Origin of the sequence: Kribbella sp. CCNWLW201 (genome assembly GCF_037203805.1) — a bacterium.
Classification (GTDB): Bacteria; Actinomycetota; Actinomycetes; order Propionibacteriales; family Kribbellaceae; genus Kribbella.
Map to the genome: position 1 here is coordinate 169,287 of NZ_JBBCBQ010000004.1, position 56,134 is coordinate 225,420.

Sequence of the window (56,134 nt, forward strand, 5' to 3'; positions counted from 1 at the left end):
TGAGGGCGGTCTCGTCCGCGTCTAGGTTCGCTCGTGCGCTCCGGATGCTGGGACGGGTGCGCCGAGCACCCTGGCTGGCTACCGATGCCGGTGTTGTCCGCGCGGTCAGTTGCCGCCATCGAATCGTGGGCGGTAGGACGCAGACAACCTGTCTCGGGGTCAATGGCTTGTCGAGGTTCGGCGTAGTGTCCGCATTACGGTCGGTGAGCCCAGCGGGGTATCGGTGAGCCCAGCGGGGTAGAGGGGGTGGCCGGTGAGCGCCAAAAAGAAACAGGTGAACCCACGAATCGCGGGTTCACCTGTCACACAGCGTGCCCCCGGCAGGATTCGAACCTGCGACGCACGGTTTAGGAAACCGACGCTCTATCCCCTGAGCTACGGGGGCGGATAGACAGGGGACAGCTTAGCGGACGGGGGTGATCACGATCTTGGCGTGGGTGTGGACAGGGGGCGGTGGGGCGCGCACGCTTCGGTCAAGGGGGTGGTGGGGATGAGTTTCGGTGTGCTTGGGGATCTGAACTGGGTTGCGGTGGTGGTGGGGGCGGTGGTGTATTTCGGGGTTGGCGGGTTGTGGTACTCACCTGTTGCCTTTGGCAAGCAGTGGCAGGAGGCGATCGGGTGGACCGAGGCGGATGCGGCGCAGGCGACGCCGGCGAAGATGTACGTCGTGCCGGCGGTGACCTGTCTGTTGTCGACGATCGGGTTGGCGATGGTGTCAGAGGCAACCAGCACCGATACGTTCGGCGAGGGCGTCGTACTGGGGCTGGTGGTGGGTGTTCTGGTTGTCGCGCCCGCTCTGTTCGTCACCGGGTTCTTCGATCCGCGCAAGCCCAAACCGCAGACCTGGATCGGCATCACGGCCGGCTATCACATCGTCAGCCTGCTGATCGTTGCGGTGATCCTGGCCCTGTGGACCTAAGCGCGCTGCTCAGCCGGTGAGGGCGGTGACGCCCAGGTGGCCGGTGATGGAGGCGTAGCGTTCGGCGTAGAGGGTGGTGCAGCGGGAGGAGGCGCAGCCGGCGCCGGCGAAGGTGATGCCACGGATGGTGGCGCCGGTGGAGCCGGAGCGGGTGTAGACGGGGCCGCCGGAGTCGCCGCCGATGATGGCGATCTGGCCGCCGCGGGTGGCGCGGATGACGTAGGTGGTGCAGCCGTCGGTGTCGCAGTACTTCGCTGACGTGGAGCGGACCGTGATGCCGCACAGCGACGTACTGAAGCTGCCGGATTGGCAGACGACTGTGCCGACGCCGGGGTCGCCGCCGCCCTTGACTGTGCGGGTGTTGGCGGTGTCACCGGGGCCGTCGGTCCAGATCTTCGCGCCGTACGTGCTGCCGGTGAGCAGGGCCTGGTCGTAGTCGGGGTAGTTCGTCCGCACCGAGGTGGTGCCGTAGTAGTGCGAGCCCGACTTCCACAGGGTCCCCACGCCGCCGCAGTGTCCGGCGGTCACGGATCCGCGCTGGCCGTTGGAACGCCGTACGACGGAGAAGCCGGCGGTGCAGTTCTTCAGAGCCGACGTGATCCGGGCGCCGCCCCAGTGGCCGCCCTTCGGGGTGTCGTTGAGACGGGACGTCCGCGCTAGCGAACTCTCCACCAGGCGTACGCCGGACAGACCGCGCAGACCCTCCAACGACGCGGCCGACGTGGTGGCCTTGTCGTATTCGACCACGATGTCCTCGCTGACCGGGTCGAGGTCGGCGGCGAACGTCGTACGGGCCGCGTCGCCGGACCAGGAGCGGGCGCCGACCGAGTTCCAGGCGTCCGCAATCTCACGAGCCGTCCGGCAACTGCGTTCGATGCCGACCATCTGCTTGCCGGCGGCGGGGACGTTCCGGGCCATCGCGGCCTCGTACCGACGCGAGTCCAGCACCGAGCCGTCGACCACGACCTTGTATCCGGTCGAGGCCGAACCGACGACGCCGATCACGCCCTGGCTCAACCCGTAGGGCAGGCCGGACGTCGGCCGACCGGTCGCGTCCAACGGTTCGAGGGACCGTACGGCGATGCTGACGCCTTCGCCGAGGGCCTCGCCGAGCGGGCGTGGATCCGACGCCGACGTCGGCTGCGCCAACCGCTGGGACTGCACCGAGTTCGCACTCGGCTGAGCGTGCGAGCACACCGCCCCAGGAGCGGAAGGCGCAGCCACGGATGCCGTGAGGCCGGCCGCGAAGAGTGACACTGAGCCGAGAGTGAGCAGCGGGACGGTAACTGAGAGTCGCACGGAGCTCCCCAAATCGGTGGACGGCCTCATACATCGTCCGGTCAGGGACTTCGCTCAGTCAATAGCCGATCACCGTCAGCGAGCAGATTTGACTACCCTGCGCGAGCGTAACTCGCAAGTTCACGCCCGTCGGCGGCGAAGAACTTCAGCGTGTCGGTGTCGAGCGTGATCCGCTTGGCGCCCTGCAGTACGGCGGTGTGCGGCACGTTGTCGCAGCCGATCAACCGCTGCGGCCCGACCTTGGCGGTGAACTCGCCGCGCTGGCCGATCGTGTACGTCCCGCTCAGTCCGTTGCAGCCGTCCGAGCCGGTCCACGTCCCGTCCGCGCGGAACTCGAGCACCGGGTCATCGGGCCGCTCTGCCTTCAGCGACTTGAGCCCGGCCATCTGGACCGGCTGCCACGTCCCGGCCACGGTCTCGGCCGACGGCGGTGCCTGGACCGATGTCGACGCGGCAGGGGTCTCACCGCCGGCGACCGGCGTCTGCACGGGGGCGTTCCGGCCGCCCAGGCTGAACCCGACGACAGCGACAGCAGCGACCGCCACGGCCGCGGCCCCGGAGACGATCCAGGTACGACGCTGGGCCTGGCGCGCACCCGTCGTCGCCCGCTCGGTCAGGCCGGTGGCCGGCGGCACGGAGGCCGCAGCGCGGTCGAAGGTTCCGCGCAGGTCATCTTCGAGATCGGTGTTGCTCACGACAACCTCTCATCACACATGGTGGGACTGCCTGGTCTTGCGCAGGGTGGCTAGCGCCCTGCTGGCGGTCGCCCGGACGGTGGACTGCTTGACGCCGAGCACATCGGCGATCGTGCGGTCGTCGAGGTCCTGGTAGTAGCGCAGGACCAGTACGACCCTCTCTCTGGCCGACAACTCAGCGAGTGCTCGCCAGAGATCGTCGGAGTTCACGACATCGGTGGCGGGATCGGGCACCGTGTGCTGCGGTTCGATCTCGGCCGTCGGTGCCTCGGTGAACGATCGCCGCCGCGTCATCGACAGGTACTCGTTGACCAGGATCCGCCGGACGTAATGGTGCGGATCGTCTGCCTTCCGGACCTTCCGCCACGACCGGAACGCCTGCATCAACGCGATCTGGGCCAGATCTTCCGCTCGCTGATAGTCGCCGGAAACGGTGAAACCGAGCCGCACCAGTTCCTGTCCACGCGCGGACACGTACTCCTCGAACTCCACTCGCCACTCCCAGGCTGGGCGTACAACACCTCACACCTATTAGACGCATCGAGTCGCCCAGGTGCTGCAACCAATCACACACAGTTGAGTCTCAGCCCAGCAGAAACGCGCGCACCTCGTCCCGCCCACGCGGGTCCCGCTGCACACTGTGCCCACTCCCTGGTACGACGACCAGCCGCGCCGATCGCGCATGCGCCTGCTCCCAGCGCGCCCACTCGACCGGACAGAACAGGTCGTTGCTGCCGTGCAGAATCAGCGTCCGCGGCAGCAACTCGGTAGCAGCCGGGTACGTCGACATCCGCGCAGCCGGCCACCGCAGACACCCGTCCACGATCAACTGCTGACGTGCGGTCCGTACGTCGTACGGATGCAGGCGCTTCGGGTCCAGCCGTCGTACGGCGGTCTCCAGAGCGCCAACAGCTCCGCCGGACCAGGGGATGCGCAGGTCCGAGCAGAGTGTGGCGAGGTGCAGTCCGGCGGACAGTTCGTCGTACCGGGCGCCTCTGCTGCTCACTGTCTGGAGGAACTCCTTCAGGCGCGCGTCGTCGCCGTTGCGGGCGGCATAGAGGATCGCCGGGATGCCCTTCAGCGACGGGTTGACCGAGTTGAGGCTGGAGATCGCCAGGCTCTCCATCAGGTCTGTGCCGTCGACCGAACCCTGCTGCACCAACCACGCCAGGTCCGCGACCGGGTCCGTCGCACATGCGGGGTCCTGGCGGCAGGCTGCCGTGAGTACGCCGCTCGTTGCGGCCATCAGGTCGACGCCGAACGGGTCGAAGCCCTTGTGCGGGACCACTGAGTCCAGCACCAGCGACGAGACCCGGTCCGGGTACTTCAGCCCGTACTGCGCCGCCGTGAAGCTCCCGTACGACGTCCCGTCCAGCGTCAGCCGGTCGACGCCCAGGTGCCGGCGTAGCAACTCGATGTCTTCGACCGTGTCAGGTGTGCCGTAGTGCCCGAGGCCAGGGCCGATCCGCTGAGCACAGTCCTCGACCGTCCCGGCCGGCGCGGTCAGGAAGTCCGAACCGCCAACAGCTGTTTGCAGCGAAGGGCAGTTGATACCTGACGAACCGGTACCGCGCTGGTCGAACATGACGAGCCTGTACTCGCGCAGCACGTCAGGGTGCAGGTTGTTGCGGACACGCGGCAGCAGTGGGACACCTGGCTGGCCAGGGCCACCGGTGAGCATCAGCAGGACCCCACGTGGTGCGTCCACGTTGTCCGCTGCGGCTACTGCCAGCTCCAGCGTCTGACCGTCCACGCCGAGCGGCACGCGGAGCGTCGTACAGGTGAAGCCCTCAACACAGGGCGCAGAGGACTCCGGTGATGAGCAGGCTGTGCAGACGAGCAGCAGGGCGCACAGCAACCGGAACAGTCGCACGCTGCAGCTTCCACCATCTGGTGGCAAGGCCGCCACCTGCCTTGCGGGTCGACCCCAGGGAGGGGACCCGCAAGGCAGGCGCGGGTTGACCCAGTCCGGACGGCTTCGGGGGGCGCATCCGGCGCAGGGTCAGCGCAGGCCGAGCGACTTGATCAGCTCGGGTGACACCTGGCGTGGAGCCGGCAGTTCGCCGGGCTTGCCCTGACCCTCCAGGGAGGTCGCCACCAGTCGGCGGCAGCCGAAGGTCTCCACGGTGTAGGAGAGAACGCCGCGGTCGTTGTCGGTGAACCGCAGCACATAGGTGGGGCCGAGCTCCTGGGTGCAGTAGGTCGGCTTCTTGGCGGCAGGCTTCGGAGCGTTCACCAGGGCGAACAGGTCCGCGGCCTGCTTGCTGTTCCGTTTGGTGCTGACGGTGGCGTAGGCCTGCCCGGACGCCTTGGCGTCGTACTGGCAGATCGCCACGCTGACCGGCTGGAACAGCGACTTGGCCGCGCCTTTGCCCCAGACGACTTTGTCGGTGGCTGCGCGCACTGCCGCGATGGTGTCGGGGCAGTCCATGCTCGGGGTACCGCTGGGGGTGGGCGGCGAAGGGGTGGTCGGGGTATCCGTGGGCTGGGCGGCGGGCGGGGACGTGGCGCTCTCGTTACCGCAGGCGGCGGCAACTCCGAGCACAGCCACGACGAGCGTCGCACCGATCAGGCCCCGTGTCCGTAATGCACTCACGACTCGGTCCTTCCGGGTTGGCAAGGTCATCAATGATGCTCGACGGGAGTCTCGTCCGGCGTGCCAGAAGCATCACGGCGGCGCGTCGTTCCGGTCACGCCGCCGGATCGTGTGGCAACCGACGCGCAGCTGTAACGTGCACGCGCTGTTCTGCCCTGATTACGATGATGTGCCGTGGGCCGGAAGAAGAACGACGAGGTGACGGCGCAGCGCGAACGCGACGAGTGGCAGCTCGGCATCGACTGGGCCCGCTGGCTGATGGCCGGGCGCAGTCCGCAGCCCCTCAGCATGTACGGCCTCGTCCTCGAACAGGGCGAGGTCGCCTACGTCAACACCCCGGCGCACTACGCCCGCTTGTACGGCGGCAGCGGTCGCTACACGCACAACAGCGGACTGTTCATTGGCAAACCGGGTGTCGTGCTCGGACTGATGGCGGCGAACGCAGCGGTCAACGCGAGCCGGAAGGCCGCGGCCAAACGGGACATGCAGTTGATGTGGCGCGACCTGCAGGAAGTCCCGACAGTGGCGACGAACTACCGGCTGCTCTGCATGCTGCCGCAGCGTGGCTGGCTGAGCTTCTACTACAGCGCCGTACAGGAGTTCTACCCCGATCCGGCGAACTGGACGATCACGTTCGGTTTCCAGAACGCGGAGCCGTTGCGGCTGGCCGGACTGGCGACGCCGACGCTGTCAGTGCTGACCGCGTGGTGCGTGCTCGGAAACGACCGCTGGCAAGGCGAACCGGGGATCGCACCGCTGATCGAGGCCGCGACCGGGCCACAGTTGGCGCCGGGAGTCGTGCGGGGAGAACTGGATACCGGAGAGCCGCGGCGACTCGGTAATCTGGAGCCATGACGAGCCCGTACGAGGACGACGAGCCGCTGCTGCCCGAGCAGACCCGCGACGACGACCCGCGGACCTGGGGCGACAACGATTTCGGCAGCGACGACGACGAGCGCATCCTCCGCGAGGTCCCCCCGCACCACGAGTAAGCACCGCGCTCACACAGGGGGATGGGGATGGAGCTTCGGGGGTTCGCGGACGAGCACGCGCGCCAGGTCGCCGGCTGGGCCAGCACGGCGCAGGAGGTCGGGCTGCTCTGTGGTCGGGTGGAGTATCCGTTTCCCGAGGAGCTGACCGGGAGCTGGCGCAAGGTCGACCCTGACATCCAGTCGTACCTGTTCTTCGACGGCGAAAGTCCGGTCGGGTACGGCGAGCTGTGGCTCGACGACGACGAGGACGAGGTCGAGCTGGCCCGGCTCATCGTGGATCCGGCCGTGCGGGGGAGAGGAATCGGCGCAGGTCTGGTCCGCGCCCTGCTGAAACCGGCGATCGAAGCCGGCCACCCGGACATCTTCCTGCGAGTACGACCGGACAACGCGGTCGCGATCAAGACCTATCTGAGTGCTGGCTTCGTGGACGTCTCCCAACAGGAGATGGACGAGTGGAACGCCGGCCAGCCGTTGGCGTATCGCTGGATGCGCTACCGCAGCAGCTAGAAAACGTTCGCCTAAACATAGCTCCGGCTTGCGAGGCCGACAACGCCTCGTGGATGGCGTGTGCCCAAAAACAGGACTGTTGACGGTTCGCTGACCTCCGCTCTAGCGTAGATAGCGCTTTCTATCCTGAGCTTGATCGGAGTACCGCCCGTGACCGATCGCCCGGTGGCGTTGTTCGCCCTCGCCGCGGAGCACTGGCCGCTGCTGTTCCCGCCGACGGTCCGGCAGCGGCTCGGCGAGCTCGCCGACATCGACACCGACCTGGTCGTCGACAGCTTCGACGATCCGCGGGTGGCCGGCCGGCTCGACGACCTCGAGGTGCTCGTCACCGGCTGGGGTTGCCCCCCGCTGGACGAGGAGTTCCTCGCCCGAGCACCGAAGCTCCGCGCCGTACTGCACGCCGCCGGCAGCGTGAAAGGTCACGTGAGCACCGCGGTCTGGGAGCGCGGCATCGTCGTGTCGTCGGCCGCGGCGGCGAACGCGATCCCGGTCGCGGAGTACGCGCTCGGCACGATCCTGCTGGCCGGCAAGGGTGTCTTCGCGCTTCGCGAGCACTATCGCGGTGGTCGATCGTTCACCCTCGCCTACATTCATCCCGAGGTGGGGAACTACGGCCGCCGGGTCGGCATCATCGGTGCGTCCCGGATCGGCCGGCAGGTGATCGAACTGCTCCGGCCGTTCGACTTCGAGATCTGTCTCTACGACCCGTACGCCGAGGACGTCGGCGTACCGCGGGTCAGCCTGCCGGAGTTGCTCGCGTCCAGCGACATCGTCAGCGTGCACGCGCCGTCGACTCCGGAGACGCACCACATGATCGACCGGGCCGGCCTTGCTCTGCTCCCGGACGGCGCTGTCCTGATCAACACGGCGCGCGGTGAACTGGTCGACACCGAGGCGCTGATCGGCGAGCTGCGCAGTGGGCGGATCTCCGCCGTACTCGATGTCACCGATCCCGAACCGCTGCAGCCGAACTCGGAGCTGTTCGACCTGCCGAATGTATTCATCACGCCGCATATCGCGGGATCGCACGGCAACGAGCTCGCCCGGCTGGGCATGTCGGCGGCGAACGAACTGGAGCGGCTGGTGACCGGCCGGCCGCTGCTGCACGAGGTCACGCTCGCCGACCTGGACCGGGTGGCGTGACCATGATCGAGCCACGCATAGACAACGTTTGCCACGACGCTCTTTCGTTCTTGACAGGGCTAAGTGCCAAAGCTATGTTTCCCGCACTGGAAAGCGCTTTCTATCCGAATGAGGGGATCTCGCGATGAGTACCCGATCCAGTGGCCGCCGGCGGTGGGTGACGCTGCGGGGCAGCCTGTGGCTGAGCGTCCTGGCGCTGCCGGCGGTCGCGTTCTTCCTGGTGTTCAGCTACGCACCGATGGCGGGCCTGGTGGTCGCCTTCAAGGAGTTCGACATCAGCCGGGGCATCTTCGGCAGCCCGTGGAACGGCCTGGACAACTTCCGCTACTTCTTCAGCTCCGGTGACGCGAAGCGGATCCTGGTCAACACCCTGCTGCTGAACACGCTCTTCCTCGCCGCCACGCTGGCGGCCGGCGTCACGCTCGCGATCATGCTGAACGAGATCCGCGGCCGGTTCTTCAAGCGCGCGGCCCAGTCGACGATCTTCTTCCCGTACTTCGTCTCGCCGGTCGTGATCGCGATCATGCTGCAGGTGCTGCTGTCCGGTCCGCAGGGTTCGGGCGGCCTGGTCAACGACACCCTCGGCGGCTTCGGGCTGCCGACCCCCAACTGGTACAGCGAACCCGGTCCCTGGCCGTGGATCCTCACCGTGGTGAAGGTCTGGCAGCTGGGCGGGTACATGAGCATCATCTTCCTGGCCGCGATCACCTCGATTCCCGAGGAGGTCTACGAGGCCGGGCAGATCGACGGCGCGAGCCGGGCGCAGATGGCGTTCCGGATCACCCTGCCGCTGCTGAAGCCGACCGCCGCGGTGCTGCTGGTGCTCGGCGTCGGCCGGATCTTCTACGGCGACTTCGGCACCATCTACGCGATCATCGGCGACAACGGCACGCTCTTCCCGACCACCGACGTGATCGACACCTATGTGTTCCGCTCGCTCCGCCAGATCGGCGACTTCGGTACGACGGCAGCAGTCGGCCTGTTCCAGTCGGTCGTCGGCTTCGTCCTGGTGACGACCGCGGTCCTGGTGCAGCGCCGGTACTCGAAGGAGACGAGCCTGCTATGACCGCGATGACCTCGAGCGTTGCCAAGGTGACCAGCCGGACGACGGCGAAGAAGCGCCGTACCAAGCTGGAGCCTTTCACCATCGTCAGCCTGATCGGCGTCGGCCTGTTCATGGTGCTCTGTGCGGTGCCGTTCTGGATGATCCTGTCCGGTTCGTTCACCGACGAGCAGAAGCTGGCCACCACCGGCTACAGCCTGCTGCCCAAGCCGTTCTCGACCGCGTCGTACGAGATGATCTTCACCGGTCCGACCGTGCTGAGCGCCTACACCGCGAGTGTTTTCATCACAGTCGTCGGTACGGCGCTCGCACTCGCCTTCACGTCCGGACTCAGTTGGGTGATCGCTCGCCGGTTGCCCTACGTCAGCCGGCCGCTGGCGATCTTCGCCTACATCCCGATGCTGTTCACCGGCGGCCTGGTTCCGCTGTACCTGCTCGTCACGCAGTACCTGAAACTGCAGAACACCTACTTCGCGGTGATCCTGCCGCTGCTGATCGCGCCGTTCCTGGTGTTCATCCAGGTCAGCGCCTTCCGGCAGTTGCCCGAGGAGATCATGGAGTCGGCCCGGATCGACGGCGCGAGCGAGATGCAGATCTTCTTCCGGATCGGGCTGCCGCTGTCCAAGCCGATCCTCGCGGTGGTCGGCCTGTTCTACGCCGTGCACTACTGGAACGAATGGTTCACGGCCCTGCTGTTCATCTCCGAGACCGACAAGTACCCCCTTCCGCTCCTGCTCCAGAACCTCGTCTCGAACGTGTCGTTCTCGCAGATGCTGCCCACGTCCAGCGGGCAGTCCACGCCGGTCTATCAGCTCCGGCTGGCTCTGACGGTCGTCACCATCGGCCCGATCCTGCTCGCCTACCCCTTCGCGCAGCGCTATTTCGTCAAGGGCATCACCTTGGGCGCCACCAAGGGCTGAGCCCAGCCATTCCGTCCTTTTTCTGGAGGCATCGTGCCCGCCAACCAACTCTCCCGGCGTGGTTTCCTGGCCGCGACCGGCGGCCTGTCCATCGGGGCCATGCTCGGGCTCAGCGGCTGCGGCGACTCGTCGCAGTCCGGCGACAAATCGTCCGGTGGTGACACCCTCGCGTTGCTGCTGCCCGGCGACGTACCGAAGGGCTGGGAGACGATCCTTGCCGAGGTCAACAAGAAGCTGAAGACCGACCTCGGCTTCACCATCGCCCCGCAGTTCATCGCCTGGTCGAACTACCAGCAGCAGTCGCTGCTGAAGTTCACCGCCGGCGAAAGCTTCGACACCGCCCTGCAGGCCCGCTGGCTGAACATGGTCCAGCTGGTCGGCAGCAAGTCGGTGGTCGCGGTCGACGAGCTGATCGCCAAGTACCCGAACCTGAGTAAGACCCTGGCCCCGCAGTTGATCGAGCAGAACAAGTGGTCGGGCAAGCTCTACGGCATCCCGCAGGTGAACTCGGCCGCCCGGCTGCATCACTTCACCATCCGGCAGGACCTGGCCGAGAAGCTCGGTCTCGGCGACATCACCACGTTCGACCAGCTGGAGAAGTACTGGTACGACGTGAAGCAGAAGGAGAAGATCACGCCGGTCGGGATCAACTCCAACATGCCCGACCTGCTGGTCGCGTTCGCGCCGGTCGGCTGGCTGAACCAGCACGACTGGGAGAACCCGCACGTCAGCGTGCAGTTCTTCAGCGGCGGTTCGTTCCCGTTCTACCTGGCCCAGGATGGCAAGACGACCGGGTCGTCCAACCCGATCCCGTTCTGGGAGGCGCCGGGGGTGATCGACGCGCTGCGGAAGGTCCGCAAGTACTACCAGGACGGCATCATCAACAAGGACGCGCTGAACGTCGACTCGAACGCGATCAAGACCCAGTTCGAATCCGGCCGGATCGCTACCCGGTGGGCGATGACCGACGGACTCTCCTCCCAGTCGCTGACGCCGTTGCGCAAGGCCGTCCCGTCCGCTCAGCTGGCGAACGTCGTACCACTGGGTGGTGGCAAGAGTGCCAAGCCGAACCAGACCTTCCAGGCCGACAACTTCGTCGTACTGAACGTCAAGGGCCGCAGCAACGAGCGGGCCATGCAGCTCGAGGACTGGGTCTCGATCAAGGAGAACCACGACCTGATCAGTTACGGCGTCGAGGGCAAGGACTGGAAGCCGGTCGGCACCGACCGGTTCGAGCAACTGTCGGCGTACAGCTTCCCCGGGTTCGCACTGTGCTGGCGGCAGTCGCTGGAGAAGAAGATCAAGGACATCACCCCGACCGAGAACGAGTGGTTCGACTGGGCCCAGGACTACGACAACTTCACTGTCGACCCGTACGCCTCCTTTGTCCCCGACGTGACGCCGGTGAAGCGGGAGGACAGCCAGATCACCGCGGCGATGACGCAGTACGGCAACCCGCTGTGGATCGGTGCGGTCGACGTCGACAAGGGTCTGGACCAGCTGAAGAAGGCGGTCGAGAAGGCCGGGTTGAGCAAGCTGCAGGCCGAGATGGCCAAGCAGGCCGACGCGTACCTCAAGGGTCAGTAGGGCCTGGCCGATGGCCGCGCGATCGAAACTGGCGGTCGTCGCCCGGGAGGCCGGCGTCTCGGTGTCCACGGTGTCGAAGGTGCTGCGCGCCTACCCGGATGTCGCGCCGGCCACCCGGGCCCGGGTGCGGGACGTACTGCGACAGCGTGGGTACTCCGGTGACGTGAGCGCAGCCGGTCACCGGCCGGCTGCGCTGGTCGACGTCGTCCTGGCCAGTCCGGCTCCGGCTGGCGCGGTGCTGAACTCCTTCGACGTGGAGGCACGCCGAACCGGCCTGTCGGTCGTGGTGACGACAGTGGTCCCGGATCGACCGGTGCCGCGGCACTGGCTCGACCAGGTGTCGGCTCGGGGGACTCGAGGTGTTGTCGGTGTGCTGGTGGACTTCACTCAGGCGCAACTCGGGTACCTCGCGGCGCACGACGTACCGCTGGTGCTGATTGCTCCGCCGGGCCGGACACCTCAGAACGTGCCGACTATTGCTCTTGGCAACGACCTCGGCGAGACGGCCCGCCGGGTGCTGGCGACGCTAGTCCAGGCGGGCTACTGAATCGCGGACGACCACGTGGGTCTTCAGTGTGACCTGGAGGCCGGGCCAGTCGTCGCGTTGGTGGTCCTCGTCGGCGGCGACCTTGGCGGCCGTGCGGCCGAGTTCCTCGTACGGGACGTGGACCGAGGTCATCCTTGGACGAAGATCCTGGGCTAGTTCGATGTCGTCGTACCCGACGATGGAGATGTCGTTCGGCACGCTCAGACCGGCCTCGTTGACCGCGGCGTACACGCCGGCGGCCATCACGTCGGTCGCGGCGAACACCGCGGTGAAGTCCCGCTTCCCGGCCAGGCGCCTCTTGGTGAGCTGATATCCCGAGGCGCGGGTGAACACACCGTGCTCGACCAGTGAGGGGTCGAACTCCACACCGAAGGTGGCCAGGGCGCGACGGTAGCCGTCCAGCCGGCCCAGGCTTGTCGTGTGTCGCTCTTCGCCACCCAGGAACAGGATGCGCCGATGTCCTTGGGACAGCACGTGGCTGATGATCGAGTACGCGCCTTCTTCGTTGTCGTATCCGATGACCGCTGCCGGTACGCCGGTTGGGAGCGGTGGGCGGCCACAGAGCACGAGCAGTGAACCCGCTGCACGCAAGGAATACGCGAGCTCGGTCATCTGCTCTTCGTAGTCGTCGGCATCTGCGACACCACCGATGAGGACGACCGCACCGGCGCGTTGCTCGCGCATCAGGCGGACGATGGCGAGCTCTCGTTCCCGGTCGCCTTGCGTGGTCCCGATCAGACAGAGCCAGCCGAGTCGGGCGGCCTCCTGCTCGACGCCGTGGGCTGCCTCGGCGAACGACGGTCCGCGTACGTCGGCCAGCACGAAGGCGATCGTCTTGGTCTGTACGCCGGCCAGGGCCCGGGCGTGTGTGTTGGCGACGTAGTTGAGTTCGCGGATCGAGCGCAGTACGCGTTGCCGGGCTGAGCGGGAGACCGGGTAGTTCCCGGCGAGGACGCGGGAGACAGTCGCCGGTGAGACTCCGGCGTGGGTCGCGACATCGCCTAGCGTCGCCGCGGACTTGCGGCGGGACACCGCGCCGTCGTCGGCTGTCCGCGGAGTGCGTGCCATCGAATGTCCCCTCCTGGTCGGCGGGCCGAGTCTACTTCTGCTGCTGGGGCGCCGGGCCGGTCGAGCCTCGGATGACCAGATGGGTGCCGAGGACAACGTGTTGGTCGAGTGCGTACTGGTCACGGTGCAGCGCGAGCCGGATCGCGGTCCGGCCGAGCTCCTCGTGCGGGAGGTGGACCGTGCTGAGGCCCGGTGTCAGGTCGGCGGCCAGCGGGATGTCGTCGTACCCGATCACGGAGACGTCCTCGGGGACGCGCAGGCCTGCCTCGTGCAGGGCGAACAGGACGCCGCTGGCGACCACGTCGGTGATCGCGAAGATTGCGGTGAACGGGACGCCGCGGTCCAGCAAGCCCTTCGTGTGCTGGTATCCGGACTCGCGGTCGTAGACACCGGGCAGGACCCGCTGCTTGGCGACGTTGAGGCCGTGCGCCTTGTGAGCGCGGGTGTAGCCGGCGAAGCGTGCTTTGGTGGTGGTGTGCTCGGGTTCGCCCACGCCGATGATGGCGATCTGGCGATGGCCGAGTGAGATCAGGTGGTTGGTTGCGGCGAAGGCACCGCCCTCGTTGTCGTACTCCACCACGGTCGACGGGACGTCCGGGCCGATCGGTGGCCGGCCGCAGAGCACTAGGCGGGATCCGGTCCGGTCCAAGGCTTTGGCGAGTTGCGTCATCCGCTCCAGGTTGGCCGCCGATCGGATGCCACCACCGACGAGTACGACGGCCTCAGCCTGCTGCTCGCGCATCAACTCGATCAGCTCGAGCTCACGGTTGGGGTCGCCATTGTGGGTGCAGACCAGGCACAGCCGTCCTTCGGCTGTGGTCTGCTGCTCGACGCCCTGCCCGATGTAGGCGAACAGTGGGCCGACCAGGTCGCGGATGATGAACGCCACGGTCCGCGGGCCGCCGCCGACGAGCGCACGGGCCTGCGCGTTCGCGACGTAGTCGAGCTGCTCGACCGCTCGCATCACCCGGCCGCGGGTGGTCGCCGCGACCGGATAGTTGCCCGCGAGCACGCGGGAGACGGTCGTCGCCGAAACGCCGGCGACCGCGGCGACGTCCTTCACCGTGGGCCGGTCCCCTGACGACAGTCTCCCCACCAAAGCTCCTTAGAAAGCGCTCGCTGAAATTGTGACACGAACTCACGGGAGAGACAGCGTCGAACGGGCGAGATCTACCCGAGAATCCCCCGATCTGCTTGACAGATCAGCGCCCGGAAGCGGTGGCCGAATGTTCCTAGCGCCAGGTGGAAAACGTTACCTGGAGCTGACTGCCACGAGCCCGGGGGTTGGAGGGCATCGGAGTTGGAGCGAGCGTACGCCGGGAGGGAACAGGAAGCACGGACGCGGGAGGGGAGAGGTGGAGCGGGGAGGTGGGAACTGAGGCGCTGGAGCAGGGGAGGTGCAGCGGGAGTAGGGAGATAGAGCAGGGGAGTGGGAGGGGTGGGCGGGGGCGAGCTCAGGGGGTGAGGCGGTGGGCCCGCCCCTCCCTGGGGTGGTTAGTGGCGGGATTGGAGGGCGTCGCGGATTTCGGTGAGGAGTTGTTGGTCGGTGGTGAGGGGGTCGGGCTCGGGTTCGATACCGCGGGCGCGGCGTTCGGCGAGCTTGTTGAGCGGCATCACGATGACGAAGTAGATGGCCGCCGCGACGAAGAGGAAGTTGAGCGCGGCCTGCAGGATCAGCCCGATCGAGAAGGTCGCCTCGTTGATCTCGAAGGACCAGACCTTGCTGATGTCCGTCTTGCCGAAGATCGCGGCGATCAGCGGGTTGATCAGGCCGTCGACGAGCGACTTGACGACAGCGCCGAACGCGGCGCCGATGACGACGGCGACCGCGAGGTCGACGACGTTGCCGCGCATGATGAATTCCTTGAAGCCCTTGAGCATGTGGGGTGCCTCCACGGTGCGGGTGATGTTCCCCGTCAACGTAGGGCTACGACTCCGCCAGTGCGAGAAAGCACGCCGGACAGGCACGCATCGTGCGCGCTTGTGTCCGATTGGTGACCATCAACTGGTGTCCGGGGTCAGCGCCACAGCGATTTTGGAGTTGGCGGTGGCTTGGGCCAGGCGGTTGGCGACCTCGGGGCTGGTGGCGACCACGATCAGTGCGCCGGAGGTCGTCGTACGGGCGGAGGGCAGGGCGACCACGCGGACGGCTCGGGCGAGGAGGTTCGCGGACTCGGCTGGTGTGCTGGTGGCGGCGTACAGGTTGATGTGGTCGCCGACGCGGAGGAGTGCGCTGATGTCGGCGTCGTCGATGCGGAACGGGTACGCGAGTGAGCCGGCCGGGACCGAGACCGGCGCCAGGAAGCGGGCGTCGGTGAGTGGTTCGCCGGATCTGACCGGGCCGCTCAGGATGCGCGCGGTCAGATCGGTGCCCGGTCTGAGAGCACCGTCGGGCACGGCGTCGGTGGGCAGGTCGAGAGTGCGGAGGTCCGAGCCGGCAGGCACGGCTCCGCCGGTCAGGTCGCGGGCGGCGGCCAGCACGGCGACGGTCGGCGGAGGTTGAGGGGACATGGCGACAAGGCCGAAGTACACAGCTGCCGCGGCGGCCGCGCCGGCCAGTAGTCGACGATGCCACCGAGCGGCACGGATCAGGTCACGAAGGGGGAAAGGGATTCTCATGCCAGAGAAAGTACGAGTTTCCCGCTACCCCACCCGTCGGTTATCCACAGGCCATGCGAGCGGCCGGGTGGTGTCAGGCGGCGCTGGTGTTGGTGCTCGAGGAGGAGCCGCCGCTCGACGAGGTCGAGGAGGATGACGTCGAGCTCGACGAGGAGCCGGAGTCCGACGACGACGAACCGGAGGACGAGGTCGAGGCGGCCGGCGCGTCGGACTTCGCCGAGACCGTGCTCTTGCCCGAGTTGCGGCTGTCGGTGCGGTAGAAGCCGGAGCCCTTGAACACGACGCCGACGGCGTTGAACACCTTGCGCAGGGTGCCCTGGCAGGCCGGGCAGACGGTCAGCGCGTCGTCCGTGAAGCTCTGCCGCACCTCGAGCGCCTCGCCGCAGTCGGTGCACTGGTACTGGTACGTCGGCACGGTTCGTTCCCTTCAGGCCGTTGGCACTCGTACTACTCGACTGCTAATAATGCTCCAGCGACCCGAACTATTCCAACTCGGGCGTGGGATACCTCAACTCAGCGTGCTTGTCCACTGGACGCAGAGCCACGCAAAGTTGTGCGGTACCCCATTTGGGGCGGGCGCCCGCATTCTCTACGGTTGGGTCCGTGCGTCGCCTGCTACGAGTCGTCATCATGAGCGGAATCGCCCTCGCCACGGTCCTCGTGGTGATCGCGGGAACCGTCGTCTTCGTCGTCCGCCATTCCTTCCCGACGTACGACGGAACGGTCGAACTGACCGGTCTCGACGGCGACGTCGAAGTCAGCCGGGACGCGAACGGCATCCCGCAGATCTACGCGGACAATCCCAGTGACCTGTTCGCTGCACAGGGTTACGTGCACGCGCAGGACCGCTTCTTCGAGATGGACTTCCGCCGGCACGTCACCGCCGGCCGGCTGGCGGAACTGTTCGGGAAGGACGCGCTGGAGACGGACAAGTTCGTCCGCACGCTCGGCTGGCGCAAGGTCGCGGAGAAGGAGCTCGGCCTGCTCAGCCCGTCCACCCGGCAGTACCTGGACGACTACGCCCGCGGTGTGAACGCGTACCTGGACTCCCACAGCGGTTCGGGTCTGAGCCTGGAGTACGCCGTACTGTCGCTGCAGCCAGGTGGCCGGAACTACGTCCCGGAGCCGTGGACCGCGGCCGACTCGCTGGCCTGGCTGAAGGCGATGGCGTGGGACCTCGGCGGCAACATGGACGAGGAGATCACCCGGACCAAACTGGTCGCGGCGTTCCCGGCGCGCAACATCGAGAGCCTCTACCCGCAGTACCCGTACGACCGGAACGAGCCGATCATGGCCTTCGGCGCGATCCGCGGCGGCAAGTTCACCACCGCTCCGATCGCGTCCGAGGCCCGTCGCGGGATGCTGACGCAGGACCTGCTCAAGTCGCTCGACACGGTCGACAAGGTGGCCAAGGGCCTCCCGCAGCTGCTCGGCCGCGGTGACGGCATCGGCTCGAACTCATGGGTCGTCTCGGGTGACCACACGACTACCGGCAAGCCGCTGCTGGCCAACGACCCGCACCTCGGCGCGACCATGCCGGGGATCTGGACCCAGGTCGGCCTGCACTGCAACAACGTCAGCAAGGCCTGTCCGTACGACGTCTCGGGCTTCAGCTTCTCGGGTCTGCCCGGTGTCGTGATCGGCCACAACAACGCGATCTCGTGGGGTTTCACCAACCTCGACCCGGACGTCACCGACCTCTACCTCGAGCGCGTCGAGGGCGACAACGTGCTCTACAACAACAAGTGGCGCGCGATGGCGACCCGCGAGGAGACGTTCAAGGTCGCCGGCCAGGACGAGCCGGTGAAGATCACCGTCCGCGAGACCCGGCACGGTCCGCTCATCTCCGACGTCGGCGAGGACCAGCGCGAGACCGGTGAGCTGGCCGCCAAGGGCAAGAATCCGACCGCGTACGGCGTCTCGATCCAGTGGACCGCCCTGAATCCCGGCCGCACCGCAGACGCCCTGTTCGCGATCAACCGGGCGCAGAACTGGACCCAGTTCCGGGCCGCCGCGCAACTGTTCCAGGTCCCCTCGCAGAACCTCGTGTACGCCGACACCGAAGGGCACATCGGCTACCAGGCCCCCGGCCTGATCCCGATCCGGAAGACCGGCCGGGGTGACTGGCCGGTGCCGGGCTGGGATCCGAAGTACCACTGGACCGGGTACATCCCGTTCGATGCATTGCCCACCGAGTTCGATCCGGCGGACGGCGTCATCGTGACCGCGAACCAGGCGGTGGTGCCGCGGACGTACACGTACTACCTGACCAACGACTGGGACTACGGCTACCGCTCGCAGCAGATCCTCGACCGGATCAAGGCCGCCGGGAAGCTGGACGCGAACGCGATGGCGTCGATCCAGTTGGACACCAAGAACCGCGCCGCCGAGATGCTGGTGCCGTACCTGCTCCAGATCGGCATCGACGACGAGTTCGAACGCCAGGGTCAGGACACGCTGCGGAACTGGGATTTCACCCAGCCGGCCGACTCCGCGGCGGCGGCGTACTTCAACGTCGTCTGGCGCAATCTGCTTGCGCTGACCTTCCACGACCAGCTGCCTGAGAGCACTTGGCCGGACGGTGGCTCGCGCTGGTTCGAGGTGATCCACACACTGCTCGGCCAGCGGAACAGCGGCTGGTGGGACGACCTGCGCACACCGCAGCACGAGAACCGCGACGACATCCTGCGTGAAGCCCTGATCGACGCACGTCAGGAGATCACCCAGAAGATGGCCCGTGAGCCGTCGAACTGGCAGTGGGGCCGGCTGCACAAGCTCACGCTGACCAACCAGACGCTCGGCAAGTCCGGCATCGGTGTGGTGGAGAAGCTGTTCAACCGCGGTCCGTACGAGCTCGGTGGCGGCTCCTCGATCGTCGACGCGACGGCCTGGGATGCATCCAAGGGCTACACGGTCACCGCGACGCCGTCGATGCGGATGGTGGTCGACCTGTCCGACTTCGACAAGTCCCGGTGGATCAACCTGACCGGTGTCTCCGGGCACGCGTTCTCGTCCAACTACACCGACCAGACGGACCTGTGGGTGCGTGGTGAGACCCTGCCCTGGGCCTATACCAAGGGTGCTGTCGAGGCGACCCGCGAGCACACTCTGACCTTCACCAAGCCGGAGCCCTGAGCACTCACCAGGCCGGGGCGCTCGCCTCCGCGAACAGCTCTTCCGGCCAGGTCCACAGCGCCCGCTGAGTCAGCAGGATCGAGATGGTCTGCTCGGCCGGAGTGGTCGACCAGAGCGTGCCGAGCCCACCGGCCCAGCCGTAGCGATTGCCACTGACCGATAGGCCGTAGCCCCACCCGGTATCCGGCCCGAGGAAGTCGGCAGCCGCCGTACGCTGTGCAGCCGTCAGGTGGTCCGTCGTCATCTCCGCGACGGCAGCTGGCGACAGAATGCGGTCCCCACCGGACAGCAGCATCCGGGCGAATGCGTGAAAGTCGTCCGCCGTCGAGATCAGCCCGCCACTGGCGTCCGGGAACGACGGCGGCTCCAGCCAGTGGCTGTCCGTAGCTGGGTCGAGTACGTCGTCTCCGACGTACGCCGTGGTCAGTCGCGCCGGGTCCGACGCGGTGAAGCCGGTGTCACGCATCCCAAGTGGCTCGAACAGCCGCTCCTGCAGGAAGACCTCCAACGGCTGCTCGGTGACTCGTGCGATCAGTACGCCGAGCACGTGTGAGCCGGTCGAGTACATCCACCGCTCACCCGGCTGGTACTGCAGCGGCAGCGACCCGAACCGTCGCATCCACTCATCCGGATCGAGTGGAGTCCGCGGTACCGGAGGCCCGAACGTACGTAGCTCCAGCTCCTCCTCCAGTTGACGGATCCCTGGGTTGTCCGACTCACCCAGCCCCAGCCGGAACGTCAGCAGGTCCCGCAGCGTGATCGGCCGGTTCGCGGCGACAGTGTCGTCGACCGGCCCGTCCGGATCGCGGAGTACCCGCATCCCAGCCAGCTCGGGCAGCAGGTTGTCGACGGGCGCGTCCATGGACAGCCGGAGCTCGTCGACCAGGATCATCGCCGCAGCCGCGACGATCGGCTTGGTGAACGACGCAACTCGGAACAAGCTGTCCCGCTGCATCGGCGGACCGTCGAAGGTCGTATTACCCAGTACGCCGACGCGAGTCTCGCCCGCGTGGCTCACCAGCGAGACCAGTCCGGGCAGCACTCCGTTCTCGACGTACGAGCTCAGCATCAGCCCAGTCCACCCGCGAACGGCGTGTCCCGCCACTGCCCGACGAACATCCGGATGCCGTCACCCAGTGAGGGCAGCCGCGGCACCAGCGGAGCGCACACCATCACCTGCAGCACGCGAGCCGTGTCCATCACCCGCTGAACCCGCTCGTCCAACACAGGTCGTCCCAGTGCCGTCGCGGCCTCGTTGTAGACCTTCCCGAGGTCCGGACCGAACCCAGCCATGTCCCACTCGAGCGGACCGAGCGTCGTGTCCTCGAAGTCTGACCACAGCACGCCGTCCGCGGTGGGGATCACGTTGTACGACGGAGCGTCGCCATGGATCGTCTGGATCGTCGCCGACGGGCAGACCGCCTCGAACTCGCTCCGACTCGTCAGCATCGGCCCCAGCACCTCCCACTCGGCCCGTGCCCGGTCCACGTCCTCCTGCTCGAGCAGACCCGGCACAGCCTCCAACTTGGGCAGCACCGACGGCACTGCGAGCAGCGGCGTCATCCACGGCAGCTCCTCCGGGTACTCCGCCAGTACGGCGTGCAGCTCAGCGGCCCGGACAGTGCTTGCTACGTAGTCGATCTCCACCGACTTGTCCTGCTCCACGAACTGCCAGAACGTCATGGAGAACCCGTCCTGCTGCACAGGCTTCAGCGGTACCAGCGGGCTCGGCGCCGCCACCGGCTTGCCCTGTTCGGCCAGCCACGCAGCCACGTTCAGTTCGCGCTGCTGCCGTCGTACGGCGACCTCCGGCTCCAGCAAGTGGTCCGGCAGGGTGATGGGGACCCGCGCGACCACGGGCGATGGCTTGACGTGCACCACTACGGAGAACGCGTCGTACAGGACCGTTGGGTCGGTGACGGTCAGGCCAAGGTCTCGTGCGGCCGTCGCAGCGGCTTGTACGGCGTTCTCAGTCATCCAGCGATCATCTCAACACGATCAACTGATTTGGCGTCAGCGCAGCGTGCACCAGTTGGTCGTGGTCGTCCGCCGGAAGCGCTTCGACGACCTCCGAGTCGTACACCGCGGCCCAGATCGGCGTACCGGGTCTGACACGAGCGAGTGCCCGGTCGTACGAGCCGCCACCGCGTCCCAGCCGCACACCGTCGCGTGCGACGGCCACAGCCGGGCAGATGACCAGATCGGCGGTGGCGATCGCGTCCGGGCCCAGGTCGACAGGCGGCTCGGACATGCCCCGCCGGCCGGGGACCAGGTCCGCGGCACCTGGTGCGACACCCCAGCCGAGGTCGTTGTCGGCGTACAGGATCGGCAGCAGTACGTCACGGCCGGTTGCCAGCAGCCAGTCGATCAGTGCGCCGGTCTGCGGCTCCGGACCCATCGACACGTACAGAGCGATCCGCCGCGCCGCCAGCACCGCGGGCTGCGCTTGAGCGACCCCGAGAAGGTCACCCGCGTGAGGCCGAGCTCTGCGGGCACCGAGCAAGTACTGTCGCGCCGCGACCTTGGACGGGAACACCCCCTGATCGTAGATGGCGTGACGCGGATAACACGGTGATTACCCGACGTCCCCTAGGGTTGTGCCATGAACGAGCGGAGCGAGTTCATCATCAAACGCAGTGTGTCTCGTGCCTCATCTGCGCCCGGAGCGAAGCGAGGACGTAGATGAGCCTGGCAGGTCTTCGACAGGCGCAGGAGAAGATGCGCGCGGCCGGCGCTGCCGACGTCGCGATACGCGTCTTCACTCACTACTACCGGCTGCTCGAATCGGGTCAGCAGGGGACGATCCCCGAGGACGACATCGAGCCGGTGGGCGACCTGCCGCACCTCGACCACCTCGACACCGACCCCGAGGCGATGCGCGCCGCGCTGGCCGAGACGGTGGTGATCAAGCTCAACGGCGGTCTCGGCACGTCGATGGGTGTGACCGGGCCGAAATCCGCCCTCCCGGTCAAGGACGGGTTGAGCTTCCTCGACATCATCGCCCGCCAGATCCTCAGTACCCGCAAGGCGTACGACGTACCGCTGCCGCTGGTGCTGATGAACTCCTTCCGCACCAAGGAGGAGTCGCTGCAGATCCTGAGCGAGTACGACGGCCTCCCGGTCGACGGCATCCCGCTGGACTTCCTGCAGAACATGGAGCCCAAGCTGCTCGCCGACGACCTGACGCCGGCCGAGTGGCCGCCGGACCCGGAGCTGGCCTGGTGCCCGCCCGGTCACGGCGACCTGTTCACCGCGTTGGTTGCCTCCGGCACCCTCGATGCGCTGCGGGAGCGCGGTTTCCGGCACGCGTTCATCTCCAACGCGGACAACCTCGGCGCCACCCCGGACGGCCGGATCGCGGCCTGGATGGCCGAGCACGACGTCCCGTTCGGGATGGAGGTCTGCCGGCGGACCCGGTCCGACCGCAAGGGCGGGCACGTCGCGGTACGCAAGTCCGACGGCCGGCTGATCCTGCGGGACAGCGCCCAGGTCGCCGACGAGGACACCGAGCACTTCCAGGACATCACCCGGCACACGACGTTCAACACGAACAACCTGTGGATCGACCTGGACCGGCTGGCCGAGATGATGGACGGGCACGACGGCGTCCTCGGACTGCCGATCATCGTGAACCGCAAGACCGTCGACCCGGCCGACCCGTCGTCGCCGAAGGTGATCCAACTGGAGACCGGGATGGGTACGGCGATCGAGACCTTCGAGGGATCGCAGGCGGTGCTGGTGGACCGCAGCCGGTTCAAACCGGTGAAGACGACCAACGACCTGCTGGTCCTGCGGTCCGACGTGTACGAGCTGACCGAGTCGGGCGACCTGACCACGACCCATGAGGGCGACGAGCCGTACGTCGACCTGGACCCGGTGTACTTCAAGGTCCTGGCCGACTTCGAGGCCCGGTTCCCGGCCGGGCCGCCGTCGCTGGTCCGCGCCGACCGGCTCGAGGTGCGCGGTGACGTTGCCTTCGGCAAGGATGTGACGGTGGTCGGCGACGTCGAGATCACCGCGGCGGACGGTGAGCGCCGGGTGGTCGAGGACGGCGCCGTACTCGAGAGCTGACGGGGCCTGGGGGCTGGGGGGACTGAGTGGACGATCTGCTGATCCGGCCGATGGAGCCGTACGACACCGACGAGGCGGCCCGGCTGTGGTGGCGATCGCGGCACGCGGACGGTGCTCTGCTGCCGCCGGCGATCCACACCTTCGACGAGGTCGCGACCTGGTTCGCCGAGGTCCTCCTGCCGGACGCGCAGACCTGGGTGGCACTGGACGACGGCCGGATCGTCGCCGTCCTGACCCTCGACGGCGACGACCTCGACCAGCTGTACGTCGACCCCGACGCCGCCGGGCAGGGTGTCGGCTCGACCCTCGTCGACCTCGCCAAGGACCTCCGCCCCGGCGGTCTCGCGCTCTGGACCTTCCAGACCAACACCCGCGCACAGTCCTTCTACCTCCACCACGGCTTCACCGAAGTACGCCGTACCGACGGAGCCACCAACGAGGAACGCGCCCCCGACATCCGGCTGGTGTGGGGAAACCACCCCGAATCCACCGGCTGAGGCCGGCCGGGCGCCCTTGGATTAGGGTCGGGGCGTGAGACGTAGTGTGGATGAGCATCTGGAAGTAGTGCTGGGGAGGGTGCAGGCGCTACCGGCGTTCGAGCAGCCGTTGATGGAGGCTGTCGGGCTGGTGCTCTGCGAGGACGTCGTCTCAGGGCTGAGCCTGCCGGGGTTCGACAACTCGGCGATGGACGGGTACGCCGTCCAGGCCGGGGACCTGGCCGGGGCGTCGCAGGACAACCCGATCACGCTGCCCGTGGTCGGTGAGATCGCGGCCGGCCGGGTCGAGCACATCGTGGTGACCCCGGGCACCTGTGTCCGCATCATGACCGGCGCACCGATGCCGCGTGGCGCGGACAGCGTCGTACCGGTGGAGTGGACCGACGGCGGTACGGCGAACGTGCGGATCGCGCAGCAGCCCGCGCTGGGAGCGTCCGTACGGCGAGCCGGTGAGGACGTGCAGGCGGGGGAGAAGGTCCTGGACCGGGACACCGTGCTCGGTCCGCGGCAGATCGCCGTACTCGCTGCTGTCGGTCGTGCCCGGGTCAAGGCGCGCCCGCGGCCCCGCGTGGTCGTGGTGTCGACCGGAGCCGAACTGCGGGAGCCGGGGACCCGGCTGGGCGAGGGTCAGATCTACGACTCGAACAGCTACACGCTGGCCGCGGCCGCACGCGACGCCGGGGCCGTGGTGTACCGCGTCGGCATCGTCGGCGACGACCCGAAGCGGATCATGGACACGCTGTCCGACCAACTCGTCCGCGCCGACCTGGTGATCACCACCGGCGGGGTGAGCATGGGTGCGTACGACGTGGTCAAGGAAGAGCTCTCCAAGCTCGGCACGGTCGACTTCCCCCAGGTCGCGATGCAACCCGGGAAGCCGCAGGGCTTCGGCGTACTCGGTGAGGACGAGGTGCCGATCTTCACGCTGCCCGGGAACCCGGTGTCGGCGTACGTGTCCTTCGAGGTGTTCGTCCGGCCGGCGCTGCGCAAGCTGATGGGGCAGATGCCGTACCGCCGGCAGCCGGTGCAGGGGATCTCGCTGGACGGGTTCAGCTCGCCGGCCGGGAAGCGGCAGTTCGTCCGCGCCGCGGCCACCTCCGGCGACGAGGGCTGGATGGCCAGTACAGTCGGCGGGCACGGCTCACACCTGCTCGGCGGGCTGAGCCGCTCGAACGCGCTGATCGTGGTGCCCGAGGACGTGACGTCGGTCCGGGCCGGCGATCAGGTGGAGCTCTGGCCGCTGGACGAGGAGACCGGATGACGGACGACCCGAGGCTGACTCACGTCGACGAGACCGGCGCCGCCCGGATGGTCGATGTGTCGGCCAAGGACGTGGGTTCGCGGCGAGCCGTTGCCAGCGGCAAGGTTTTCGTCTCGGCCGAGGTGGTCACGGCTTTGCGCGGCGAGGGCGTACCCAAGGGTGACGCGCTGGGCGTCGCCCGGATCGCCGGCATCATGGGCGCCAAGCGGACACCCGACCTGGTCCCGCTGTGCCACCCGATCGCGATCACCGGCGCGAAGGTCGACCTCGAGGTCGCGGACGACGCAGTACTCATCACCGCAGCTGTGAAGACGACCGACCGGACCGGTGTCGAGATGGAGGCCCTGACTGCTGTCGCGGTCGCCGGTCTCGCGGTGATCGACATGGTGAAGGCGATCGACCCGGCCGCCGTGCTGTCCGACGTACGCGTGGAACTCAAAGAGGGCGGTAAGACCGGGCACTGGGAGCGGCCGTGAGAGCCCTGGTCGTCAGCGTCTCCAACCGCGCCGCCGCCGGTGTCTACACCGACACCACCGGGCCGCTGATCGCTGGGAGTCTGACTGAGTGGGGCTTCCAGGTGACCGGTCCGCAGGTCGTCCCCGATGGTGACCCTGTCGGTGATGCGCTGCGCTCCGCGGTCTCAGCGTCGTACGACGTGATCGTGACGACCGGCGGCACCGGCATCTCGCCGACCGACGAGACACCCGAACAAACGGCTGCTGTGCTCGACAAGGTGATCCCTGGTATCGCTGAAGCGATCAGGGCGTACGGCGTGGCGAACGGCGTACCGACTGCCGCTCTGTCCCGTGGTCTGGCCGGAGTGGCGCGTACGACGGTCATCGTGAACCTGCCCGGTTCGCGCGGCGGGGTCAAGGACGGGCTCGCCGTGTTGAAGCCGCTGCTGCGGCACGCGGTCGAGCAAGTCCGCGGCGGTGACCACGTCCGGACGGACAACGACTGATGGCGATCGTCCACTGGCCCGTCGAACTCCGGCACGGGCAGGTCGCCCTCCGGCCGCTGCGCGCGGGTGACGGCGCCGAGTGGGCGGCCGCGCGCCAGCGCAACGTGAGTTGGTTGCGGCCGTGGGACGCCACCCAGCCGCCCGGCGCGGAGGACGGCGCACGCACGTTCCGCGCGATGGCACGCGACTGGAACCGGCAGGCTCGGTACGGCCGGATGCTGCCGTTCGTCATCACGTACGGCGGTGCCGCCGGCGCCGGGTCGCGGTCGAAATGGCCGCTGGTCGGCCAGCTGACCGTGTCCGGAATCACCTACGGCTCCGCGCGCTGGGCCAACCTCGGCTACTGGGTCGACGAGCAGTACGCCGGCCGCGGCATCGTCCCGACCGCGGTCGCGATGGCCGCCGACCACTGCTGGTTCACCCTCGGCCTGCACAGGATCGAAGTGGCGATCCGCCCCGAGAACAAGGCGAGTCTGCGGGTGGTGGAGAAGCTCGGCTTCCGGTACGAGGGCGAGCGGCCGCGGTTCCTGCACATCGACGGTGATTGGCGCGACCATCGAATCTTCGCGCTCAACGTCGAGGAGGTCGGGCCCGGTCTCGTAGCGCGACTGGTTTGATCACGGAGCGTCGCTATTCACATCAGTCACACGAGTCTTCTTGCGACACACCGGCAGACATGCCTCATCTGGCCCTCGCTGGGTCTTAGCGTCGTCGCATGGGGACGACAGGGCTGATCTATGTGGCGATCGTCGCCGCGTGGGCCGCCTACCTCGTCCCGATGCTGCTGAAGCGCAACGACGAGGCACGACGGCCGCCGGTGGCGTCGTCGGACGCGCGCGTGCTCGCCCGGCAGGGCGATCCGCAGTCGCGTTCGCGGTACGTCGTACGCCCTGCTGGTGCTGGGGCCGCTGCTTCCGGTGCGGCTGAGGAGGACTTGCCGCCGCCGGCGCCGCGGTTCGTCCCCAACCGCGCCCGCCGGGTGGCCGCCATGCGCCGCCGGCGGGTCCTGTCGCTCCTGACCCTTTCGCTGTTGTCGGTGACCGCGCTGGCCGGCCTCGAGATCCTGCTGTGGTGGACGGTGGCGATCCCGGGCTCGCTGATCGTCGCGTTCGTCGTACTGACCCGCGTACAGCTCCGGCGCCACGCACGTGACCGTGCCCGGGTCGCCGCCGAGCGCCGTACCCGCGCCCAGGCCCGGCACGACCGCGGCCCGGCCGGCAAGCCCGCGCCCTCACCGGACGAGGAGATGACCATCGAGGTCAAGCTCCCCGCCTCGGCTCCCGAGCCGGTCGAGAAGCCGAGGACCGACGGCCTGTGGGACCCGGTCCCGGTCACGCTGCCGACGTACGTCATGAAGGAGAAGGCCCCGGACCGCACCGTCCGCACCATCTCCCTCTCCGACGACGAGGTCTTCTCCTCAGCCCGTACGACGGACCCCGCCGAAACCCCGCCCGTCGTCGAGTCGCCGGCCCCGGCCACCGCCGAGGAACCCGAGATCAAGCGCGCCGTCGGCGACTGATATCCGGTTTTAGTCAGAGAGCCTCTCCGTGTTAGAGTTTCGCGGTCGCCAGGGAAACTCGGCGATCAGCTCGGGGCTGTGGCGCAGTTGGTAGCGCGCTTCGTTCGCAACGAAGAGGCCAGGGGTTCGAATCCCCTCAGCTCCACGAAGGCGTAGGCGAGGTGTGTCCGCGGAAAGCGCGGACCGCCTCGCCTTCGTCGTGTTGTGCGGCTGCGCTTCGCTTGCCGCGAGCGGGGGCTTCGCCACCCGCACCCCCTGGGCCTTCGCTTCGCTCGGCCGCGGTGGTGGCCGTCGCCTTACTCGGCCGCAGCCGTCGCTTGATTCACCACACCGTGGTCGCGCGTGGCTGTGATCAGGTGGTTGGAGCCTGGTAGGTGTGCGAGCTCCGGAAGGATCTCGGCTGACTGCCACGCGGAAGCCGCGCCACAGCACCGGGAGTCCTGGCCTTCGCCCAAGACCGGAAAGCCAGCTGTCCAACAGCTTCGAGGTCTTGCCGCTGGTTGTTATGTGGTGGGGGTTTCGGCGGCGGATTTGATTGAGGTGGCTTCTGTTTCTAGGTACTGCTTGGTTAGGGAGCGGGTTAGTAGCCAGCCGATTGTGGACAGGGGGCCGGTGACGGTTAGGGCAAGGGTTAGGCGGCTGCCGGCGGGGTGAGGCTCGACGACGTGGGCGGCGGTGACGGTTACGCCGGGCGAGTTTGATTGCCAGGTGTACGACGAGCCGTCGGCCAGTTCGGTGACTGTCCAGACTGCGGTGGGGAGCCGGGGCTGTTGCAGGCGGGTTTGGGAGCCGATGGTCAGCGGGCCGGCGTCGAGACGTTCCACGGCGTCGACCGTTGGGATCCGCTCGGGCCAGCGCTCGACGTCGACGATCATCTCCCAGACCCGCTCGGGCGGGGCCGCGATGGTGACGGTGTGCTGCATGCCCGCCATGCGCTGAGTGTACGACGACACCCTGCAGGACTGAGGCCGTCGTACTCGAAACACCAAGCCTGGGGCGCGACCGGCGGTCGGGCTTGGTTGCTGAGGGAGCCGCTGCGCTCGACGTGGGAGCGCTGTTCGGTCATCGCCGGGCCGGCCTGAAGATGTCGTGGAAGCTAATCTTGACTCATTCCAGAAAAGGCGGCAGACTGCTGGGCGTGCCGACGGTCGACGAGCTCCAGGGGTTGTTGCGGGGGGCCGCGCTCCGGGTGACTCGGCCACGGTTGGCGGTGCTGGGCGCCGTACATGCGCATCCGCATGCCGACACGGACTCGATTATCGGGGCCGTGCGCAACGAACTTCCCGAGGTGTCGCACCAGGCGGTCTATGACTCGCTGCACACGTTGACGGCGGCAGGGCTGGTACGGCGGATTCAGCCGCACGGCCTGGTGGCCCGCTACGAGTCGCGGGTCGGGGACAACCATCATCACGTCGTCTGCCGGTCGTGCGGCGTCATCGCCGATGTCGACTGTGCGGTCGGGCATGCGCCATGCCTGACCGCTTCCGATGACCACGGTTTCGTGATCGACGAGGCCGAGGTCATCTACTGGGGCTTGTGCTCCGACTGCTCCACCTACCGAGCCTGACTTCCTTGAAACGTCCAGTCTGGAAGGAATCCGATGTCTGAGAACCACCCACCACTGCCCGGCGAGTCGACCCCGGAAAGCGAGGGCAAGTGCCCGGTCGCTCACACCCGTGCACCGCACCCGACCCAGGGTGGTGGCAACCGGGGCTGGTGGCCGGAGCGGCTCAACCTGAAGATCCTGGCCAAGAACCCGGCCGTCGCGAACCCGCTGGGCGAGGAGTTCGACTACGCCGCCGAGTTCAAGACGCTTGATCTCGCCGCGGTGAAGCGGGACATCGCCGAGCTGCTGACCACCTCGCAGGACTGGTGGCCGGCCGACTTCGGTCACTACGGCCCGTTCATGATCCGGATGGCCTGGCACAGCGCGGGGACGTACCGGATCAGCGATGGTCGCGGTGGCGCCGGTGCGGGTCAGCAGCGCTTCGCGCCGCTGAACAGCTGGCCGGACAACGGCAACCTGGACAAGGCCCGGCGGCTGCTGTGGCCGATCAAGAAGAAGTACGGCCAGAAGATCTCCTGGGCCGACCTGATGATCCTGACCGGCAACGTCGCGCTGGAGTCGATGGGCTTCAAGACGTTCGGCTTCGCCGGCGGCCGCGCGGACGTGTGGGAGCCGGACGAGGACGTCTACTGGGGTCCGGAAACCACCTGGCTGGGCGACGAGCGGTACACCGGTGACCGCGACCTGGAGAGCCCGCTCGGCGCGGTCCAGATGGGTCTCATCTACGTGAACCCGGAAGGCCCGAACGGCAACCCGGACCCGATCGCCGCGGCCCGCGACATCCGCGAGACGTTCGGCCGGATGGCGATGAACGACGAGGAGACCGTCGCGCTGATCGCCGGCGGGCACTCGTTCGGCAAGACCCACGGCGCCGGTCCCGCCGACCACGTCGGCGTCGAGCCCGAGGGCGCGCCGATCGAGGCGCAGGGCATCGGCTGGAAGAGCACCTTCGGCACCGGTAAGGGCAAGGACGCGATCACCAGCGGCCTCGAGGTCACCTGGACCACGACGCCGACCCAGTGGAGCAACAGCTTCTTCGAGATCCTCTTCGGGTACGAGTGGGAGCTCAGCAAGAGCCCGGCCGGCGCGCACCAGTGGGTGGCCAAGGACTCCGAGGAGATCATCCCGGACGCCTACGACGCGGCGAAGAAGCAGAAGCCGACGATGCTGACCACCGACCTGTCGCTGCGCTTCGACCCGATCTACGAGCCGATCTCGCGCCGCTTCCTGGAGAACCCGGACGAGTTCGCCGACGCGTTCGCCCGCGCCTGGTTCAAGCTGACCCACCGCGACATGGGCCCGATCGTGCGCTACCTCGGCCCTGAGGTCCCGGCCGAGACGCTGATCTGGCAGGACCCGTTGCCGGCGGCAACGGGTGAGGTGATCGGCGCCGACGACATCAACGCGCTGAAGGCCCAGGTCACCGCCTCTGGGCTGTCGGTCTCGCAGCTGGTCTCCACCGCGTGGGCGGCGGCGTCGTCGTTCCGCGGCAGTGACAAGCGCGGCGGCGCGAACGGTGCCCGCATCCGCCTCGAGCCGCAGAACGGCTGGGAGGTCAACAACCCCGACGAACTGGCGGTCGTCCTGCGCACGCTCGAGGGCATCCAGCAGTCCTTCAACGCCGCCGGCGGCAAGCAGGTCTCGCTGGCCGACCTGATCGTTCTCGCCGGTACGGCGGGAGTCGAGGTGGCGGCCAAGAACGCCGGGTACGACGTCGAGGTCGGCTTCACCCCGGGTCGCGTGGACGCGACGCTGGAGCAGACCGATGTCGACTCGTTCGCCGCGCTCGAGCCGATCGCGGACGGTTTCCGCAACTACTACGGCAAGGGCAACCGGCTGCCGGCCGAGTACCCGCTGCTCGACAAGGCGAACCTGCTGACCCTGAGCGCGCCCGAGCTGACCGTCCTGGTCGGCGGCCTGCGCGTCCTGGGTGCGAACTACGACGGCTCCAAGCTCGGCGTCTTCACCGACACCCCGGGCTCGCTGACCAACGACTTCTTCGCGAACCTGCTCGACCTGGGCACGGAGTGGACCGCGGTCGACGACAGCCAGGAGGTCTTCGAGGCCCGCGACGCCTCCGGTGAGGTGAAGTGGACCGGTACCCGCGCCGACCTGGTCTTCGGCTCCAACTCCGAGCTGCGCGCCCTCGCCGAGGTCTACGCCAGCGACGACGCGAAGGAGAAGTTCGTCAAGGACTTCGCCACCGCTTGGACCAAGGTCATGGAACTCGACCGCTTCGACCTCCGCTGACCAACACCAAACAGAAGGCCGGCTCCCTTGCCCCGAGGGAGCCGGTCTTCTGCTGCCCGCACTCATTGGGGTATCCTTTCGGATACATCAGAGGCGGTGGATCGGATGAGTACCGAGGACTTGTTGCTGAGGGCCCGGCGGGCGTCGGGGCTGAGCCAAGACGAGCTTGCCCGTCGGGCAGGTACGTCGCGTCCGACCTTGTCGGCGTACGAGCACGGCCGGAAGTCGCCGACGTTGGAGACAGCAGCGCGCCTGCTTGGCGAAGCCGGCTTCGAGCTGGACATTCGCCCGCGGGTGACCTTCGTCGAGCAGGCGACGGCCCGGGGTCGCGTGGTCGTCGTACCCACGTCATTGCCCAGACTCCCCGTCCAGGCGGCACTGGCGACAGTCACGTTGCCGCTGCATCTGAACTGGTCCGACCCGGGGAGGCAGTTCGACCTCCGGGACCGCGCACAGCGAGAGCGGGTGTATGAGATCGTCCTGCGCGAAGGCGGGCCCGATGACATCCTCGCGTACGTCGACGGCGCCCTCCTGATCGATCTGTGGCAGGAACTGGTGCTCCCGCGCGAGATCCGTGCGGCCTGGGCGGGGGTTGTCGAGCACGCGATCGCAGCGGCTGCATGACCGCCGATCCGACCAGTGCCCCGGGCGGCTTGACGCCGTACCAGATCGAAGTCGCGCAGATGTTCTTCAGTCTGCCGGCCAGCGCTGGGTTCCTGCTCGCCGGCGGCGGTGCACTGGCCGCCCAGCACCTCACCACCCGGCCGACCCGGGATCTCGACTTCTTCACCGGGCCTGGTCGTGGAGACGTTCCGGCAGGCCCGGGATGCCTTTGAAGCTGCGGCACAAGGGCGAGGCTGGGCCGTGCATCGCGTTCGGGACAGCAGCACATTCTGCCGGATCGTCGTCTCGGGTCCTGAAGATCTGCTGGTCGATCTTGCGCTGGACTCGGCACCGAGCCGGCCGTCGACCGCGAGTGTCGCGGGTCCGACGTTCGGCCTCGAAGAGCTTGCCGGACGCAAGGTGATCGCGCTCTTCGATCGAGCAGAAGCGCGGGATTTTGCTGATGTCTATGTCTTGGCGCAGCGGTACGACAAGCGCTGCTTGCTGGCATGGGCGGCCGAGGTGGACGCCGGATTCAGCCTGGCTGTCTTCGCCGACATGACCGGAGCAGTGGCCCGGTTTGCCGACGATGAACTGCCTGTGGATGCTGAGCAAGTCGGTCCGTTGCGCGAGTTCTTCGCCGTGTGGGCAACCGAGCTGCGGACTCCCGATCTGTAGCTGATAGGCAGTGTCATGCCAGGTGGTTGAGACCTGGGCGGGCGTGGTCGATCCACCAGGTTAGGTCTGTGTGTTCGCGGTGGCGGATGGCTGGGTCTGGGTGGTCGGTTGCGTCTAGGGCTTTGTTCCAGCCGAGGTCGGTCAGGGCGGCTAGTAGGGCGAGGTCGATGTCGGTGGCATCGATCAGTGGGTTGCGGGCGCGGAAACCGGCGATCAGGTCCTCGCGGCTGGGGGTGACGTGGGCGGCTGATCCGGAGAGGAAGATGGCGAGGTCGAGGGCGGGTGGGCCTTCGGTTGCCAGGGCCCAGTCGAGGAGGACGACCTCGTCCGGCAGGAGGGCGAGATTCACCAGCCACAGGTCGGCGTGCAGCAGTGTGGACTGAGCGCGACGCAGCGCGGCGGTCAGCGGGGTGGGGTCGTCGTGCAGTGCGAAGACGGCATCGGCGACGCTGGGTTCGACCAGCGAGGCGAAGCGTTCCCAGCCGCGCACGATGAGTCCGGGTAACTCGCCGGGCTGGGACCCCGCAACCCGAGGTGACAACAAGGTCAGCCGAGTCTCCAGCGAGCACAACCCGGTCGGGACCTGCCCGGCGAACGTCGCGTGCAGGTCCGTGAGGGCATCGAGGATGCGGTCGCATTCGCCAACAGTCAGCGTCCGTTTCCAGCCCGGTACGGCGTCACCGAGGTCACGCATCACGGTGACGGTCGACCCGTCCTGCTCGAACACGTCCAAGATCGCGTGACCGACACCGGGCGGGAGCCGATCGAGTACGCCGGATGACCACAGCAAACGCTCACGATCGACCCCGCCGGTGAGCGCGACCGTCAGATCGGCCGCCGGATCGGCGTACTTGACCACCAGCCGGGTCCCGTCGTCGAGACGCACTCGCTCGAGTCGCGCGCCGGAGCGGCCGTCGTGGTCTTCGAGTACGGCGCGCTCGACGGCTCGGTCCAGGATCGTGCTCATCGGCAGACTCCCCGAGGTTTCTCCGGTACTGCGTGGCACCATTGTGATTCCAGCCGCTGGAAGGGGCCATGCCATGAGGTTTCATCATGATCGGGAGCCCGCGGGGGATCTGACTTTCAGTGACGTGTTCCTGGTGCCGAACCGGTCCAAGGTCGCGTCCCGGCTCGACGTGGACCTGTCCACGAGTGACGGCAGCGGTACGTCGATCCCGATCGTCGCGGCCAATATGACCGCCGTGTCCGGGCGGCGGATGGCCGAGACGATCGCACGGTGTGGCGGGCTGGCGGTGATCCCGCAGGACATCCCGGTCGACGTGGTCGCCGAGGTGGTTGCCTGGATCAAGGAACGGGACACCGTGCACGACACCGCGCTGGTGCTGCCGCCGACCGGGACCGTGGGCGAGGCGCTCAATCTGCTGCCGAAGCGCGGTCACAACGCGGTGATCGTGGTCGACGAGGGGCGGCCGGTCGGTGTGGTGACCGAGGCCGACTGTGCCGGCGTCGACCGGTTCACCCAGCTGGGCGGGATCATGTCCCGCGAGCTGCTGACCGTGCCGGCCGGGATCGACGCCGAGCGTGCGTTCGACCTGCTGCACGACGGCCGGCATCGGCTGGCGCCGGTGGTGGACGCCGACGGCACGATCGTCGGCATCCTGACCCGCCAGCGGGCCCTCCGGGCGACCCTGTACGAGCCGGCCGTCGACGCGAACGGGAAGCTCCGGGTCGCCGCCGCGATCGGAATCAACCGCGACGCCGAACAGAAGGCGAAGGCGTTGCTCGACGTCGGCATCGACGTACTCGTGATCGACACCGCGCACGGGCACCAGGAGCGGATGATCGAGGTGCTCAAGCAGGTCCGCGGCCTCGGGCCGGAGGTGCCGATCGTCGCCGGGAACGTGGTCACCGCCGAGGGGGTCAGCGACCTGGTCGCGGCCGGCGCGGACATCGTGAAGGTCGGCGTCGGACCGGGGGCCATGTGTACGACGCGGATGCAGACGGCCGTGGGCCGGCCGCAGTTCTCCGCCGTACTGGAATGCGCCGAGCGGGCCCGGCAGCTCGGCAAGCACGTCTGGGCGGACGGCGGCGTCCGGCATCCGCGGGACGTCGCGCTGGCGCTCGCCGCCGGGGCGTCGAGCGTGATGATCGGGTCGTGGTTCGCCGGGACGTACGAGTCGCCCGGTGATCCGCATCGCGACAACGACGGCCGGATCTACAAGGAGAGCTTCGGGATGGCGTCGGCTCGCGCGGTCCGGTCACGGACAGTGGACGACACGCCCTTCCAGCGGGCCCGGAAGAGCTTCTTCGGCGAGGGAATCTCGACCGCCCGGATGTACCTCGACCCGGAGCGCCCGAGCGTCGAGGACGTGCTCGACTCGATCGTCTCCGGCATCCGCAGTTCCTGCACGTACGTCGGTGCCGCGACCCTGGCCGAGTTCCACGAGCGGGCCGTGGTCGGGATCCAGACCGCGGCCGGCTACACCGAAGGCAAGCCGCTTGATACCAGTTGGTGACAGGTGCGTTCCGTCGTACGGCGATTTCCGCGCGAAGACGGTTGCGTAAACGACTACAGAGAGTCTCATTCCCGGGGTGAGATTGAGGGGACAACGATCTCATGCGCAGGGCGATAGGCAGGCCCGGCGACAAAGTGTCACCGTGTAGGCAACGGGGTGGAGGGGAGGACGCCGGGACACTGTCGGGGGGTTGCCGATCTCGCAGGGGGCGTGAGATCGCGTGACGCGGGGGCTCGCATTTAGGCGTCCACAACCGTAGTTGCGGGTGGTGGTGTGGAGTTTCACCGAGGCTTGGGAGGGCGACTCGGGAACTCGGACCCACCACCCGCGACTGCTGTCTGCGGACAGTAATCGTGTGCGCGGCGCTTGCCCTGGGTGAGAGAGTCGGGGCGTGACCGACGCAGCGAGGACGCAGCCCGCGACCGCGGCGCTCGAGATCGTGTGCGACGAGTCCGGGTACGAGGGCGAGAAACTGGTCGGCGGGGTGACTGACGTGTTCGCCCATGCGAGTGTGCGGATCGACGAGGAGACCGCGGCCGCTTGCATCACTGAGTTACGGCTGCGGATCCGGTCGCCGGCGACGATGTACAAGGCCAACCACCTGCTCAGGTCGAAGCATCGAGCGGTGCTGCTGTGGTTGCTGGGATCCGACGGGCCGCTGCTCGGCAACGCGCAGGTGTTCCTGGTCGACAAGACCTACTTCCTCGTCTCCAGGCTGGTCACCTTCCTCGGCGCGCGGCCCTCGCTGACGCGGTTCCTGTACGACGCTGCCCGTCGTACGGAAGAAGCCGAAGCGTTCCTGGTCGCGGCCAACGACTTCCTCCGGACCACGTTCCGTGACGAGCGGCTGGTGGTCTCGCCGCTGGATCCGTTGCTCCCGGCGATCGGGCGGGCCGTCGAGCACTGGGGTGCGGGCGGGCAGCCGGTGGCGATCGCGCACGACCGGCAGACCACGTTGTCGGCCGAGCGGGTGGTCACACTCCGGTCGGCCCCGGGCTTCGCCGGGCTCGAACAGGTGGACTCCTTTACGGACCAGCGGGTTCAGGTTGCCGACTTCCTCGCCGGAGTGGCGCGCAAGATCGCCTCGGACCAGCTGAAAGGCTCCGACGACGCCGAGGTCAGCGCGCTGCTTCGCCCGTACCTTGACCCGGCCTCGATCTGGATCGACGAACCGTCCTGGACCAGACTGACACGCTAGCCCTTGGCAACTGTCGGAGTACGGCGGCATAGTCGAGTGATCGATACAGCAGCAGGGGAGCCGCTGTCGTGGAAGCAGACAAGGCGTCCGCTCCGCTGCGGGTTGATGCCGAGACCGCGATCATCCTGCGCGAGGCGTACCACAAGATCGAGGCGTTGTTCCGGGCCGATCACTACGGTCTGTACGACTACGTGCGCGTCGTGGCCGGCAAGGTCGCCCGCGTCGACGCCTTCTTCGTCGGCTTCCTGCAGGGCACCAGCCGGGTCCGCTATCCCTATGGGTACGACGACGGCCGGTACGTCGACCCGGACACGCACATCTTCGGCCCGAACGGCCAGACCGCGTGGCTGCTGAAGCACCGGCAGACGTATCGCTATGCCTACGACCGCGGGTCCGCTCTGCACGCCGGCGTATCGATCGGGGATGTCGGGCGGCGGTCGGAGGACGCGGTGACCGTACCGATCTTCCGGCCGACGAAGGACGGGCCGGACCAGCTGTTCGGGATGCTGTCGATGCAGAGCTATGCGCCCAACGCCTACGACGACAATGCCATCCGGGCGTTCGAGTGGCTCTGTGGTGTGGTCGAGCGGGTGCTGACCCGGGAAGGCGAGGACCGGGAGGCGCTCCGACGGCTCCCGGCCGGCGATATCGGGCCGAACCTGCTGACCTCGGATCACGTGATGGAGTACCTGGCCCACCGGGTCAGATCGATCCGGGAGATCGCGGTCGAGGCGATGGGCGAAGCCGAGGTGACCGCGGCGGTGCAGCGTCATCTGACCCGGATCATCGACGCCACCGAGCACATCCAGTCCGAGCTGATCGAGATGCTGATGGAGACCGACGAGGCTCCGGAGCGCCGGTTCCTGAGCCTGACGAAGGCTCAACAGGGGGTCGCGGTCCGCCTGGTCGACGGTCTCGACAACGACCAGCTGGCCGCGGAGCTCGGCATCAGCCTGAACACCGTCAAGACCCACCTGAGCGCCATCCTCCGCAAGTACGGCATGGCCAACCGCGCCCAGGTCGCCGACGACGTCCGCAAATACCTGGCCCGCTGAACCTCAAACGACGACAGCGCCCGGTGACCGCAACGGTCACCGGGCGCTGGTTGACAGAGGTCAGAGGGAGGCGAGGGCGTCGTTCCAGGTCTTGGACGGACGCATGACGGCGGCGGCCTTGGCTGGGTCGGGCTGGTAGTAGCCGCCGAGGTCGACCGGGCTGCCCTGGACGGCGAGGAGCTCGTCGACGATGGTCTGCTCGTTCGCGGCCAGGGTCTCCGCGAGCGAGGCGAACTCCTTGGCCAGCTCGGCGTCGTCAGTCTGCTTGGCCAGCTCCTGGGCCCAGTACAGGGACAGGTAGAAGTGGCTGCCGCGGTTGTCGATCCCGCCGACCCGGCGGGTCGGCGACTTGTCCTGCTCGAGGAACGTCGCGGTGGCCCGGTCGAGGGTGTCGGCGAGGACCTGGGCGCGGGCGTTGCCGGTCGCCTGGGCCAGGTGCTCGAAGCTCGCGGCCAGGGCGAAGAACTCACCCAGGCTGTCCCAGCGCAGGTAGTTCTCCTTGACCAGCTGCTGCACGTGCTTGGGCGCCGAGCCGCCGGCGCCGGTCTCGAACAAGCCGCCGCCGGCCATCAGCGGGACGACCGAGAGCATCTTCGCGCTGGTCCCGAGCTCGAGGATCGGGAACAGGTCGGTCAGGTAGTCGCGGAGCACGTTGCCAGTCACCGAGATGGTGTTCTCGCCGCGGCGGATCCGCTCCAGCGACAGCTTGATCGCGTCCACCGGCGCCAGGATGCGCAGATCCAGGCCCTCGGTGTCGTGCTCCGGCAGGTACTCGTTGACCTTCGCGATGATCTGAGCGTCATGCGCCCGGGTCTCGTCCAGCCAGAACACCGCCGGGTCGCCGGTCGCGCGGGCCCGGGTGACGGCCAGCTTCACCCAGTCGCGGATCGGGTCGTCCTTGGTCTGGCAGGCGCGGAAGATGTCACCGGCCTCGACCGCCTGCTCGAGTACGACGTTGCCGTCGGCGTCGACCAGCCGGACGGTTCCGGCCGTGGCGACCTCGAAGGTCTTGTCGTGCGAGCCGTACTCCTCGGCCTTCTGCGCCATCAGGCCGACGTTCGGGACCGAGCCCATCGTGGCCGGGTCGAAGGCGCCGTTCGCGCGGCAGTCGTCGAGGACGACCTGGTAGATCCCGGCGTAGCTGCTGTCCGGCAGCACCGCGAGGGTGTCGTGCTCCTGGCCGTCCGGGCCCCACATGTGGCCGGAGGTCCGGATCATGGCCGGCATCGACGCGTCCACGATCACGTCGGACGGGACGTGCAGGTTGGTGATGCCCTTGTCCGAGTCGACCATTGCCAGCGCCGGGCCGTCGGCCAGTTCGGCGTCGAACGAGGCCTTGATCTCGGCACCCTCGGGGAGCGCGGCGAGCCCGGACAGGATCGCGTTCAGCCCGTCGTTCGGGGACAGGCCGGCCTTGGCGAGCGTCGCGCCGTACTGCTCGAAGGTCTTCGGGAAGAACGTGCGGACCGCGTGGCCGAACACGATCGGGTCGGAGACCTTCATCATGGTGGCCTTCAGGTGCAGCGAGAACAGGACGTCGTCGGCCTTGGCCCGGGCGACCTGCGCGGCGAGGAACTCGCGCAGCGCGGCCACGTGCATCACCGAGGCGTCGACGACCTCACCGGCCGTCACCGGGACCGACTCGCACAGCACGGTGGTGCTGCCGTCCTCGGCCACCAGCTCGATCCGCAGCGAGCCGTCGGCTGCGATCACGGTCGACTTCTCGGTGGAGCGGAAGTCGTTCTGGCCCATGGTGGCGACGTTGGTCTTCGAATCCGCGGTCCAGGCGCCCATCCGGTGCGGGTGCGCCTTCGCGTAGTTCTTCACCGAGGCGGGTGCGCGGCGGTCCGAGTTGCCCTCGCGCAGCACCGGGTTCACCGCGGAGCCCTTGACCTTGTCGTAGCGGGCGCGGATGTCGCGCTCCTCGTCGGTCTTCGGCTCGTCCGGGTACTCCGGCAGCGCGTAGCCCTGGCTCTGCAGCTCGGCGATCGCGGCCTTCAGCTGCGGGATCGAGGCCGAGATGTTCGGCAGCTTGATGATGTTCGCCGCCGGCGTCTTGGCCAGCTCGCCGAGCTCGCCCAGCGCGTCCGCGATCCGCTGGTCTTCCTCGAGGTACTCACCGAAGAGCGCGAGGATCCGCCCGGCCAGCGAGATGTCCCGGGTCTCCACCCCGACCCCGGCCTGACCGGCGTACGCCTGGATCACCGGCAGGAACGAGTACGTCGCCAGTGCCGGAGCCTCGTCGGTGTGGGTGTAGATGATGGTCGAGTCAGTCACCAGGTGCTCCGCTTCGGTCAGCCAATGTCCGTCGATGCCGCCCCCGGCGGCGATCCCCACCCTAATAGGCCTCCCGGCCCGCCTGGCCGGTACGTGTCCATGTTCACGCTCCGTCGAGGTCGTCCGGGTGGGCCAGCTTGATCTGGAGGGCGGACGCGAGGGCGGTGGTGACGGCGAGCATGTCGATCGGCGAGGCGTTCGCGATGGTGGATCCGGCCAGGCTGGCGATGCCGCGGGTGCCCTCCCAGGTGCAGTCGATGAAGGTGGCGCCGGCCGCCTTGACCTGGGAGAACTCGGCCGACGTCAGGTCGCAGCGCCGGAACACCGTGCCGCTCAGGTCCGCGGAGACGAAGTCCGCGCTTTGCAGCCGGCAGTCGCTGAACTCCACCTTGACGAACTTCGCGAACCGGAACGATGCGAAGTCCAGCACGCTGTCGCGGACAGTGACGTGCTGGAGGCTCGCCCCCGGCGCGGCGAAGCCGGTCAATCTCGACGAGGTGATCGCGAGCCGGGTCACGGCGGCGTCGGACCAGCGGGCGTTCGCCAGGTCGCACTGGGCCAACTCGGAATCGACCAGGATCAGCTTGTCCAGGTCCGAGCCGCCGAGCTTGCACCGGGTCAGCCGGGAGCCGCTGACCTCGACATGCTCGGCGTCCACATCGGTCAGATCGACGTCCTCGATCACGAGATCGAGCAACCGCGCCTCGTCGTCGATGTCGTCCGGTGTGGGTGACGCGGACTCGAGCTGGGCACGCAACCGTGGCGAGGCGATCTTCATGAGGCCGACGGTAACGAGGGCTGCCGACAGTTCAGCGTGACCGGAGGTAATGCGCGGCGGCACCGATCAGGGCTGACTGCTCGGTGTCCTCGGTGGCCGCGACCTCGACGTCGAACACCTCACGGACGAGGTCGAAAGCACCGGAGATCGAGCCGCCCAGCACCACCTTCGTCACCCCGAATCGCTCCAGCCACGGCGCCAAAGCAGACGCCAGTACGCCGAACGCCCCGAGCAGCACGTCTCGCGCGTCGGCCGCGCCACCGCGGGCCCGCTCGGCGATCTCCTTCACCCCGATCTCCGGCTCCTCCGTGCCGGTCCGGTCGAAGTACGCGCGCAGGATCGCCCGCGCGGAAATCCAGTCCTCCAGCGGCTTGCCGTCGTACGACGTCTTGTAGAGCTCACCGCCGGGCGGGACGGTCTCGCCCTCGCGGACCACCCATCCGTCGGCGAGGAACGCCGTACCGATGCCGGTGCCGATGGTGACGCCGACGCAGCGGTCGACGCCGCGGACCTGGCCGGCTGTCCATTCACCGACCGCGAACGCCTCGGCGTCGTTCATGAACAGGATCTGGTCGAGGCTCAGCAGATCGCGCAGGCGTTCGCCGACGTTGTAGCCGTACAGGTTGTCGAACTTGCCCTGCCCGCGGTACCAGGCGATCCCGGTCTCGACGTCGAACGGGCCGGGCAACGCCACCGCCAGACCGTTTGCCAACGGCAACTTCCGGGCCGCGGTCGCGAGCTGCCCGAGGACGAGCTCGGCCGCCTCTTGCGACTCAAGATCCGCCCGCTCCACCACGTCCACGGCCCACGTGCCCGGCGACACCACGGCCGCCGTCACATGGCTACCCCCAACCTCCAGCACGGCTACATCCATGCGGCCCATCATCCCTGACCGGGGGAGTCACCACTTGCCCACGGCATCGAGATTGCCCCGCGCATCGTAGATCCGGATGACCGCGGTCGGCATTACTCCCGGCCAGGGCCGCGCCTCGACGTGCCGGTAGACGAAGAAGTCGGACCTGGCCACTCCCTCAGCGGCCTTGCCGTCGCCGGTCTCGACGACGACCTTCAGCGCCTCACCGTAGGCCCGGCCGAAGACGGTTGTCATGCTCCGGCTGGAGTCGATCGGGCTCTTGCGCAGGAGCATGCCGCCGCGGGCGCCGGTGGGGACGCTCATTGCGACGGTCGGCTGGGTGATGCAGAACGCGTACATGGCGAGATGCGCGTTCTTCTGGCCGGGCTGTCGCCGGATGGAGGCCGACCCGTACTCGTCGGTGCTTCCCAGCACCTCGGGCCAGGCCCAAGCCTCGGACCCGAGCACCCGGCCGTTCGACGCCGTACAGAGCTTGTACGCATCCTGTGGCCGGTCCGGCAATGCTGGGCTCGGGGTGGTTGGCTGGTTCGCCGGCTTGACCTCATGCAGGTCTTGAAGGTTGAGTACGCCGGTGACTCCGGCGAGGAGCACGACGAGCGCGCCGATCGAGCCGGTCAGCCTGCGGTTCCGTACCCGGCGGCGTCCGGCGGCGACCAGCTCGTTCGGATTCGGCATGAAGGTGTCCGGGCGCTCGGTCGCGCGGTCCATCAGGTTCTTGAGGTCATGCGTCATGTCGGCCTCCCAGTCCGGCGAGGTCGCTGAGGTCTGCGAGGGCGGGATGGGTGCGGAGCTTGTCGAGGGCCCGCAGGGTCTGGCTCTTCACTGTTCCGGGCCGACAACCCAGTACGGCGGCCGTCTCGTCGACGGAGAGTTCGTCGAAATATCGCAGTACGACGCACGCACGCTGACGGGTCGGGAGTTCGGCCAGGGCCTGGGTGATGACGATGCGGTTCTCCAGCAGACCGAGCGGGTTGGCGGGGTCGGCCTCGCCGGCGAAGTAGCCGTCACCGCCGACGACCTCCTGGCTGGATTTGCGACGCAGGCCGTCGAGTGTGGTCGAGACCACCACCTTGCGGGCGTACGCACCGACACTGCCCTTCCGCTGGATCCGGCCCCAGACTCGATACAGCCGGATCAGTGCCTCCTGGGTCGCGTCCTCGGCCCGCTTCCAGTCTCCACACAGTAGGTAAGCGGTCCGGCACAGTGCGTTGGCATGGTGGGTCACGAAGTCGACGTAATCCGCCTCGACCTCGCTCTTCACCCCTCCACCTCCCCCGAGTCAACGTGACAGACAGCCGAATCGGTTGCACGGGTGGCAAACTTTTTTCGTGCCTGAGCTCATGGTCGACGGCGTGCGGTTCACCTACCACGTTCACGGCAGCGGTCCGGTCTGCCTGGTCTACCCCGGCGGCCCTGGATTCGACTGGCGCTACCTCCGGCTGCCGATGCTCGAGGAGCACCTCACCCTGGTGTACGCCGAGCCACCCGGCAGCGGGGCTTCCGGCCTGCTCGCCGACGGCAACTACTCGATCGAGCGGTACGCGTCCTTCGCCCACCACCTCACCCGGCACCTGGGCGAGTCGAAGGTCTTCCTGCTCGGCCACTCGCACGGAGCGTTCGTGGCCCTGCAGACCGCCCTGGACTTTCCCGACCAGCTGGCCGGGATCATCGTCTACGGCGGCGCCGCCTTCTACGGACCCGAGTTGTTCGATCAGGCGTACCGCAACATCGAGGCGTGGGTCGCCGGCCGCCCACCGGGAGATCCACTGTCGGAGCAGATCGTCCAGGCGTGGCACGACGATCCACCCGAGCCTGAGGCCCATATGGACGCGTTCCGGCGGCTGCTGCCGATGTACTTCCACGACTACGCGGCGATCGAGGACGGGCTCGCCGACTGGCTGCAGACACTCGCCATCACCATCGACCCGAATCGGCAGGAGGAGCACTGGGACATCCGCGACCGGCTCGGCGAGATCGCCGTACCGACGCTGGTGCTGGTCGGAGCGGCCGACTTCATCACCCCGTTGAACTCGGCGGAGGAGTTGGCCGCCGGCATTCCGGATGCCGAGCTGGTCGTCCTCGCGAAGAGCGGGCACTTCAACCACCTCGAGGACCCAGAGGAGTTCCGGAACTCTGTGCTGGGCTTCGTTCGTAGAGTGTCTGGTACTTGAGGGGATAGGTATGCCCGCGGAGAGCAGAGCGACATCCGGGGTCGCGGCGCTGAGCGTCGTGATCGCGGTGGTCGGCCATGTCCTCGCGGGTGGCGGTCCGGTGCCGCTCGGGGTGGTCACCCCACTGCTGGCTCTGACCGGCGTTTGCTGGCTGCTCGGTGAATACCTCGCCGGCGAGCGCCTGCTGTCCGCGCTGGTCCTCGCCGGGGTGCAGCTCTTCGTCCATGTCACGTTGGACGCTGCGCACACCGGGCACGAAGGCATGCACCGCGGGCTCAACGGCAGCCTGTTCATGACCGCGGCCCACCTGGCGGCGCTGCTCGCCGGAGTCCTGGCGATCAGCCAGGCGCATCGCTGGATCTACCGCGTCCTGCGGATCTTCGCCCGTCTCCTGCCGGTCCTTCCGGTCCTGATCCCGGTACGACGCTCTGCCGCCGTACTGCTCGCCGTACCGTCACCGCCTCGACTCCTTCAGCGGCGGCTGACGGCGAACGTCTCCCGGCGTGGACCGCCGCTCGCCCGAGTGATCCCAGTTCCGTCCTGACCGGGCCGCGTCGCATCGCGGTCCGGTGAAACTCGTGTGACCGCGAAAGGTCCTTCATGTCCAAGAGGTTCGTCCTGCGTGCCGCCGCGATCGCCGCGGCGTCCGCGCTCGTTCTGGCCGGTGCCGCCACCTCGGCGTCGGCCCATGTCACGGTGTCGTCGCCGGACGCCAAGCCCGGCGGGTACGCCAAGCTGGTCTTCCGGGTTCCGACCGAGTCCGACAACACCAGCACCACCAAGCTCGTCGTCTCCCTGCCCAAGGACCGTCCGTTCGCCCATGTCGGCGCGCAGGTGAAGGACGGCTGGAAGGTGGAGAAGAAGACCGAGAAGCTGCCCGCGCCGGTCAAGGTCGGCGACGTCAACCTGTCCGAGGCGGTCACCACGGTCACCTGGACCGCCATCGGGGCAGGTATCCCGCCGAACGACTTCGACGAGTTCGCCCTGTCGGTCGGCCGGCTGCCCGAGGCTGTGGACTCGCTGAGCTTCCCCGCCGACCAGACGTACAGCGACGGCGAGGTGGTCAAGTGGGCCGAGGTCGCCAAGGACGGCGCCGACAAGCCGGAGCACCCGGCGCCCACGCTGAAACTGGCCGCCCCGATCACCCCGGTCGCCGCGACCACCGCTGAGAGCTCGTCCGATCCGGTGGCGCGGTGGCTGGGCGCCGGTGGCCTGCTGGTCGGCCTGCTCGGTATCGCCTTCGGTCTGCGGCCGCGAAAGGCTGCGCCGGTCGAGTCCGGGAAGGCACAGTAGTCACCGTGCGCCGGTTGATGGCTGTTCTGGTGGCGTCGCTGCTCACCCTGGTGGTTTCCACCGGGGTGGCGGCGGCGCACGCCAAACTCGAGTCGATGACACCGGCTGACGGGTCGTCCATGGCCGCGCCGCCGACCCAGGTGGTGCTGACCTTCAGCGAACCGGTCGGCAGTAACGGTACCCAGGTCCAGGTGAAGTCACCCAGCGGCAAGAACGTGGCCACCGGTGACGTGCAGGTGCTCGACAACAAGGTGACCCAGCCGGTCGGCGCGATGATCGAGGCCGGCCGGTACCAGGTCGACGCCCGCGTGGTGTCCGCCGACGGTCACCCGATCACCGTCACCGGGTCGTTCACCGTGACCCACGTCGGCCACCCGGCGACCCAGCCGGTCGGCACCACACCTACCGCCAGCGGCAATTCGAAGACGGTCACCATCGTCGCCATGTTCCTCGTGATGCTGGTCGTCGTTGCCCTGGCCGTCGTGATCGTTCGCCGCCGTCCCGCCTCCCAATGAGCCGGGTCCACGGAGCAAAGTGGGCTCTCGCCGGTGGGATGGTTGCTGCCGGCATCGTGGTGATGGTCGTTGCCCTGGTCGCTGCAGGTGGTGCTCCGCAGCGGCCGCCCGCAGGGTTGATCGGTGCCGGAATGCCTTTGTCTTGGTCGGTTCCGGTACTGCGCTTCATCGCCGATGCAGCCGCGATCGCGACGGGCGGTGCCCTGCTAGCCGTCGTACTGTTGCTGCCAGCGACTGATGGGAAACTCGGTCCGCAGGCGTTGCGGGCCTGTCAGGACGCGGCGATCGCGGCCGGTGTCTGGGCGGTCGCGAGCATCGGCGGCCTGATCACGTCCGCGGCCGTGATCCTCGGCATCCCGCTGTCTCACCTCGCCGACCACGCTGCCGCGGCGGGCGAACTCGACCAGGTCAGAGCTCTTGCGATCGCCGTCGTACTCACGGCCATCCTCGCGGTGATCCTCAGCGGCTGCCGCACGATCCCCGGAGCCCGGCTCGCGCTGATCCTCACCGCGGCGGCGCTCACCGGGCCGCTGCTGACCGGCCACGGCGCGATCGACCGCACCGGGTTCTGGTCGGTCCTCGCGACGAGCTCGCTGGTGGTGCACGTCTTCGCGGCGACCGCGTGGATCGGCGGCTTGGGCGGCGTACTGCGTTATGCCCGGGAGCGGCACGCGGTCGAGCGGTTCAGCCGGCTGGCGCTGGTCTGCGCGATCGCGATGGGTGTGACCGGGCTGCTGACGGGGGAGATTCACCTCGGTGGCCGGGAGGACGGCTGGGGCCTGATCGCGCAATGGCTGACGAGCGGGTATGGCGCTTTGGTGTTTGCGAAGACGGTCGCGTTCGCGATCCTCGTCACGGTCGGCTGGTGGCATCGCCGTACGACGCTCCCGGATCTTGCGGCTGGGGACCCGGCTGCCTTCCGGCGGCTGGCGGTCGTCGAGCTGCTGATCATGGCCGGGACCGTGGGGCTTGCCGTTGCCCTGTCGCGCACGCCTTGAGCGTCGTACTCGGTGATATGTCAACAGAAGTCCGTATGATGGTCGAATGACGGAACCACGGTGGCTGGACGCGCGCGAGGCGCGTCTGTGGCAGTCGTACCGTGACGCTTATCGCGAGTTGATGCGCGCGCTGGAGAGCCGGCTGATCGGCAACTCCGGTCTGTCCGGGGCCGACTATGCGTTGCTGCACCCGTTGTCCGTCGCCGAGGAAGGCGTCCTGCGAACCCGCGACCTCGGCCGCTCGGTCGGCTGGGAGCGGAGCCGGTTGTCACACCAGGTCAGCCGGATGGAGAAGCGTGGACTGGTCTGTCGCGAGGAGTGCGTCTCGGACGCCCGCGGCTCGATGGTCCGGCTCACCGACCTGGGCCGCAAGGCCGTCGAAGCAGCCGCTCCGGACCACGTCGACGCGGTCCGGACCTACTTCTTCGACCACCTGAGCCACGCGGAACAGGACCAGCTCGCCGCCATGCTCGACCGCATCGTGGCCAACATCCCCGCCGACCCCTGCGCCTCGGCCGACTGCGAACAGTAGCCGTCCCGCTGGGTGGTGACTCCGGGTGCTCGGAGGTTTGGGGTGGTGACACGCCGTCACGGAGCGCAGGCGGTGGGTGAGGCGGAAAGAATGATCTCGTCTCGTTCGGATGCGCGCTGAATTTGACAACGATTTTCATTAACGGCAGGATCTCTCACCGGTGACGACGTCGCCGGGACCTCTACCGTGAAGGAAACGCGCATGTCCGATGCTCTGAACAGGCGAGGATTCCTGGGGCTGGCCGGCGGACTCGGGCTGGCGGCGCTGACCGGGTGCGGATCCGACGGGCAGGCGGCAGCCCAGCCCAAGCAGGGCGGGCGGCTGCGGGCGGTGTACGCCGGTGGCGGTGCCAAGGAGGTGCTCGACCCGCATGTCCAGAGCCTGTTCGTCGACATCGCGCGGCACAAGGCGATGTACGAGAAGCTGGTCGAGCTCGGCCCTGACCTGAAGCCGGTGGCCCGGCTGGCGGAGAAGTGGGAGAGCGACGCGCAGGCGACGACCTGGCGGTTCACGCTCCGGGACGCGACCTTCCACGACGGCAACAAGCTGACCAGCGAGGACGTCCTCTACAGCTTCGCCCGGATCGCCGACCCGAAGGTCCCGGACCGCGTCGCGCAGTCGTCCCTGGCCACCCTGGATCTGCGCCGCAGCAAGGCGATCGACCCACGGACCGTCGAGCTGGTCCTGTCCGCGCCGAACGCCGAGTTCCCCGCCCTGCTGGCCGGGATCGGTACCCAGATCGTCCGCGACGGTTTCACCGACCCGACCAAGCCGATCGGCACCGGCGCGTTCCGGTACGTCTCGTTCGAGGCCGGCCGATCGATGGTCGCCAGCCGGTACGACGACTACTGGGACGAGCCTGCCCGGATCGACGAGCTGCACATCCTCTCGGCCGATGCGGAGGCCCGTGCGAACGCCGTACAGGGTGGACAGGCCGAGTATGCGAACGACATGACCGCGACCTTCGCCCGTACGGCGGAAGCCGGCAAGACGGTCCGGATCGTCGCGGCGAAAGCCAGCACGATGCAGGCGTTCGTGATGAAGTGCGACCAGCCTCCGTTCGACAACCCCGACGTACGGATGGCGTTCAAGCTGCTCGCCGACCGGCAGCGGCTGGTCGACGTGGTGCTCGCCGGTCGTGGTGCCGTCGGCAACGACTTGTTCGGCAAGGGGTTCCAGTACTACCCGGCCGACCTGCCGCAGCGGGAGCGCAACGTCGAGGAGGCGAAGGCGCTGCTGAAGAAGGCCGGCCTGGTGAACAAGGAGATCGAGATCTACACGGCCGACGCGTCGGCCGGGTTCGTCGAGGCGGCGACGCTGTTCGCCGAGCAGGTCGGCGAGGCGGGGGTGAAGCTGAAGGTCACCACCGGCAGCCCGCTGACCTACGCGAAGGACCTGCTCACGAAAGGTGTCATCGGCAACCATCGGTCCGGCGCGATGCCGATCCCGCAGTACGTCACCGACCGGCTGCTGTCCAAGTCGCCGTTCAACGTCACGCACTGGCGCCGGCCGGCCTTCGACGCGGGGTTCGCGGCTGCCCAGGTGCTGACCGACGAGACGGCTCGCGCGGCGAAGTACGGCGAGCTGCAGCAGACGCTCCGGGACGAGGGTGGCATCCTCGCCTGGGGGCTCCCGGACTACCTGGTCGCGGTGTCGGCCAAGGTGCAGGGCGTGCAGGCGGTCCCGCCGAACACCCTGGACTCGGGCCGGTTCGACAAGGTGTGGCTGGCCTGAATGCGGTCGTACGCCGCGCAACGCGCCGCACTCGCCGTCGTCCAGCTCGCCGTACTGTCCGTCCTCGTCTTCGTCCTGACCGCGCTGCTTCCCGGTGACGCGGCCGAGATGCGGTTCACCGAGACGCTGACGCCGTCGCAGGTCGATCAGTTGCGTGCGCAGCTCGGGCTGGATCAGCCGGCGGTCGAGCGGTTCACGCACTGGTTCGGCAACGTGCTGACGGGTGACCTCGGTACGTCGCTGATCAGCGGCGGACCGGTGATCGACATCGTCAAGAACTCGGTCGGGACAACGCTGGTGCTCACGCTGGCGACACTGGCGGTCGTGGTCCCGCTGGCCGTTGCCCTGGGCATCGTGATGGGGACGCGCGAGAACGGGCGGATCGATCGGGCCATCACCTCGATCACGCTGGCCCTCTCGGCGATCCCGGACTTCGTGATCGCGGTGCTGCTCGTGGCGGTGTTCTCGCTGAAGCTTGGGTGGTTGCCGGCGACGTGGATCGGTGGCGATCTGCTCGCCAGCCCGGTCTTGCTGGTGCTGCCGGTCGCGGTGCTGTTCGGGCGGACGGTCTGTCTGCTGTCCCGTCAGGTCCGGGCCGGCACGATCACGGCGCTGCATGCGGAGTACGTCGTACAGGCTCGGCGGCTCGGGGTTCCGCGGCGGCGGTTGCTGCTGCGGCACGTGTTGCCGAACGCGGCGGTGCCGGGGGTGCAAGAGTTGGCGCGGACCGGAGACACCTTGCTGGGTGGGGTTCTGGTGGTGGAGGCGATCTTCGCGATTCCTGGGTTCGCGACGGCGCTCGTGGAAGGAGTGGAGACGCGGGACGTGCCGGTGGTGCAGGGGCTGACGCTGGTGCTCGCGGTCGCGGCGCTGGTGATCAACCTCGGCGCCGACCTGGTCTGCAACCGCTTGGTCCCCCGCACGGAGTTGCTCCGATGAGAGCCCGGATACCCATCATGGTGTCGGCGACTCTGGTCGTCGTACCGCTCATCGTTGCCATCTTCGGACCACTGCTAGGTCTGAATCCGAAGCCGGGGCTGCCGTACGACTCTCAAGGCGTTCTCGGCACGGACGGCCTCGGGCGGGATGTGCTGCAGCTGTTGCTGATGGGCGGTCGGACGGCGCTCGGGATGGCGTTCGGCGCGGTGCTGATCGCCTATCTCGTCGGCGGTCTCATCGGGTTGACGGCGGCGTCGACCCGGCACCGCTGGCTCGATGAGGCGTTGATCCGGCCACTCGATGTGCTGCTGCCCTTGCCGTCCTTGCTGGTGATCAGTGTGGTCGCAGTCGGCTGGCGGGCGTCGGCGTTCGCGATCACGCTGGCCGTTGCCACGGTCAACGTTCCGACGGTCGCGCGACTCGTGCGGGCAGCCGCGCTCGACGCTGCGAGCGGACCGGTCGTCGAGGCGCTCCGGATGCAACGGGAGAGCTGGGTCGGCATCCACCTCGGGTACGTCGGTCGCGCCGTACTGGGCCCTGTTGCCGCCGACATCGGCACCCGCATCACCCTGGCGGTCTTCCTCGTTGCCTCGGTCAACTTCCTCGGCCTCGGCCTGAGCCCGACCGCCCCCGACTGGGCAGTCAGCATCTCCCGCAACCGCGAGGGCCTCCTCCTGCAACCCTGGGCTGTCCTCGCCCCAGCATTCCTGCTCGTCTCCTTCACCCTGGGCTTCAACCTGTTGGCCGACCGCCTCGTCCACCACTCCCGCCGGCCCGCCGAGGTGACCGGATGACCCCGTACCCCCATTCCCAGCACCCACAGTCCGGTGTGATTGCTGCAGTTCGACAGGAGGTGTCCGGCGTTCGAGCCGGATACTGCGTTGGCTCAGGCGGGGCTTGGTCGGCAGTAGGCGTATACGTCCTGTCGATCTGCACAAAGGGGGAGCGCGGAGAGCGAACTGCCTCCAGGGTTGAGGTGAGCAGATGAGCCTGCGGCCTCGGTCCAACTCCTCCAGTCCGCCCTCCCGGCACCCCGTTACCACCCCGTCCGCCGCGCAGGGGGAGGAGGCGCTGGTGCGAGTGCGGGGTCTCGCGGCGACCGCTGGGTCGGCGGTTCTGGTGGACAGGGTCTCGTTTGAGGTTTGGGCTGGGCGGGTGACGGCGTTGGTTGGTGCTTCGGGGTCGGGGAAGACCACGTCTGCGCTTGCGTTGCTGGGGGAGCACGGCAACGGGGTGCGGCTCGACGGGGCGGTCGAGGTCGACGGGCAGGTGGTTGTTGATGGCAACGGGCCGACGGCTGCGGCGTCCGCCGTACGTGGTCGGGTGGTGGCCTACATGCCGCAGCATCCGGGCAGTGCGCTCAACCCTGCCCGGCGGATCGGTGCGACGCTGCGGGAGTTGGAGCGACTGCATCATCCGAATGAACAGGTCGTCTACGAAGCCCTCAGAGCGGCGCAGTTACCGGATGATCGGGACACCCTGCGGCGGTTTCCGCATCAATTCTCGGGTGGGCAGCGGCAGCGAATCGCGATGGCGCAGGCGCTGACCTGCAAGCCGAAGGTCCTGGTACTGGACGAGCCGAGCACTGGCCTCGACTCGATCACCCGGCTGCAGCTCGTCAGCGAACTCGAGGAGCTCGCGTCGAGCGGGCTCGGCATCCTGCTGCTCAGCCACGACCTCGACCTCGTCCGGGCGCTGGCCGAGCATGTCGTCGTACTGTCCGCCGGGCAGGTGATCGAGTCCGGCGGTCCCGAGGTGCTCCCCGCGGCCCTGGAACTGCAGTCGCTGGGAACCCCGAGTCCCGGCAAACCATTGCTGCAGGCAATGAATCTGTCAGCGTCACTGCGCCCTCGCGGCCGTGATCCGATCCTGCATGAGGTCGACCTCGCCGTCCGGCCCGGCCAGTGCGTCGGCGTTGTCGGTCGCTCCGGCAGCGGTAAGACCACGCTCGCCCGCTGCCTGGCCGGCCTGCACGAGCGCCACACCGGCCGGATCCTCCTGGACGGCGACGATCTCCCCGTGCTGCGCAAGCGATCGCTGGAGCAGAATCGCCGAGTCCAGTACGTCTGGCAGGAAGTCCGCGGCTCGTTCGACGAACGCCGCCCGGTCGACCAGCAGGTCGCCCGCACGGCCCAGCGCCTGCGCGGCCTCGCCTTCGCGGAAGCCCACGCCGAAGCCGTCGCCACTCTCGCCCGCGTCGGTGTCTCGGCGATCACCGCGGCCCGGCCGCCGAGCCGGTTGTCCGGCGGTGAGTTGCAACGCGCCGCACTCGCCAGGGCAGTCCTCGCGCATCCCGACGTACTGGTCTGCGACGAGATCACCACAGCCCTCGACGACCGTGGTACGACGCTCGTCGTCGAACTGCTCGCCGAGTTGAAGGACCGCGGGGCCGCGCTGGTCTGGATCGGCCACGATCTGGGCCTGGTCGCGGCGGTGTCCGATCAGGTCCTGGTGATCGACGCCGGCCGGGTGATCGAGCAAGGCCCACCCGCGACCGTGATGACCGAACCGAAAGCAGAACTGACCCAGCGGCTGGTGAGGGCCGCCCGCCTGGGACACCCCGATTCTCCGCCCGTGCTGACCACTTGTGCCGACACGAGGAGCGAACCGCGCCGATGACGCGACTGCACGACCACCTGGCGGAGGCCATCAAGGACCCGGATCCGATCCGGGTCAGTGACGGGTCCGGGGACGACCTGATCTGCCTGCGGTTCGAGACGATGAAGGTGTACTCCGCGCTCGGCGCCGTACGCCATCTGCTGGAGACCGGCGCGGTCCGCCCCGGCGACACACTGATCGACAGCTCGAGCGGGATCTACGCCCACGCGCTGGCGCTGGCGTGTCACCGGTACGGGATGAAGTGCCACATCGTCGGGTCCACCACGGTCGACCGGACGCTGAAGATCCAGCTGGAGATCCTCGGCGCGACGGTCGAGCAGGTGCCGTCGTCGAACAATCTGCAACTGGACCAGAACCTCCGGGTCCGGCGGATCGGCGAGATCCTGCGCGACAATCCGGCGTACCACTGGATGCAGCAGTACCACGACGACATCCACTATCTCGGGTACGGCGCGGTCGCCGATCTGGTCAACGAGTTGGTGCCGGCCGGGCCGCTGTGTCTGGTCGGCGGGGTGGGGACCGGTGCGTCGACCGGTGCGATCGCGGAGTACCTGCGCAATCGCGGGCGGGACGTCAACCTGGTCGGGGTGCAGCCGTTCGGCAGCATCACGTTCGGAGCCGGGCACACCCAGGACCCGGAGATGATCATCGCCGGGATCGGCAGCTCGATCGAGTTCCGGAATGTGCGGCACGAGTTGTACGACCGGCTGCACTGGGTGTCGTTCGACTACGCGATGTCGGCCGCGGTGGACCTGCTCCGGACGTCTGGTGTGTTCGCCGGGCTCTCGGCCGGGGCGGCGTACCTGTCGGCGCTGTGGGAGCACAACTGCGACAGCAGTCGCAAGCACGTCTTCCTGGCCGCCGACACCGGGACGCGGTACGTCGAGTCCGCTTTTGCCCGGCATGCCGAGGCGCGGCCGATGGCGTCGATGCGGCCGCGGGAGATCGCCTCGCTGGACGAGCTCGCGGTGCCGTGGTCGGCGATGTCGTGGGACCGGCGGGAATCGGCATTGGCCCGGCACGAGGAGTTCCCATCTGCGACGCCGTCGCATTAAGCTGAGGGTGTGACGGGCTATGTCTTGCTGCCGGAGTTGTTCACGGCAACTGAAGTGGACCGGTTGCGGGATGTGGCCGAAGGTGTACATGCAGGTGTCGTTCAGGCGGCTGAGGCCGGGGAGACCGACGTGACGGTCTGGCCGGACGGGCACCGGCTGGAAAAGGTGCGCGGGACAACGATCCACTGGGAGCCGGACGCGCCGGGGAAGGCCGTTCGGAGTCTGTCGCCGGTGTCGCAGTTGCACCCGGCCTTGGATGAGTTGTGGGACGAGCCGCGGTTGACCGAGCCGATGAGTGCGCTGATCGGTGCGACGGCCGGGCGGTTCGTGGCGAAGCTGAACTTCAAGCGGGCCGGGGTCGGCTCGGAGTTCGCCTGGCACCAGGACTTTCCGTACTGGTACTGCTGTGCCGGGCAACCGGCGTACGACATCGCGACCGCGATCGTGATGCTGGACGACAACACCGTCGCGAACGGTGCGATGACGTTGATTCCGGGCAGTCCCGCGGAGGGTCCGGTCCGCCGGGATCCGCGGGATCCGACCGGCCTGCTGGTGGATCCGCTCGCCGTCGACGCGTCCCGCGCGGTGACGGTGGAGGCGCCGGCCGGGTCGGTCCTCATGTTCCCCGGGCTGATGGTGCACCGCTCGGCGCCGAATCGGACCGCGTCCGATCGTCGCTCGCTGCTGTACTGCTTCCAGCCCGCGGGTCGTCCCGAGTTGTCCGCCCTGACTTACGACCCCGAAAGGCTGGCCGATCTGCCATGACCGCTTCCGTGGCTGCTCTCACGTCATCCGTCCTCGCCGGTGCCCACGGCCCTTCGCCGGCCGAGTTTCCCGTCATCAGCGCCTTCTGGCTGCACCACACGACCCGGCTGCCTGGTGCTGACGTGACGTATCGGAACTACTACGTGCTGCTGCGGGTCGGCGAGGTCTTCGGTGCGTGCTCGTTCGAGGCCGGCGAGCTCGACCCGTCGTACTGCGCTGATACGTCGGGTCTGACGTTGGCCGACGTACTGCGTTCTGACGCGGCACTGCCGGTGCGGATCGCGGCGCTGGATGCGTACCTGGCGGCGGTCGAGCCGCATCACGCGTCGCCGCAGGCCGAGGAGATCGTTCTCCCCGCCGGTACGCCGGATGTCCGGGCACGGGCCCGGGATGTCGCTGTCGCCGGGTTGCTGGATGTTGCCGAGGGCACCAAGGTCGCGTTGATCGGGGTGGTGAACCCGCTCGTCGACGCGATCACCGCGCGCGGTGGAGTTTGTCTGCCATGTGATTTCAATCTGCGCGAGACGGCGTCCGGGTTGCCGGTTTCCCGCGACATGACGGAGGTAATCGATGCCGCCGATGCTGTCGTGGCGACCGGAATGACGTTGTCCAATGGGAGTTTCGACGTACTCCTAGATCGTTGCCGTCAGCAAGAGAAGCCGCTGGCGGTCTATGCTCAGACCGGAAGCGCCGTGATCAGGTCCTTCCTCGGCTCCGGCGTCACCGCCCTCTCCGCCGAACCCTTCCCCTTCTCCCAATTCAGCTCCCGCCCGAGCAGCCTCTACCGCTACCCCAGGACGGACACATGAGTAGCAGCACCCCGAATCCAGCGCCTGCCGCGAGCTCTCGCCCGGCTGTTGTGCTGAGAGCCGGCTCCTCTTCAACTCCGACCTCAGCTTCCGCGCGCAGCGCGGGGGCGGAGGTGCCGGGGGATTTGCGGATGGCTCGGCGGCTTTGGCCGTTTTTGCTGGCGTCTGCGGTGAGTTTGATTCCGTTCACGGTGTTCGGGATGTATCTGGTGCCGATCGCGGCGGCGGCGGACGGGAACGTGGCGGAGATCGGCGGGCTGCGGGGGCTCGGTGGTCTGGCGGCGCTCATCGTCGGGTTCTCGCTGGCGCCGTTGATCGACCGAATGGCTCGGGAGTTGGTCGCGGCCGGAGGGCTTGCGTTGCTCGGGATCTCGGCCGCGTTGGGTGCCGTCGGCAACGTGTTCGCGCTGGCCGCGTTCTGCCTGCTGATCGGTGCGTCGACGTCGATCCTGGCGCCGTCGATCGGGGCCGCCGCGGCCGATCGGTTCAACTCGCCGGCGGCCGCTGGGCGAGCGGCGACCCTGGTGTCCGCGACCACGTCGGCGATGGCGATGCTGGCCGCCCCGCTTCTCGCCGTACCAGGGATGGTGTGGGGTTGGCGGGGCAACTTGCTCGCCGCGTCGGCTGTCTCGCTCGCGTTGTCGGCGGCGTTCTTCTGGCGCGGCCGCGGGCGGAAGGCGCCGCTGCGGGCGGGCGGTGGCCAGCGAATGAGCTATCTGGCGACCTATCGCGAACTGGGCCGGATTCCCGGCGCACTGCCACTGCTCGTGGTCGCGATGCTGCGGACGGCCGCGTTCATGGGTTACCTGGCCTACCTGGCCGCGTTCTACGACGAGACGTTCGACCTCGCGCCGGGCTGGTTCGCGCTGGTCTGGTCGCTGAGCGGTGCGTCGTTCTTCCTCGGCAACCTGCTGGCCGGCCGCTACATCGCGCTCGAGAGCCCGTGGATCGGCCCCGAGAAGATGCTCCTGATCGGACTCGCCGCCGCCCTCATCAGCGTCTCCGCCTTCTACTTCTCGCCGAGTCTCCCGCTGACGCTGCTGCTCACCGCGCTGATGGGTGCGAGCCACGCGACGGTCGCCGCTTGCGTCACCACCCTGCTGGTTCGCCGCAGTGGCGACCTCCGCGGTTCGGCGCTCAGCATCAACGCCGCCGGCATGAGTCTCGGCACCTTCCTGGGTGCCGCGCTGGGCGGTCTGGGCCTCGGTCTCGGTGGATACCCGGGCACGGCCCTGACTTTCGCGTCGATCACCCTGATCGCGGTGCTTTTTGCCCTGCGAGTACGCCGCTGACGGGGTTATTGTTCCGTCTTATGGAGAACCTGCCCGACCGCCCGAACCCGCACGCGCACCTGCGCGCGTCCGACACCGATCGAGACCAGGTGGTCGACGTACTGCGGGACGCCCTGATGTCCGGGCGGTTGACGCAGGACGAGCATGCCGAGCGGCTCGAGCAGACGCTGCAGGCCCGGACCCTGGGCGAACTCGAGCCGATCACGCAGGACCTCGTCGTACCGCAGCAGGCGATGCCGGTCGTGAACCCGGTGAC

Annotated in this window: 61 protein-coding genes and 2 tRNA genes (2 of these 63 only partly in view); 42 read left to right on the top strand and 21 right to left on the bottom strand. The window is 68.1% G+C overall.

Annotated elements, in window-relative coordinates:
• Positions 1–25 carry the 3' end of an isoamylase early set domain-containing protein gene (locus V9K99_RS19370; protein ID WP_337001020.1) on the top strand. It extends 257 nt beyond the left edge of the window, so 25 of the gene's 282 nt are visible here — the last part of the coding sequence; the start codon falls outside the window, past its left edge; its stop codon occupies positions 23–25.
• Positions 26–312: 287 nt separating this feature from the next.
• On the opposite strand, the gene V9K99_RS19375 is transcribed toward V9K99_RS19370, so the two are convergent.
• Positions 313–385, bottom strand: a tRNA-Arg gene (locus V9K99_RS19375).
• Between the two features lie 105 nt (positions 386–490).
• On the opposite strand from V9K99_RS19375, the gene V9K99_RS19380 reads away from it, so the two are divergent.
• Positions 491–919, top strand: coding sequence for a DUF1761 domain-containing protein (locus tag V9K99_RS19380; RefSeq protein ID WP_337001022.1), 429 nt, complete (start codon positions 491–493; stop codon positions 917–919).
• Between the two features lie 9 nt (positions 920–928).
• Here V9K99_RS19380 and V9K99_RS19385 read toward each other — a convergent pair whose 3' ends face one another.
• The 5 genes from V9K99_RS19385 to V9K99_RS19405 form a co-directional block, all read right to left on the bottom strand.
• On the bottom strand, positions 929–2,218 hold the full coding sequence (locus V9K99_RS19385; protein WP_337001024.1) for a hypothetical protein: 1,290 nt from the start codon (positions 2,216–2,218) through the stop codon (positions 929–931).
• 92 nt (positions 2,219–2,310) lie between these two features.
• Positions 2,311–2,913 (bottom strand): META domain-containing protein, encoded by a 603-nt coding sequence (locus V9K99_RS19390; RefSeq protein ID WP_337001026.1) that lies wholly within the window; start codon positions 2,911–2,913, stop codon positions 2,311–2,313.
• Positions 2,914–2,925: 12 nt separating this feature from the next.
• Positions 2,926–3,405 carry a SigE family RNA polymerase sigma factor gene (locus V9K99_RS19395; protein WP_337001028.1) on the bottom strand — a complete coding sequence of 160 codons (480 nt, stop codon included), beginning with the start codon at positions 3,403–3,405 and terminating at the stop codon, positions 2,926–2,928.
• A gap of 91 nt (positions 3,406–3,496) precedes the next feature.
• Entirely contained in the window at positions 3,497–4,786 is a 1,290-nt protein-coding gene (locus V9K99_RS19400) for an alpha/beta hydrolase (RefSeq protein WP_337001030.1), read from the bottom strand.
• A gap of 129 nt (positions 4,787–4,915) precedes the next feature.
• Positions 4,916–5,509 (bottom strand): hypothetical protein, encoded by a 594-nt coding sequence (locus V9K99_RS19405; protein ID WP_337001032.1) that lies wholly within the window; start codon positions 5,507–5,509, stop codon positions 4,916–4,918.
• A 174-nt stretch (positions 5,510–5,683) separates the two neighbouring features.
• Here V9K99_RS19405 and V9K99_RS19410 point away from each other — a divergent pair, with 174 nt between their 5' ends.
• The 8 genes from V9K99_RS19410 to V9K99_RS19445 all read left to right on the top strand — a co-directional run bounded on the left by V9K99_RS19410 (position 5,684) and on the right by V9K99_RS19445 (position 12,268).
• Positions 5,684–6,364 (top strand): hypothetical protein, encoded by a 681-nt coding sequence (locus tag V9K99_RS19410; RefSeq protein WP_337001034.1) that lies wholly within the window; start codon positions 5,684–5,686, stop codon positions 6,362–6,364.
• Positions 6,361–6,501, top strand: coding sequence for a hypothetical protein (locus V9K99_RS19415; RefSeq protein ID WP_337001036.1), 141 nt, complete (start codon positions 6,361–6,363; stop codon positions 6,499–6,501). Before V9K99_RS19410 ends, V9K99_RS19415 begins: the two co-directional genes overlap by 4 nt.
• Positions 6,502–6,528: 27 nt before the next feature.
• The gene (locus V9K99_RS19420; protein WP_337001038.1) at positions 6,529–7,008 is read left to right on the top strand and encodes a GNAT family N-acetyltransferase; all 480 of its coding nucleotides are present in this window, start codon (positions 6,529–6,531) and stop codon (positions 7,006–7,008) included.
• Between the two features lie 150 nt (positions 7,009–7,158).
• Complete coding sequence (locus V9K99_RS19425; protein ID WP_337001040.1) at positions 7,159–8,151, top strand: hydroxyacid dehydrogenase; 993 nt, start codon at positions 7,159–7,161, stop codon at positions 8,149–8,151.
• 124 nt (positions 8,152–8,275) lie between these two features.
• Positions 8,276–9,217, top strand: a complete 942-nt coding sequence (locus V9K99_RS19430; RefSeq protein WP_337001042.1) for an ABC transporter permease — start codon at positions 8,276–8,278, stop codon at positions 9,215–9,217.
• A complete protein-coding gene (locus V9K99_RS19435; RefSeq protein WP_337001044.1) occupies positions 9,214–10,134 on the top strand; it encodes a carbohydrate ABC transporter permease in 921 nt (306 codons plus the stop codon). Before V9K99_RS19430 ends, V9K99_RS19435 begins: the two co-directional genes overlap by 4 nt.
• 33 nt (positions 10,135–10,167) lie before the next feature.
• Positions 10,168–11,721 carry a DUF3502 domain-containing protein gene (locus tag V9K99_RS19440; protein WP_337001046.1) on the top strand — a complete coding sequence of 518 codons (1,554 nt, stop codon included), beginning with the start codon at positions 10,168–10,170 and terminating at the stop codon, positions 11,719–11,721.
• A 10-nt stretch (positions 11,722–11,731) separates the two neighbouring features.
• Complete coding sequence (locus V9K99_RS19445; RefSeq protein WP_337001048.1) at positions 11,732–12,268, top strand: LacI family DNA-binding transcriptional regulator; 537 nt, start codon at positions 11,732–11,734, stop codon at positions 12,266–12,268.
• On the opposite strand, the gene V9K99_RS19450 is transcribed toward V9K99_RS19445, so the two are convergent.
• The 5 genes from V9K99_RS19450 to V9K99_RS19470 form a co-directional block, all read right to left on the bottom strand.
• Positions 12,248–13,336, bottom strand: a complete 1,089-nt coding sequence (locus V9K99_RS19450; protein ID WP_337001050.1) for a LacI family DNA-binding transcriptional regulator — start codon at positions 13,334–13,336, stop codon at positions 12,248–12,250. The two genes, V9K99_RS19445 and V9K99_RS19450, sit on opposite strands and share 21 nt — an antisense overlap.
• Before the next feature lie 31 nt (positions 13,337–13,367).
• The gene (locus V9K99_RS19455) at positions 13,368–14,432 is read right to left on the bottom strand and encodes a LacI family DNA-binding transcriptional regulator (RefSeq protein ID WP_337001052.1); all 1,065 of its coding nucleotides are present in this window, start codon (positions 14,430–14,432) and stop codon (positions 13,368–13,370) included.
• 398 nt (positions 14,433–14,830) lie between these two features.
• Positions 14,831–15,217, bottom strand: coding sequence for a large conductance mechanosensitive channel protein MscL (mscL, locus tag V9K99_RS19460; RefSeq protein ID WP_337001054.1), 387 nt, complete (start codon positions 15,215–15,217; stop codon positions 14,831–14,833).
• A 120-nt stretch (positions 15,218–15,337) separates the two neighbouring features.
• Positions 15,338–15,955: a hypothetical protein gene (locus V9K99_RS19465; protein ID WP_337001056.1), complete on the bottom strand. Its 618-nt coding sequence runs from the start codon at positions 15,953–15,955 to the stop codon at positions 15,338–15,340.
• Between the two features lie 73 nt (positions 15,956–16,028).
• On the bottom strand, positions 16,029–16,370 hold the full coding sequence (locus tag V9K99_RS19470) for an FmdB family zinc ribbon protein (protein WP_337001058.1): 342 nt from the start codon (positions 16,368–16,370) through the stop codon (positions 16,029–16,031).
• 188 nt (positions 16,371–16,558) lie between these two features.
• Between V9K99_RS19470 and V9K99_RS19475 the strand changes: the two genes are divergently transcribed.
• The gene (locus tag V9K99_RS19475) at positions 16,559–19,090 is read left to right on the top strand and encodes a penicillin acylase family protein (protein WP_337001060.1); all 2,532 of its coding nucleotides are present in this window, start codon (positions 16,559–16,561) and stop codon (positions 19,088–19,090) included.
• Positions 19,091–19,094: 4 nt separating this feature from the next.
• Here V9K99_RS19475 and V9K99_RS19480 read toward each other — a convergent pair whose 3' ends face one another.
• From V9K99_RS19480 to V9K99_RS19490, 3 genes are read right to left on the bottom strand one after another with little or no spacing between them, the layout of a single operon-like run.
• Positions 19,095–20,159: a serine hydrolase domain-containing protein gene (locus tag V9K99_RS19480; protein ID WP_337001062.1), complete on the bottom strand. Its 1,065-nt coding sequence runs from the start codon at positions 20,157–20,159 to the stop codon at positions 19,095–19,097.
• Positions 20,159–21,067 carry a phosphotransferase gene (locus V9K99_RS19485; protein WP_337001064.1) on the bottom strand — a complete coding sequence of 303 codons (909 nt, stop codon included), beginning with the start codon at positions 21,065–21,067 and terminating at the stop codon, positions 20,159–20,161. The genes V9K99_RS19480 and V9K99_RS19485 overlap by 1 nt, the downstream gene beginning before the upstream one ends.
• Before the next feature lie 7 nt (positions 21,068–21,074).
• A complete protein-coding gene (locus V9K99_RS19490; RefSeq protein ID WP_337001066.1) occupies positions 21,075–21,626 on the bottom strand; it encodes a 5-formyltetrahydrofolate cyclo-ligase in 552 nt (183 codons plus the stop codon).
• Positions 21,627–21,772: 146 nt separating this feature from the next.
• On the opposite strand from V9K99_RS19490, the gene V9K99_RS19495 reads away from it, so the two are divergent.
• From V9K99_RS19495 to V9K99_RS19530, 8 genes are all read left to right on the top strand, one after another.
• Positions 21,773–23,161: a UTP--glucose-1-phosphate uridylyltransferase gene (locus V9K99_RS19495; RefSeq protein WP_337001068.1), complete on the top strand. Its 1,389-nt coding sequence runs from the start codon at positions 21,773–21,775 to the stop codon at positions 23,159–23,161.
• A gap of 26 nt (positions 23,162–23,187) precedes the next feature.
• Positions 23,188–23,658: a GNAT family N-acetyltransferase gene (locus tag V9K99_RS19500; protein WP_337001070.1), complete on the top strand. Its 471-nt coding sequence runs from the start codon at positions 23,188–23,190 to the stop codon at positions 23,656–23,658.
• Positions 23,659–23,692: 34 nt separating this feature from the next.
• A complete protein-coding gene (glp, locus tag V9K99_RS19505) occupies positions 23,693–24,919 on the top strand; it encodes a molybdotransferase-like divisome protein Glp (RefSeq protein ID WP_337001072.1) in 1,227 nt (408 codons plus the stop codon).
• Entirely contained in the window at positions 24,916–25,395 is a 480-nt protein-coding gene (gene moaC, locus V9K99_RS19510) for a cyclic pyranopterin monophosphate synthase MoaC (protein WP_337001074.1), read from the top strand. Before glp ends, moaC begins: the two co-directional genes overlap by 4 nt.
• The gene (locus tag V9K99_RS19515) at positions 25,392–25,880 is read left to right on the top strand and encodes a MogA/MoaB family molybdenum cofactor biosynthesis protein (protein ID WP_337001075.1); all 489 of its coding nucleotides are present in this window, start codon (positions 25,392–25,394) and stop codon (positions 25,878–25,880) included. The genes moaC and V9K99_RS19515 overlap by 4 nt, the downstream gene beginning before the upstream one ends.
• On the top strand, positions 25,880–26,497 hold the full coding sequence (locus tag V9K99_RS19520) for a GNAT family N-acetyltransferase (protein WP_337001076.1): 618 nt from the start codon (positions 25,880–25,882) through the stop codon (positions 26,495–26,497). The genes V9K99_RS19515 and V9K99_RS19520 overlap by 1 nt, the downstream gene beginning before the upstream one ends.
• A 98-nt stretch (positions 26,498–26,595) precedes the next feature.
• Entirely contained in the window at positions 26,596–27,399 is an 804-nt protein-coding gene (gene sepX / locus V9K99_RS19525; protein WP_337001078.1) for a divisome protein SepX/GlpR, read from the top strand.
• A 72-nt stretch (positions 27,400–27,471) separates the two neighbouring features.
• Positions 27,472–27,544: transfer RNA gene (locus V9K99_RS19530), tRNA-Ala, on the top strand.
• Positions 27,545–27,902: 358 nt separating this feature from the next.
• Here V9K99_RS19530 and V9K99_RS19535 read toward each other — a convergent pair.
• Positions 27,903–28,331 carry an SRPBCC family protein gene (locus V9K99_RS19535; RefSeq protein ID WP_337001081.1) on the bottom strand — a complete coding sequence of 143 codons (429 nt, stop codon included), beginning with the start codon at positions 28,329–28,331 and terminating at the stop codon, positions 27,903–27,905.
• 206 nt (positions 28,332–28,537) lie between these two features.
• On the opposite strand from V9K99_RS19535, the gene V9K99_RS19540 reads away from it, so the two are divergent.
• From V9K99_RS19540 to V9K99_RS19560, 5 genes are all read left to right on the top strand, one after another.
• Positions 28,538–28,966 (top strand): Fur family transcriptional regulator, encoded by a 429-nt coding sequence (locus tag V9K99_RS19540; RefSeq protein ID WP_337001083.1) that lies wholly within the window; start codon positions 28,538–28,540, stop codon positions 28,964–28,966.
• A 33-nt stretch (positions 28,967–28,999) separates the two neighbouring features.
• Positions 29,000–31,216, top strand: coding sequence for a catalase/peroxidase HPI (gene katG, locus V9K99_RS19545; RefSeq protein ID WP_337001086.1), 2,217 nt, complete (start codon positions 29,000–29,002; stop codon positions 31,214–31,216).
• A 105-nt stretch (positions 31,217–31,321) separates the two neighbouring features.
• Complete coding sequence (locus V9K99_RS19550; protein WP_337001088.1) at positions 31,322–31,840, top strand: helix-turn-helix domain-containing protein; 519 nt, start codon at positions 31,322–31,324, stop codon at positions 31,838–31,840.
• Positions 31,837–32,052 carry a hypothetical protein gene (locus tag V9K99_RS19555; RefSeq protein ID WP_337001090.1) on the top strand — a complete coding sequence of 72 codons (216 nt, stop codon included), beginning with the start codon at positions 31,837–31,839 and terminating at the stop codon, positions 32,050–32,052. The genes V9K99_RS19550 and V9K99_RS19555 overlap by 4 nt, the downstream gene beginning before the upstream one ends.
• Positions 32,018–32,497 carry a nucleotidyl transferase AbiEii/AbiGii toxin family protein gene (locus V9K99_RS19560; RefSeq protein ID WP_337001092.1) on the top strand — a complete coding sequence of 160 codons (480 nt, stop codon included), beginning with the start codon at positions 32,018–32,020 and terminating at the stop codon, positions 32,495–32,497. Before V9K99_RS19555 ends, V9K99_RS19560 begins: the two co-directional genes overlap by 35 nt.
• 13 nt (positions 32,498–32,510) lie before the next feature.
• On the opposite strand, the gene V9K99_RS19565 is transcribed toward V9K99_RS19560, so the two are convergent.
• Positions 32,511–33,464 carry a phosphotransferase gene (locus V9K99_RS19565; protein ID WP_337001094.1) on the bottom strand — a complete coding sequence of 318 codons (954 nt, stop codon included), beginning with the start codon at positions 33,462–33,464 and terminating at the stop codon, positions 32,511–32,513.
• A 73-nt stretch (positions 33,465–33,537) separates the two neighbouring features.
• On the opposite strand from V9K99_RS19565, the gene V9K99_RS19570 reads away from it, so the two are divergent.
• From V9K99_RS19570 to V9K99_RS19580, 3 genes are all read left to right on the top strand, one after another.
• Positions 33,538–34,974, top strand: coding sequence for a GuaB1 family IMP dehydrogenase-related protein (locus tag V9K99_RS19570; RefSeq protein ID WP_337001096.1), 1,437 nt, complete (start codon positions 33,538–33,540; stop codon positions 34,972–34,974).
• Positions 34,975–35,365: 391 nt separating this feature from the next.
• Positions 35,366–36,172, top strand: a complete 807-nt coding sequence (locus V9K99_RS19575; RefSeq protein ID WP_337001098.1) for a hypothetical protein — start codon at positions 35,366–35,368, stop codon at positions 36,170–36,172.
• 68 nt (positions 36,173–36,240) lie between these two features.
• On the top strand, positions 36,241–37,227 hold the full coding sequence (locus V9K99_RS19580) for a helix-turn-helix transcriptional regulator (protein ID WP_337001100.1): 987 nt from the start codon (positions 36,241–36,243) through the stop codon (positions 37,225–37,227).
• A 60-nt stretch (positions 37,228–37,287) separates the two neighbouring features.
• Here the strand turns inward: V9K99_RS19580 and V9K99_RS19585 are convergent, their stop codons facing one another.
• The 5 genes from V9K99_RS19585 to V9K99_RS19605 form a co-directional block, all read right to left on the bottom strand.
• Entirely contained in the window at positions 37,288–39,504 is a 2,217-nt protein-coding gene (locus V9K99_RS19585) for an NADP-dependent isocitrate dehydrogenase (RefSeq protein WP_337001102.1), read from the bottom strand.
• Positions 39,505–39,607: 103 nt separating this feature from the next.
• Positions 39,608–40,282, bottom strand: coding sequence for a pentapeptide repeat-containing protein (locus tag V9K99_RS19590; RefSeq protein ID WP_337001104.1), 675 nt, complete (start codon positions 40,280–40,282; stop codon positions 39,608–39,610).
• Between the two features lie 31 nt (positions 40,283–40,313).
• Complete coding sequence (locus V9K99_RS19595; protein WP_337001106.1) at positions 40,314–41,156, bottom strand: ROK family protein; 843 nt, start codon at positions 41,154–41,156, stop codon at positions 40,314–40,316.
• A gap of 27 nt (positions 41,157–41,183) precedes the next feature.
• Positions 41,184–41,888 (bottom strand): hypothetical protein, encoded by a 705-nt coding sequence (locus tag V9K99_RS19600; protein ID WP_337001108.1) that lies wholly within the window; start codon positions 41,886–41,888, stop codon positions 41,184–41,186.
• On the bottom strand, positions 41,878–42,417 hold the full coding sequence (locus tag V9K99_RS19605) for a SigE family RNA polymerase sigma factor (RefSeq protein ID WP_337001110.1): 540 nt from the start codon (positions 42,415–42,417) through the stop codon (positions 41,878–41,880). Before V9K99_RS19605 ends, V9K99_RS19600 begins: the two co-directional genes overlap by 11 nt.
• 67 nt (positions 42,418–42,484) lie before the next feature.
• Between V9K99_RS19605 and V9K99_RS19610 the strand changes: the two genes are divergently transcribed.
• The 15 genes from V9K99_RS19610 to V9K99_RS19680 form a co-directional block, all read left to right on the top strand.
• Entirely contained in the window at positions 42,485–43,327 is an 843-nt protein-coding gene (locus tag V9K99_RS19610) for an alpha/beta fold hydrolase (protein ID WP_337001112.1), read from the top strand.
• Between the two features lie 10 nt (positions 43,328–43,337).
• Positions 43,338–43,871, top strand: coding sequence for a hypothetical protein (locus tag V9K99_RS19615; protein WP_337001114.1), 534 nt, complete (start codon positions 43,338–43,340; stop codon positions 43,869–43,871).
• Between the two features lie 56 nt (positions 43,872–43,927).
• Positions 43,928–44,620 carry a YcnI family copper-binding membrane protein gene (locus tag V9K99_RS19620; RefSeq protein ID WP_337001116.1) on the top strand — a complete coding sequence of 231 codons (693 nt, stop codon included), beginning with the start codon at positions 43,928–43,930 and terminating at the stop codon, positions 44,618–44,620.
• A 17-nt stretch (positions 44,621–44,637) separates the two neighbouring features.
• A complete protein-coding gene (locus V9K99_RS19625) occupies positions 44,638–45,135 on the top strand; it encodes a copper resistance CopC family protein (protein WP_337001118.1) in 498 nt (165 codons plus the stop codon).
• Positions 45,132–46,133, top strand: a complete 1,002-nt coding sequence (locus tag V9K99_RS19630) for a copper resistance D family protein (protein ID WP_337001120.1) — start codon at positions 45,132–45,134, stop codon at positions 46,131–46,133. Before V9K99_RS19625 ends, V9K99_RS19630 begins: the two co-directional genes overlap by 4 nt.
• A 46-nt stretch (positions 46,134–46,179) precedes the next feature.
• Positions 46,180–46,665 (top strand): MarR family winged helix-turn-helix transcriptional regulator, encoded by a 486-nt coding sequence (locus V9K99_RS19635; RefSeq protein ID WP_337001122.1) that lies wholly within the window; start codon positions 46,180–46,182, stop codon positions 46,663–46,665.
• Positions 46,666–46,866: 201 nt separating this feature from the next.
• Complete coding sequence (locus tag V9K99_RS19640; protein WP_337001124.1) at positions 46,867–48,399, top strand: ABC transporter substrate-binding protein; 1,533 nt, start codon at positions 46,867–46,869, stop codon at positions 48,397–48,399.
• Positions 48,400–49,338 (top strand): ABC transporter permease, encoded by a 939-nt coding sequence (locus V9K99_RS19645; protein WP_337001126.1) that lies wholly within the window; start codon positions 48,400–48,402, stop codon positions 49,336–49,338.
• Complete coding sequence (locus tag V9K99_RS19650; protein WP_337001128.1) at positions 49,335–50,132, top strand: ABC transporter permease; 798 nt, start codon at positions 49,335–49,337, stop codon at positions 50,130–50,132. Before V9K99_RS19645 ends, V9K99_RS19650 begins: the two co-directional genes overlap by 4 nt.
• Positions 50,133–50,457: 325 nt before the next feature.
• A complete protein-coding gene (locus V9K99_RS19655; RefSeq protein WP_337001367.1) occupies positions 50,458–51,957 on the top strand; it encodes an ABC transporter ATP-binding protein in 1,500 nt (499 codons plus the stop codon).
• Positions 51,954–53,012 (top strand): pyridoxal-phosphate dependent enzyme, encoded by a 1,059-nt coding sequence (locus tag V9K99_RS19660; RefSeq protein WP_337001130.1) that lies wholly within the window; start codon positions 51,954–51,956, stop codon positions 53,010–53,012. Before V9K99_RS19655 ends, V9K99_RS19660 begins: the two co-directional genes overlap by 4 nt.
• A gap of 9 nt (positions 53,013–53,021) precedes the next feature.
• Complete coding sequence (locus V9K99_RS19665; RefSeq protein ID WP_337001132.1) at positions 53,022–53,777, top strand: phytanoyl-CoA dioxygenase family protein; 756 nt, start codon at positions 53,022–53,024, stop codon at positions 53,775–53,777.
• The gene (locus V9K99_RS19670) at positions 53,774–54,586 is read left to right on the top strand and encodes a Rossmann-like domain-containing protein (RefSeq protein ID WP_337001134.1); all 813 of its coding nucleotides are present in this window, start codon (positions 53,774–53,776) and stop codon (positions 54,584–54,586) included. Before V9K99_RS19665 ends, V9K99_RS19670 begins: the two co-directional genes overlap by 4 nt.
• A 131-nt stretch (positions 54,587–54,717) precedes the next feature.
• On the top strand, positions 54,718–55,878 hold the full coding sequence (locus tag V9K99_RS19675) for an MFS transporter (protein WP_337001136.1): 1,161 nt from the start codon (positions 54,718–54,720) through the stop codon (positions 55,876–55,878).
• A 20-nt stretch (positions 55,879–55,898) separates the two neighbouring features.
• On the top strand, positions 55,899–56,134 hold the beginning of the coding sequence (locus V9K99_RS19680; RefSeq protein WP_337001138.1) for a DUF1707 SHOCT-like domain-containing protein. 427 nt of this gene lie beyond the right edge of the window; the window shows 236 of its 663 coding nt (coding positions 1–236); its start codon is at positions 55,899–55,901; its stop codon lies off the right edge, out of view.

Coding starts and splice junctions, on each gene's coding strand:
- V9K99_RS19415 (WP_337001036.1), top strand. CDS start 6,361: ATGACGAGCCCGTACGAGGACGACGAGCCGCTGCTGCCCGAGCAGACC.
- V9K99_RS19630 (WP_337001120.1), top strand. CDS start 45,132: ATGAGCCGGGTCCACGGAGCAAAGTGGGCTCTCGCCGGTGGGATGGTT.
- V9K99_RS19600 (WP_337001108.1), bottom strand. CDS start 41,888: ATGACGCATGACCTCAAGAACCTGATGGACCGCGCGACCGAGCGCCCG.
- V9K99_RS19670 (WP_337001134.1), top strand. CDS start 53,774: ATGACCGCTTCCGTGGCTGCTCTCACGTCATCCGTCCTCGCCGGTGCC.
- moaC (WP_337001074.1), top strand. CDS start 24,916: ATGACGGACGACCCGAGGCTGACTCACGTCGACGAGACCGGCGCCGCC.
- V9K99_RS19570 (WP_337001096.1), top strand. CDS start 33,538: ATGAGGTTTCATCATGATCGGGAGCCCGCGGGGGATCTGACTTTCAGT.
- V9K99_RS19615 (WP_337001114.1), top strand. CDS start 43,338: ATGCCCGCGGAGAGCAGAGCGACATCCGGGGTCGCGGCGCTGAGCGTC.
- V9K99_RS19380 (WP_337001022.1), top strand. CDS start 491: ATGAGTTTCGGTGTGCTTGGGGATCTGAACTGGGTTGCGGTGGTGGTG.
- V9K99_RS19595 (WP_337001106.1), bottom strand. CDS start 41,156: ATGGATGTAGCCGTGCTGGAGGTTGGGGGTAGCCATGTGACGGCGGCC.
- katG (WP_337001086.1), top strand. CDS start 29,000: ATGTCTGAGAACCACCCACCACTGCCCGGCGAGTCGACCCCGGAAAGC.
- V9K99_RS19625 (WP_337001118.1), top strand. CDS start 44,638: ATGGCTGTTCTGGTGGCGTCGCTGCTCACCCTGGTGGTTTCCACCGGG.
- mscL (WP_337001054.1), bottom strand. CDS start 15,217: ATGCTCAAGGGCTTCAAGGAATTCATCATGCGCGGCAACGTCGTCGAC.
- V9K99_RS19420 (WP_337001038.1), top strand. CDS start 6,529: ATGGAGCTTCGGGGGTTCGCGGACGAGCACGCGCGCCAGGTCGCCGGC.
- V9K99_RS19590 (WP_337001104.1), bottom strand. CDS start 40,282: ATGAAGATCGCCTCGCCACGGTTGCGTGCCCAGCTCGAGTCCGCGTCA.
- V9K99_RS19485 (WP_337001064.1), bottom strand. CDS start 21,067: ATGACTGAGAACGCCGTACAAGCCGCTGCGACGGCCGCACGAGACCTT.
- V9K99_RS19450 (WP_337001050.1), bottom strand. CDS start 13,336: ATGGCACGCACTCCGCGGACAGCCGACGACGGCGCGGTGTCCCGCCGC.
- V9K99_RS19520 (WP_337001076.1), top strand. CDS start 25,880: ATGGCGATCGTCCACTGGCCCGTCGAACTCCGGCACGGGCAGGTCGCC.
- V9K99_RS19640 (WP_337001124.1), top strand. CDS start 46,867: ATGTCCGATGCTCTGAACAGGCGAGGATTCCTGGGGCTGGCCGGCGGA.
- V9K99_RS19650 (WP_337001128.1), top strand. CDS start 49,335: ATGAGAGCCCGGATACCCATCATGGTGTCGGCGACTCTGGTCGTCGTA.
- V9K99_RS19445 (WP_337001048.1), top strand. CDS start 11,732: ATGGCCGCGCGATCGAAACTGGCGGTCGTCGCCCGGGAGGCCGGCGTC.
- V9K99_RS19555 (WP_337001090.1), top strand. CDS start 31,837: ATGACCGCCGATCCGACCAGTGCCCCGGGCGGCTTGACGCCGTACCAG.
- V9K99_RS19565 (WP_337001094.1), bottom strand. CDS start 33,464: ATGAGCACGATCCTGGACCGAGCCGTCGAGCGCGCCGTACTCGAAGAC.
- V9K99_RS19635 (WP_337001122.1), top strand. CDS start 46,180: ATGACGGAACCACGGTGGCTGGACGCGCGCGAGGCGCGTCTGTGGCAG.
- V9K99_RS19435 (WP_337001044.1), top strand. CDS start 9,214: ATGACCGCGATGACCTCGAGCGTTGCCAAGGTGACCAGCCGGACGACG.
- V9K99_RS19430 (WP_337001042.1), top strand. CDS start 8,276: ATGAGTACCCGATCCAGTGGCCGCCGGCGGTGGGTGACGCTGCGGGGC.
- V9K99_RS19465 (WP_337001056.1), bottom strand. CDS start 15,955: ATGAGAATCCCTTTCCCCCTTCGTGACCTGATCCGTGCCGCTCGGTGG.
- V9K99_RS19645 (WP_337001126.1), top strand. CDS start 48,400: ATGCGGTCGTACGCCGCGCAACGCGCCGCACTCGCCGTCGTCCAGCTC.
- V9K99_RS19620 (WP_337001116.1), top strand. CDS start 43,928: ATGTCCAAGAGGTTCGTCCTGCGTGCCGCCGCGATCGCCGCGGCGTCC.
- V9K99_RS19675 (WP_337001136.1), top strand. CDS start 54,718: ATGGCTCGGCGGCTTTGGCCGTTTTTGCTGGCGTCTGCGGTGAGTTTG.
- V9K99_RS19660 (WP_337001130.1), top strand. CDS start 51,954: ATGACGCGACTGCACGACCACCTGGCGGAGGCCATCAAGGACCCGGAT.
- V9K99_RS19535 (WP_337001081.1), bottom strand. CDS start 28,331: ATGGCGGGCATGCAGCACACCGTCACCATCGCGGCCCCGCCCGAGCGG.
- V9K99_RS19495 (WP_337001068.1), top strand. CDS start 21,773: ATGAGCCTGGCAGGTCTTCGACAGGCGCAGGAGAAGATGCGCGCGGCC.
- V9K99_RS19550 (WP_337001088.1), top strand. CDS start 31,322: ATGAGTACCGAGGACTTGTTGCTGAGGGCCCGGCGGGCGTCGGGGCTG.
- V9K99_RS19480 (WP_337001062.1), bottom strand. CDS start 20,159: ATGCTGAGCTCGTACGTCGAGAACGGAGTGCTGCCCGGACTGGTCTCG.
- sepX (WP_337001078.1), top strand. CDS start 26,596: ATGGGGACGACAGGGCTGATCTATGTGGCGATCGTCGCCGCGTGGGCC.